General features: G+C 38.8%; 56 protein-coding genes, 2 tRNA genes and 1 pseudogene (2 of these 59 only partly in view). 34 read left to right on the plus strand and 25 right to left on the minus strand.

Annotation, left to right across the window (positions count from 1 at the left end):
* On the plus strand, window positions 1-105 hold the end of the coding sequence (locus AC6I5C_RS03095; RefSeq protein ID WP_497903895.1) for an energy transducer TonB. It extends 2,022 nt beyond the left edge of the window; only the last 105 of its 2,127 coding nucleotides appear in the window; its start codon lies off the left edge, out of view; the stop codon is at window positions 103-105.
* An 11-nt stretch (window positions 106-116) separates the two neighbouring features.
* Here AC6I5C_RS03095 and AC6I5C_RS03100 read toward each other — a convergent pair whose 3' ends face one another.
* The gene (locus tag AC6I5C_RS03100; protein ID WP_497903896.1) at window positions 117-2,369 is read right to left on the minus strand and encodes a TonB-dependent receptor; all 2,253 of its coding nucleotides are present in this window, start codon (window positions 2,367-2,369) and stop codon (window positions 117-119) included.
* Window positions 2,370-2,463: 94 nt separating this feature from the next.
* Between AC6I5C_RS03100 and AC6I5C_RS03105 the strand changes: the two genes are divergently transcribed.
* The 3 genes and pseudogenes from AC6I5C_RS03105 to feoB (AC6I5C_RS03115) all read left to right on the plus strand — a co-directional run bounded on the left by AC6I5C_RS03105 (window position 2,464) and on the right by feoB (AC6I5C_RS03115) (window position 6,338).
* Entirely contained in the window at window positions 2,464-3,117 is a 654-nt protein-coding gene (locus AC6I5C_RS03105) for a metal-dependent transcriptional regulator (RefSeq protein WP_053976423.1), read from the plus strand.
* 3 nt (window positions 3,118-3,120) lie between these two features.
* The gene (locus AC6I5C_RS03110; protein ID WP_497903897.1) at window positions 3,121-4,146 is read left to right on the plus strand and encodes a metal-dependent transcriptional regulator; all 1,026 of its coding nucleotides are present in this window, start codon (window positions 3,121-3,123) and stop codon (window positions 4,144-4,146) included.
* Between the two features lie 2 nt (window positions 4,147-4,148).
* A pseudogene (feoB, locus tag AC6I5C_RS03115) lies at window positions 4,149-6,338 on the plus strand (ferrous iron transport protein B).
* Here the strand turns inward: feoB (AC6I5C_RS03115) and AC6I5C_RS03120 are convergent.
* The 4 genes from AC6I5C_RS03120 to AC6I5C_RS03135 all read right to left on the minus strand — a co-directional run bounded on the left by AC6I5C_RS03120 (window position 6,339) and on the right by AC6I5C_RS03135 (window position 9,574).
* Window positions 6,339-6,473: a FeoB-associated Cys-rich membrane protein gene (locus AC6I5C_RS03120; RefSeq protein ID WP_497903898.1), complete on the minus strand. Its 135-nt coding sequence runs from the start codon at window positions 6,471-6,473 to the stop codon at window positions 6,339-6,341.
* A 30-nt stretch (window positions 6,474-6,503) separates the two neighbouring features.
* Window positions 6,504-8,603, minus strand: coding sequence for a ferrous iron transport protein B (feoB, locus tag AC6I5C_RS03125; RefSeq protein ID WP_076662550.1), 2,100 nt, complete (start codon window positions 8,601-8,603; stop codon window positions 6,504-6,506).
* Window positions 8,596-8,829, minus strand: a complete 234-nt coding sequence (locus tag AC6I5C_RS03130) for a FeoA family protein (RefSeq protein WP_497903899.1) — start codon at window positions 8,827-8,829, stop codon at window positions 8,596-8,598. The genes feoB (AC6I5C_RS03125) and AC6I5C_RS03130 overlap by 8 nt, the downstream gene beginning before the upstream one ends.
* 73 nt (window positions 8,830-8,902) lie before the next feature.
* Window positions 8,903-9,574: an SCO family protein gene (locus tag AC6I5C_RS03135; RefSeq protein WP_497903900.1), complete on the minus strand. Its 672-nt coding sequence runs from the start codon at window positions 9,572-9,574 to the stop codon at window positions 8,903-8,905.
* A gap of 154 nt (window positions 9,575-9,728) precedes the next feature.
* On the opposite strand from AC6I5C_RS03135, the gene AC6I5C_RS03140 reads away from it, so the two are divergent.
* The 9 genes from AC6I5C_RS03140 (at window position 9,729) to AC6I5C_RS03180 (ending at window position 17,880) form a co-directional block, all read left to right on the plus strand.
* Window positions 9,729-11,666 carry a M1 family metallopeptidase gene (locus AC6I5C_RS03140; protein WP_497903901.1) on the plus strand — a complete coding sequence of 646 codons (1,938 nt, stop codon included), beginning with the start codon at window positions 9,729-9,731 and terminating at the stop codon, window positions 11,664-11,666.
* Window positions 11,667-11,737: 71 nt separating this feature from the next.
* Entirely contained in the window at window positions 11,738-13,078 is a 1,341-nt protein-coding gene (gene rseP, locus AC6I5C_RS03145; protein ID WP_497903902.1) for an RIP metalloprotease RseP, read from the plus strand.
* A gap of 72 nt (window positions 13,079-13,150) precedes the next feature.
* A tRNA-Asn gene (locus AC6I5C_RS03150) sits at window positions 13,151-13,224 on the plus strand.
* Between the two features lie 246 nt (window positions 13,225-13,470).
* Entirely contained in the window at window positions 13,471-14,331 is an 861-nt protein-coding gene (locus tag AC6I5C_RS03155) for a hypothetical protein (protein ID WP_497903903.1), read from the plus strand.
* A 26-nt stretch (window positions 14,332-14,357) separates the two neighbouring features.
* Window positions 14,358-14,882: a hypothetical protein gene (locus tag AC6I5C_RS03160; protein WP_497903904.1), complete on the plus strand. Its 525-nt coding sequence runs from the start codon at window positions 14,358-14,360 to the stop codon at window positions 14,880-14,882.
* Window positions 14,883-15,355: 473 nt separating this feature from the next.
* Window positions 15,356-15,586, plus strand: a complete 231-nt coding sequence (locus AC6I5C_RS03165; protein WP_497903905.1) for a DUF2188 domain-containing protein — start codon at window positions 15,356-15,358, stop codon at window positions 15,584-15,586.
* A gap of 3 nt (window positions 15,587-15,589) precedes the next feature.
* A complete protein-coding gene (locus AC6I5C_RS03170) occupies window positions 15,590-16,243 on the plus strand; it encodes a hypothetical protein (RefSeq protein ID WP_497903906.1) in 654 nt (217 codons plus the stop codon).
* 10 nt (window positions 16,244-16,253) lie between these two features.
* Entirely contained in the window at window positions 16,254-17,261 is a 1,008-nt protein-coding gene (locus tag AC6I5C_RS03175; protein ID WP_497903907.1) for a cyclic GMP-AMP synthase DncV-like nucleotidyltransferase, read from the plus strand.
* Entirely contained in the window at window positions 17,251-17,880 is a 630-nt protein-coding gene (locus AC6I5C_RS03180; protein WP_497903908.1) for a hypothetical protein, read from the plus strand. The genes AC6I5C_RS03175 and AC6I5C_RS03180 overlap by 11 nt, the downstream gene beginning before the upstream one ends.
* A 187-nt stretch (window positions 17,881-18,067) precedes the next feature.
* Here AC6I5C_RS03180 and AC6I5C_RS03185 read toward each other — a convergent pair whose 3' ends face one another.
* Window positions 18,068-18,916, minus strand: a complete 849-nt coding sequence (locus AC6I5C_RS03185; RefSeq protein WP_497903909.1) for a hypothetical protein — start codon at window positions 18,914-18,916, stop codon at window positions 18,068-18,070.
* 31 nt (window positions 18,917-18,947) lie between these two features.
* Window positions 18,948-19,601: a hypothetical protein gene (locus AC6I5C_RS03190; RefSeq protein WP_497903910.1), complete on the minus strand. Its 654-nt coding sequence runs from the start codon at window positions 19,599-19,601 to the stop codon at window positions 18,948-18,950.
* Window positions 19,602-20,143: 542 nt separating this feature from the next.
* Here AC6I5C_RS03190 and AC6I5C_RS03195 point away from each other — a divergent pair.
* Window positions 20,144-20,305, plus strand: a complete 162-nt coding sequence (locus tag AC6I5C_RS03195; protein WP_497903911.1) for a hypothetical protein — start codon at window positions 20,144-20,146, stop codon at window positions 20,303-20,305.
* Between the two features lie 834 nt (window positions 20,306-21,139).
* Here AC6I5C_RS03195 and AC6I5C_RS03200 read toward each other — a convergent pair.
* On the minus strand, window positions 21,140-21,343 hold the full coding sequence (locus AC6I5C_RS03200; RefSeq protein WP_497903912.1) for a hypothetical protein: 204 nt from the start codon (window positions 21,341-21,343) through the stop codon (window positions 21,140-21,142).
* Between the two features lie 228 nt (window positions 21,344-21,571).
* Between AC6I5C_RS03200 and AC6I5C_RS03205 the strand changes: the two genes are divergently transcribed.
* From AC6I5C_RS03205 to AC6I5C_RS03215, 3 genes are all read left to right on the plus strand, one after another.
* Entirely contained in the window at window positions 21,572-22,126 is a 555-nt protein-coding gene (locus AC6I5C_RS03205; RefSeq protein WP_497903913.1) for a hypothetical protein, read from the plus strand.
* 66 nt (window positions 22,127-22,192) lie between these two features.
* Window positions 22,193-23,158 (plus strand): phospholipase D family protein, encoded by a 966-nt coding sequence (locus AC6I5C_RS03210; protein WP_497903914.1) that lies wholly within the window; start codon window positions 22,193-22,195, stop codon window positions 23,156-23,158.
* 16 nt (window positions 23,159-23,174) lie between these two features.
* The gene (locus AC6I5C_RS03215) at window positions 23,175-23,741 is read left to right on the plus strand and encodes a GIY-YIG nuclease family protein (RefSeq protein ID WP_497903915.1); all 567 of its coding nucleotides are present in this window, start codon (window positions 23,175-23,177) and stop codon (window positions 23,739-23,741) included.
* 594 nt (window positions 23,742-24,335) lie between these two features.
* Here AC6I5C_RS03215 and AC6I5C_RS03220 read toward each other — a convergent pair.
* The 4 genes from AC6I5C_RS03220 to AC6I5C_RS03235 form a co-directional block, all read right to left on the minus strand.
* Window positions 24,336-24,965 carry a hypothetical protein gene (locus AC6I5C_RS03220; RefSeq protein ID WP_497903916.1) on the minus strand — a complete coding sequence of 210 codons (630 nt, stop codon included), beginning with the start codon at window positions 24,963-24,965 and terminating at the stop codon, window positions 24,336-24,338.
* The gene (locus AC6I5C_RS03225) at window positions 24,959-25,255 is read right to left on the minus strand and encodes a helix-turn-helix domain-containing protein (protein WP_497903917.1); all 297 of its coding nucleotides are present in this window, start codon (window positions 25,253-25,255) and stop codon (window positions 24,959-24,961) included. Before AC6I5C_RS03225 ends, AC6I5C_RS03220 begins: the two co-directional genes overlap by 7 nt.
* A gap of 271 nt (window positions 25,256-25,526) precedes the next feature.
* Complete coding sequence (locus AC6I5C_RS03230) at window positions 25,527-25,997, minus strand: hypothetical protein (protein WP_497903918.1); 471 nt, start codon at window positions 25,995-25,997, stop codon at window positions 25,527-25,529.
* 5 nt (window positions 25,998-26,002) lie between these two features.
* A complete protein-coding gene (locus tag AC6I5C_RS03235; RefSeq protein WP_497903919.1) occupies window positions 26,003-27,379 on the minus strand; it encodes a phage integrase SAM-like domain-containing protein in 1,377 nt (458 codons plus the stop codon).
* 569 nt (window positions 27,380-27,948) lie between these two features.
* Between AC6I5C_RS03235 and AC6I5C_RS03240 the strand changes: the two genes are divergently transcribed.
* From AC6I5C_RS03240 to AC6I5C_RS03255, 4 genes are all read left to right on the plus strand, one after another.
* Window positions 27,949-28,356: a hypothetical protein gene (locus AC6I5C_RS03240; RefSeq protein ID WP_497903920.1), complete on the plus strand. Its 408-nt coding sequence runs from the start codon at window positions 27,949-27,951 to the stop codon at window positions 28,354-28,356.
* Window positions 28,357-28,757: 401 nt separating this feature from the next.
* Window positions 28,758-29,153 carry a DUF1398 domain-containing protein gene (locus tag AC6I5C_RS03245; protein ID WP_497903921.1) on the plus strand — a complete coding sequence of 132 codons (396 nt, stop codon included), beginning with the start codon at window positions 28,758-28,760 and terminating at the stop codon, window positions 29,151-29,153.
* A gap of 244 nt (window positions 29,154-29,397) precedes the next feature.
* Window positions 29,398-30,147, plus strand: a complete 750-nt coding sequence (locus AC6I5C_RS03250) for a hypothetical protein (protein ID WP_497903922.1) — start codon at window positions 29,398-29,400, stop codon at window positions 30,145-30,147.
* An 81-nt stretch (window positions 30,148-30,228) separates the two neighbouring features.
* Window positions 30,229-30,999, plus strand: coding sequence for an oxygenase MpaB family protein (locus AC6I5C_RS03255; RefSeq protein ID WP_497903923.1), 771 nt, complete (start codon window positions 30,229-30,231; stop codon window positions 30,997-30,999).
* A gap of 15 nt (window positions 31,000-31,014) precedes the next feature.
* Here the strand turns inward: AC6I5C_RS03255 and AC6I5C_RS03260 are convergent, their stop codons facing one another.
* Window positions 31,015-32,745, minus strand: a complete 1,731-nt coding sequence (locus tag AC6I5C_RS03260) for a M14 family metallopeptidase (protein ID WP_497903924.1) — start codon at window positions 32,743-32,745, stop codon at window positions 31,015-31,017.
* A gap of 3 nt (window positions 32,746-32,748) precedes the next feature.
* Window positions 32,749-34,386: a M14 family metallopeptidase gene (locus AC6I5C_RS03265; protein ID WP_497903925.1), complete on the minus strand. Its 1,638-nt coding sequence runs from the start codon at window positions 34,384-34,386 to the stop codon at window positions 32,749-32,751.
* Between the two features lie 126 nt (window positions 34,387-34,512).
* Between AC6I5C_RS03265 and AC6I5C_RS03270 the strand changes: the two genes are divergently transcribed.
* Window positions 34,513-34,589: transfer RNA gene (locus AC6I5C_RS03270), tRNA-Pro, on the plus strand.
* A gap of 70 nt (window positions 34,590-34,659) precedes the next feature.
* Here the strand turns inward: AC6I5C_RS03270 and AC6I5C_RS03275 are convergent.
* Complete coding sequence (locus tag AC6I5C_RS03275; RefSeq protein ID WP_497903926.1) at window positions 34,660-35,544, minus strand: hypothetical protein; 885 nt, start codon at window positions 35,542-35,544, stop codon at window positions 34,660-34,662.
* A 738-nt stretch (window positions 35,545-36,282) separates the two neighbouring features.
* Here AC6I5C_RS03275 and AC6I5C_RS03280 point away from each other — a divergent pair.
* From AC6I5C_RS03280 to AC6I5C_RS03290, 3 genes are all read left to right on the plus strand, one after another.
* The gene (locus AC6I5C_RS03280) at window positions 36,283-36,816 is read left to right on the plus strand and encodes a hypothetical protein (protein ID WP_497903927.1); all 534 of its coding nucleotides are present in this window, start codon (window positions 36,283-36,285) and stop codon (window positions 36,814-36,816) included.
* 140 nt (window positions 36,817-36,956) lie between these two features.
* Window positions 36,957-37,421, plus strand: a complete 465-nt coding sequence (locus AC6I5C_RS03285) for a (2Fe-2S)-binding protein (protein ID WP_497903928.1) — start codon at window positions 36,957-36,959, stop codon at window positions 37,419-37,421.
* A 6-nt stretch (window positions 37,422-37,427) separates the two neighbouring features.
* The gene (locus tag AC6I5C_RS03290) at window positions 37,428-39,626 is read left to right on the plus strand and encodes a xanthine dehydrogenase family protein molybdopterin-binding subunit (RefSeq protein ID WP_497903929.1); all 2,199 of its coding nucleotides are present in this window, start codon (window positions 37,428-37,430) and stop codon (window positions 39,624-39,626) included.
* A 1-nt stretch (window position 39,627) separates the two neighbouring features.
* On the opposite strand, the gene AC6I5C_RS03295 is transcribed toward AC6I5C_RS03290, so the two are convergent.
* The 8 genes from AC6I5C_RS03295 to AC6I5C_RS03330 all read right to left on the minus strand — a co-directional run bounded on the left by AC6I5C_RS03295 (window position 39,628) and on the right by AC6I5C_RS03330 (window position 48,431).
* A complete protein-coding gene (locus tag AC6I5C_RS03295; RefSeq protein ID WP_497903930.1) occupies window positions 39,628-40,218 on the minus strand; it encodes a nucleotidyltransferase family protein in 591 nt (196 codons plus the stop codon).
* Between the two features lie 13 nt (window positions 40,219-40,231).
* Window positions 40,232-41,254 (minus strand): XdhC family protein, encoded by a 1,023-nt coding sequence (locus AC6I5C_RS03300; RefSeq protein WP_497903931.1) that lies wholly within the window; start codon window positions 41,252-41,254, stop codon window positions 40,232-40,234.
* Window positions 41,255-41,591: 337 nt separating this feature from the next.
* Window positions 41,592-41,909: a hypothetical protein gene (locus AC6I5C_RS03305; RefSeq protein ID WP_497903932.1), complete on the minus strand. Its 318-nt coding sequence runs from the start codon at window positions 41,907-41,909 to the stop codon at window positions 41,592-41,594.
* Between the two features lie 225 nt (window positions 41,910-42,134).
* Window positions 42,135-43,904 (minus strand): MutS-related protein, encoded by a 1,770-nt coding sequence (locus AC6I5C_RS03310; protein ID WP_497903933.1) that lies wholly within the window; start codon window positions 43,902-43,904, stop codon window positions 42,135-42,137.
* A gap of 83 nt (window positions 43,905-43,987) precedes the next feature.
* The gene (locus AC6I5C_RS03315) at window positions 43,988-44,734 is read right to left on the minus strand and encodes a succinate dehydrogenase/fumarate reductase iron-sulfur subunit (protein WP_076662536.1); all 747 of its coding nucleotides are present in this window, start codon (window positions 44,732-44,734) and stop codon (window positions 43,988-43,990) included.
* A 10-nt stretch (window positions 44,735-44,744) separates the two neighbouring features.
* Window positions 44,745-46,757, minus strand: coding sequence for a fumarate reductase/succinate dehydrogenase flavoprotein subunit (locus AC6I5C_RS03320; RefSeq protein ID WP_497903934.1), 2,013 nt, complete (start codon window positions 46,755-46,757; stop codon window positions 44,745-44,747).
* A gap of 14 nt (window positions 46,758-46,771) precedes the next feature.
* On the minus strand, window positions 46,772-47,449 hold the full coding sequence (locus AC6I5C_RS03325) for a succinate dehydrogenase cytochrome b subunit (protein WP_053976399.1): 678 nt from the start codon (window positions 47,447-47,449) through the stop codon (window positions 46,772-46,774).
* Between the two features lie 112 nt (window positions 47,450-47,561).
* Window positions 47,562-48,431, minus strand: a complete 870-nt coding sequence (locus tag AC6I5C_RS03330; protein WP_497903935.1) for a hypothetical protein — start codon at window positions 48,429-48,431, stop codon at window positions 47,562-47,564.
* Between the two features lie 149 nt (window positions 48,432-48,580).
* Between AC6I5C_RS03330 and AC6I5C_RS03335 the strand changes: the two genes are divergently transcribed.
* Window positions 48,581-49,873 (plus strand): aminopeptidase P family protein, encoded by a 1,293-nt coding sequence (locus tag AC6I5C_RS03335; protein ID WP_497903936.1) that lies wholly within the window; start codon window positions 48,581-48,583, stop codon window positions 49,871-49,873.
* A 63-nt stretch (window positions 49,874-49,936) separates the two neighbouring features.
* On the opposite strand, the gene AC6I5C_RS03340 is transcribed toward AC6I5C_RS03335, so the two are convergent.
* Complete coding sequence (locus tag AC6I5C_RS03340) at window positions 49,937-51,262, minus strand: aspartate kinase (RefSeq protein WP_497903937.1); 1,326 nt, start codon at window positions 51,260-51,262, stop codon at window positions 49,937-49,939.
* A gap of 107 nt (window positions 51,263-51,369) precedes the next feature.
* Here AC6I5C_RS03340 and AC6I5C_RS03345 point away from each other — a divergent pair, with 107 nt between their 5' ends.
* From AC6I5C_RS03345 to AC6I5C_RS03360, 4 genes are all read left to right on the plus strand, one after another.
* A complete protein-coding gene (locus AC6I5C_RS03345) occupies window positions 51,370-52,026 on the plus strand; it encodes a hypothetical protein (protein WP_497903938.1) in 657 nt (218 codons plus the stop codon).
* 57 nt (window positions 52,027-52,083) lie between these two features.
* On the plus strand, window positions 52,084-52,860 hold the full coding sequence (locus AC6I5C_RS03350; RefSeq protein WP_497903939.1) for an alpha/beta fold hydrolase: 777 nt from the start codon (window positions 52,084-52,086) through the stop codon (window positions 52,858-52,860).
* 62 nt (window positions 52,861-52,922) lie between these two features.
* On the plus strand, window positions 52,923-53,186 hold the full coding sequence (locus AC6I5C_RS03355) for a DUF1660 family phage protein (protein WP_053976393.1): 264 nt from the start codon (window positions 52,923-52,925) through the stop codon (window positions 53,184-53,186).
* 220 nt (window positions 53,187-53,406) lie between these two features.
* Window positions 53,407-53,631 (plus strand): DUF1660 family phage protein, encoded by a 225-nt coding sequence (locus AC6I5C_RS03360; protein WP_082331980.1) that lies wholly within the window; start codon window positions 53,407-53,409, stop codon window positions 53,629-53,631.
* Here AC6I5C_RS03360 and thiL read toward each other — a convergent pair.
* On the minus strand, window positions 53,628-54,674 hold the full coding sequence (thiL, locus tag AC6I5C_RS03365; protein WP_076662530.1) for a thiamine-phosphate kinase: 1,047 nt from the start codon (window positions 54,672-54,674) through the stop codon (window positions 53,628-53,630). The two genes, AC6I5C_RS03360 and thiL, sit on opposite strands and share 4 nt — an antisense overlap.
* A gap of 175 nt (window positions 54,675-54,849) precedes the next feature.
* On the opposite strand from thiL, the gene AC6I5C_RS03370 reads away from it, so the two are divergent.
* The 4 genes in view from AC6I5C_RS03370 to sufC are tightly spaced (at most 54 nt apart) and all read left to right on the plus strand, a layout consistent with a single transcriptional unit that may run on beyond the window.
* A complete protein-coding gene (locus AC6I5C_RS03370; RefSeq protein WP_053976390.1) occupies window positions 54,850-55,179 on the plus strand; it encodes a HesB/IscA family protein in 330 nt (109 codons plus the stop codon).
* Window positions 55,180-55,196: 17 nt separating this feature from the next.
* Window positions 55,197-56,645 (plus strand): Fe-S cluster assembly protein SufB, encoded by a 1,449-nt coding sequence (sufB, locus tag AC6I5C_RS03375; protein ID WP_497903940.1) that lies wholly within the window; start codon window positions 55,197-55,199, stop codon window positions 56,643-56,645.
* Between the two features lie 54 nt (window positions 56,646-56,699).
* Complete coding sequence (locus AC6I5C_RS03380) at window positions 56,700-57,107, plus strand: hypothetical protein (protein ID WP_497903941.1); 408 nt, start codon at window positions 56,700-56,702, stop codon at window positions 57,105-57,107.
* A 2-nt stretch (window positions 57,108-57,109) separates the two neighbouring features.
* Window positions 57,110-57,176, plus strand: the 5' portion of a protein-coding gene (gene sufC / locus AC6I5C_RS03385) for a Fe-S cluster assembly ATPase SufC (RefSeq protein WP_053976387.1). Its footprint extends 686 nt past the window's final position; the window shows 67 of its 753 coding nt (coding positions 1-67); it begins with the start codon at window positions 57,110-57,112; the stop codon falls past the right edge of the window.

Below are 57,176 nucleotides of genomic sequence, written 5' to 3' on the forward strand. Positions count from 1 at the left end.
ATAGAAACCAATACCTCTGAAATGAACAATATTATATTGGACTTTAAAGAGGTGAGTATTACAGAACTTAAAGCCTATTTTGAGGATATTTCTATGGCATTTTAATCGTATTGGTTTTATTTCACATGAAATCTAATGCCAATAAAGAAGCGTCTTCCCTGATTAGGTGCGAAAACATAGGAGGGGTCAAATGTTAGGGCGTATGGGTTGTCTGCAGTTGGGACAACATTTCCGTCATTATCAAATGCTACGTTTTCATCAAACGGATCATGGGCTCTAGCGATAATAAACGGATTGCCTTTGTTTGGGGTCCAATTGAGAAGGTTTTTAATACCGGTATAAAATTCAAAATTAGTTAACCCGTCATAGGTAAGTTGAATGTTTTGAATGCTCCATACGGGAGAGTATGCGCTTCTCGGGTCCAGGTCTCCCAATAATGGAAGCCGCATGGGGCCATAGAGGTTTCCAGTATAATCCAAACTGAGATTGGTTGGGTAATTTTTGTAGGTAAGCGCCCAGGTGCCTGAGAATTTTTCGGTTAGGATTTGTTCGATTTTTTGACCATCTCGCTGCTGGGAAACATCTTGAAAGGTGGCTCCTAAAAGGGCTTTTACGCCACTGGCAAAAGTGGCGTCTATATTTATGCTAATTCCTTTTGAAGTCGCATAGACGTCTAGGTTTTTATAAATAATCTGATTGGGATTACTGTCGTAATCTGGTATAATGGCATTGGTAAAATAAGTGTACCAAATGGAGGTGTCGAAAGTGAACATCATACCGTTATTGGTGTAGAGTTTTTTGAGATAATTCAAATTGATATTGAAGGAGCGTTCGGGTTTGAGGGTTTCTTCAATAATGACCTCTCGAGACCCTGTAAGGGCTGCGTGTTCCTCAGTAAATAAATTGACTACCCTAAAGCCTGTGCCTGCATTTAAGCGAAGGATGTCGGTGTCTGTAGGATTGAATTTGTAAGCAATTCTAGGTGTAATAATGGAGCCGTGTCGATGGTCATAATCGTAGCGTAGGCCCAACAATAGTTTTTGTTTTGTTGTTATTTGAATTTCATCTTGGGCAAATACAGAAGGAATCAGCACTTCGTCTGCTTTAGTGGTGGCGGGCGTGTTGTCGTTGTAAAAATTATAACGGGCCGCTATACCAAATAATAAGTTGTGTTTTTTGAGTGGTTTGTCCCAAACCAATTGAGTAAATCCTATGCGTTGCTGTGCTAGGTAGGGCGAGTTCCCATACACTGAATTTTGATCGTGATCGGCATAGGAAAACTGTAGGTTGAGCAATTGGGTGGTCGGCAATTGGTAATTGCCTAAAAGTTCAAAACGCGTGGTATAGATGCTTTCTCCGTAGACTTCATCGCCTCCTCGGTAACTTTTATTCCATTGCATTTCACCACCCCAACGGTCTTCATAAAAAAAACGTCCTGCAATAGACAATTGTTTATTGCTATTGCTTTTAAAATGCCATTTTTGAAACACAGAAATCCGATCTTGTAGAGTAACATCGGTAAAATTATCGTGGTTGTTATCAATGGGGTTACTGTAATTGTAATAGTTCACTCCAGTGAGTAGCGATATCTTTTTGCCGAGATTTAATTTCAATCCCAAATCCAAATTAGACTCTCCCCAACTGGTTACAAAACCATCGGTGGCAATGCTTGAGGCTGAACTGGGATGCTTGGTGATAATATTGATAAGTCCGCCAACCGCTTCACTTCCGTAAAGGGATGAAGCGGGGCCTTTAATGATTTCAACCTGTTCAATCAAGGAATTTGGAATTCCGGATAGGCCATACACGGTAGATAAACCACTTACAATAGGCATCCCGTCGATAAGCACCAAAGTGTAAGGGCCTTCCAGGCCATTAATGTGAATATCTCCGGTATTGCAAACATTGCAATTGAGTTGAGGTCGTACACCATTTACATTTTGTAAGGCTTCAAAGATGTTTGGAGTTGGGTTTTTCTTGAGAAAAGTGGAGGAATAGACTTCAACAGGTACGGGACTCTCCAATCGGTTGACAGGTTTTAGGGTGCCGGTAATTACTATTTCGTCCAATGATTCGGATTCTTCCAATTCAAATGAAAGATGAAGGTCCTTGTCTTTTATTTCAATTTGTCTTTGTTGGGTTTTATATCCGGTAAAGGAAATAACCATTGTATAGGTCCCGGAAGGGATATTGTTCAATTGGTAAGTCCCGTTGTCATTGCTGGTGGTTCCTTTTGAAGTATTTTTTAGATAAATGTTGGCAAAGGGTAATTGGACTCCGTTGGAAGTAATCACGCCGTTGATGTTATAGGTCTGCTGGGCGGTTGCCGTTATAGTGATAAGATATAAAAGGATGATTGAGAGTCTCATGTTGTTAATTTATGCAAAGGTAAACATAAATTTAGATAAGTCTAAAAATTAATTTATATGGACAAAATCCTTATCTTTGTCAAAAATTAATAACATGTTAAGCCTTGCAGAGGAGAATTATTTAAAAGCTATTTATCATTTAGGGAAGTTTGGAACTATTTCTGTCAGTACCAATGCCATTGCCGAACAGATGCAAACCAAAGCTTCGTCGGTGACGGATATGATTAAGAAACTGGCGGAAAAGGATTTGGTTATATACAAGCGTTACCAAGGCGCTAAACTGACTTCTGCTGGTAATAAAATAGCCGCTTCTGTAGTGAGAAAGCATAGGCTTTGGGAAGTGTTCTTGGTGGAGCATCTCAGCTTTTCTTGGGACGAGGTGCATGAGGTGGCGGAGCAATTGGAGCATATTAAATCCGAAAAATTGATCAATCAATTGGATGCCTTTTTGGAGTTTCCAACCCATGATCCTCATGGTGATCCTATTCCCGATAAAAATGGACAAATACAAAAAACAGACAAGGTGTTGTTGTCGCAAATTGACGAGGCCGAGTCTTGTATGTGTGTGGGAGTAAAAGATTCTTCCAGTGAATTTTTGAAATACTTGGATAAACATAAAATTGCCTTGGGCACCGAATTGAAGGTGCTGTCTAAAGAGTCTTTTGATGAGTCCATGATTTTGGAAGTGCATCAAAAACCATTAAGTATTTCCAAAGTGGTTTCCAATAATCTGTTTGTAAAAAAATAGAGTATGAATATAAGCGGGCCATTATTTAATCTGTTAGTGTTTTTAGGAGTGTTGGTCTTGGCATATGTGCTTTTTAGGCCAACTAAGGGATGGTTTTGGTTGGTTGCCAACAGTGTGAAAACGAACCAAAAGGTCATTACTGAAGATGTTTTAAAACAGCTTTATACCTTGGAAAACCAAGGAGAGCATATTTTAAGGAAGGAGGTTGTTAATAGTTTGCAATATAACGATAGTACTTTGGAAAGTGTCATTGCCACAATGGCTGAAAATGGATTGGTGGATGAGCCAAGTCTAGGAGAAATTAGGCTGACGGCTTTAGGTCGGGACTATGCCCTTAAGATTGTGAGAGTGCACCGTCTTTGGGAAAAATATTTGGCCGAGAAGACGGGGTTTGATAAAACTGAATGGCATGCCAGAGCCGAAAAGATGGAGCACCAATTGAGTCATGAGGAAACCAATGTTTTGGCTACGGAATTGGGAAATCCAATTTACGATCCACATGGGGATCCTATCCCTTCACATTCTGGGGAATATGCAGATATTGATGGAGCACATTTAAATGATTTGCCTGTGGATACCGTTGGTAAAATTGTTCATATTGAGGATGAGCCAGAGGTGTATTACCGACAAATATTAGCCGAGAATATTCATATTGGTTCTGTCATCCGTGTGGTAGAAAATACTAATAGGCGTGTGTTGTTTTATGCAGAAGGGGAAGAGTTTATTTTGGCGCCGGAAGTGGCACGTAATTTAACCATAGAAGTGTTTGAAACCCAGGAAGAGCTTGAGGAATTGGCTGTAAGGCTATCTGCTTTAGGAACTGGGGAAAAAGCTGAGATCTTGGGAATTTCAAAAGAATGTAGAGGGGATAGTAGAAGGCGTTTGTTGGATTTGGGGTTTGTAAAGGGTACTACAATACAGATAGATTTGGTGAGTCCGCTGCAGAACCCAAAGGCCTATTTAGTGAAGGGCACAACCATTGCTTTAAGGGATGATCAGGCGGCCAAAATTCTAATTAAAAAGATGTAAGGATGGAAAAGAATGTAGTATCGAGTGCTTGTGAAGTATGTCCACAATACAATCCAGATGGTTTGAAAAAGTTGGGAGTTAATGTCGAAAATACCGATTATGTGGTGGCTTTGGCAGGGAATCCCAATACGGGAAAGAGTACCGTGTTTAATGCCTTAACAGGTTTGCGTCAGCATACGGGGAATTGGCCGGGTAAAACGGTCACGAGGGCAGAAGGCGCTTTTGGATATAATGACAAAACCTATAAGTTGGTGGATCTGCCTGGAACCTATTCTTTGTTGTCTACTTCAGAGGATGAGGAAGTCGCTAGGAATTTTATCCTTTTTGGAAAGCCTGACGTAACGGTGATTGTGGTAGATGCAGGACGTTTGGAGCGCAACCTTAATTTGGTGTTGCAGATTCTTGAAATTACGGATAAGGCGGTTTTGTGCCTGAACCTCATGGATGAGGCCAAACGCAACCATGTAGAAGTGAATGAAAGGGCTTTGGCCAAACGTTTGGGAGTTCCCGTGGTGGCAGCTAGTGCCAGATTCAACAAAGGAATTCCAGAATTGATTGATGTGATTTCACAAGTGGCCACAGGGAAGATTGCCTGTAAGCCACATCGTATTACCAATGTCCCTAAGCATATCAATGATGCTGTTAAAAAATTGAGTGATCAAATCAAACAACGGTTTCCGAATGTTCCCAACAGTCGTTGGATTGCTTTTAGGTTGTTGGACGGTGACCAAAGAATCATTGAGGCCTTACGTGAAGGCGAATTTGAATTTCAATAATTGATGAAAGATAGCGTAGAAGATATTATAGAACTGTCCAACGATTTGCGTTGGAAAATGGGTGGTGATTTTCACGACCATATTACCGAAAGTATTTATGCCGATGCCTCGGAAATTGTGGAGGCTACGGTGACCACCGATAGCAGAAAGGGGCGTAACGCCGTAGATGTGACTATAGACAGGATTGTGACCAGTAGAAAATGGGGGTTTCCAATCATGTTTTTGGTGTTGGGGGTGGTGCTTTGGCTGACCATCATTGGGGCTAATTATCCATCAGGATTATTGGCAGAATTGTTGTTGGATACCATTCGTCCTGCCTTGAAAAGTGGGGCTGCCAATTTGCATTTTCCATGGTGGCTAAGCGGTTTTTTAATTGATGGGGTGTATTTGGCCTTGGCTTGGGTTATTGCGGTTATGTTGCCGCCTATGGCGATTTTCTTTCCCTTGTTTACGTTGTTGGAAGATTTTGGGTATTTGCCAAGGGTGGCCTTTAATTTGGATAATCTCTTTAAAAAAGCAGGAGCGCATGGCAAGCAGGCCTTGACGATGAGTATGGGATTTGGCTGTAATGCGGCCGGAGTTGTAGCTACAAGAATTATAGATAGTCCACGTGAACGATTGATTGCGATTATCACCAACAACTTTTCCCTGTGTAATGGGCGCTGGCCTACACAGATTTTAATTGCTACTATTTTTGTGGGGGCGGTGGTGCCTAAAGCCTTGTCGGGTACTGCAGCGGTTCTTTCTGTAATTGGGATTGCGGTATTGGGAATGGCTTTTATGTTTACCAGTTCTTGGTTATTGTCCAAAACAGTCTTAAAAGGGCAGGTGTCTACCTTTAATTTGGAATTGCCTCCCTACAGACCACCTCGATTTTGGAAAACCCTATATACGTCTTTAATTGATAGAACCTTGATCGTATTGTGGCGTGCTATAGTGTTTGCTGCTCCGGCAGGTGCGGTAATTTGGTTGATTTCCAATATTATGATTGGGGATCATAGTATTGCCTATTGGATGATACATTCCTTGGACGGTTTTGGATGGTTGATTGGTTTGAACGGGGTGATTTTGGTAGCTTATATTGTGGCGATTCCAGCCAATGAAATTGTCATCCCTACGGTTTTAATGTTGACGGTTTTGGTAACTGGAATGTCCGGAGGTGAAGGTGCTGGTGTCATGTTTGAACTGGACTCGGCCAATGCTACTGGGGAAATTTTAAAGGCAGGAGGTTGGACCTTATTGACGGCCGTAAATTTGATGTTATTCAGTTTGTTACACAATCCCTGTAGCACGACTATTTATACTATTTATAGGGAAACTAAAAGTGTGAAGTGGACGGCAGTGGCCACCTTGATGCCTTTAATTATGGGGTTTGTAGTGACCTTTTTGGTAGCACAGGTTTGGCGACTATTTTAGTTAATGACATCCACAATCATCTTTACCACAACTTTTAGTAGGTGCTTTTTTAGGTAAAAGGAACTTCTTGGCTAAGAAGGCAACCGCCAAAACCAAAGCGGTAATTACTAATATGTTTTGAATGATGGTATTCATGGTTGTTTAGTCTTTATTTTAGTGGCTCCCTTACTTGAGTACTTGGAAAGCTATTAGGGCTACTATATAGGCGAAACTACTCATTGCTGCCAATTGTAAGGTGGGCCATTTCCAACTATTCGTTTCGCGTTTTACCACGGCCAAGGTACTCATGCATTGCATGGCAAAGGCATAAAACAATAACAAGGAAATTCCAGAAGCAAAATTGAACAATGGTGTACCTAAAATAGGGTTGACCTCACCAGCCATTCTGTTTTTTATGGTGTCTTCTTCGTCGCTTCCTACACTGTAAATGGTGGCCAAGGTGCCTACAAATACTTCACGGGCAGCAAAGGAACTTACAATGGCAATACCAATTTTCCAATCATACCCCAAAGGTTGTATTAAAGGTTCGATGGCGCGCCCAGTAAGACCGATAAAACTGTGTTCTAATTTATAAGAAGCAATATGTTGTTGCAGGGTTTCGGTATCTAAATTTTCTTTTGAATATTGTGAGGTCACGATGGCTTCAGCATTGTTAAAGTCGTCACCTGGACCATAGGAGGCCAAGAACCATAAAATGATGGAGATGGCCAGAATGATTTTACCGGCACCAAATACAAAGCTCTTGGTTTTTTCAATCACCGTTAGGGCGACGTTTTTAAACAGCGGCAATTTGTAATTGGGCATTTCCACTACAAAAAAGGAGCGGTTTTTAATTTTTAGGACCTTATTCAAAATGTAGGCGGCGCCTATGGCGGCTCCAAAACCAATCAGGTATAACAGCATTAAGGTCATGGCTTGATATCCCAATCCTAAAAAGCGGCCTTTTGGAATGACCAAAGAGATGATGATGAGGTATACCGGTAGCCTAGCTGAACAAGTGGTAAAGGGTGTTACCAAGATGGTAATCAGGCGTTCTTTCCAACTTTCAATATTACGTGTCGCCATAACGGCAGGTATGGCGCAGGCAGTTCCTGAAATAAGAGGGACCACACTTTTTCCGCTTAGCCCAAAACGGCGCATGATGCGATCCATAAGGAATACCACGCGGCTCATATAACCCGTTTCTTCCAAAATGGAAATAAAAAGGAACAAAAAGGCAATTTGTGGAATAAAGATGACAATTCCACCCAGTCCCGGAATAATGCCTTCCGCAATCAAATTGGTGAACTGTCCCTGTGGTAAATGGTCTTTGGTCCATTCGCTCATAGAGGCAAAAAGGCCATCGATAAAGTCCATTGGGATGCTGGACCAGTCGTAGATGGCTTGGAACATCAATAGTAAAATCATAAAGAAAACCACATAGCCCCAAACTTTGTGAGTTAGGATGCGGTCTAGCTTGATGCGTAAATCTTTGGCGGTGGCCAAGTCGATGGTTTGCCCTTTTTTAAGGGTATTGTTTATGAATTGATAGCGTTTAATGGTTTCCTTCTGTTGAAGTCTTTTAAGGTCGCTTTTACTTTTGGTTTTAAAATCGTCAAGCGCGTCAACTTCCTTTCTGCTAACGTTTCCAAAATTGACATCTTGGGTAATCACTAACCAAAGTTTGTACAACAGTTGGTTAGGAAATGCCGATTGAAGTCTTGTAAAATAATCGGGGTCAATTTCGCTGGCGTTCAGGCAAGGTTGTGTGGGTAAATCCCTAAAATTGGTGATGAGGTTTTTAAGCTCATCGATGCCTGTTTTTTTGCGGGTGCTTACCAAGGCAATCTTGGTGTTCAGTTCTTTCTCTAAAACATCGATATCCAATGAAATGCCCTTGTAAGCCATTCTATCGGCCATATTGATGACCAAAATGGTCGGGATTTCTAGGTCTTTGATTTGGGTGAATAAAAGCAGGTTACGCTTTAGATTTTCCACATCGCTTACCACCACGGCGACATCCGGAAAATCCTTGTCGTTTTTGTTCAACAAGAGTTCAATTACCACATTCTCATCCAAAGAAGAGGCGTTCAAACTGTAGGTTCCTGGTAAATCGATGATATGGGCTTTGACACCGCGTGGTAATTTACAGACGCCTTCTTTCTTTTCAACGGTAATTCCTGGGTAGTTTCCAACCTTTTGGTTAAGCCCGGTAAGGGCATTGAATACGGAGGTTTTACCGGTGTTGGGGTTTCCTATTAAAGCGACATTGATCTGCTTACCCATTGGTGATCTCAATTAATATGTGTGCTGCGGTTTCTTTTCTAATGGCCAAATGCGATCCGTTGATGTTTAGATATAAGGGATCGGAAAAAGGGGCAACCTGTACCAATTCTACCATATTCCCTGGTAAACATCCCATTTCAAGGAGTTTTAGGGGAATGTGAATGGAAGAGACATCGGTGATGATGGCGCTTTGTCCTCGTTTTAATTGTGCTAAAGTAACCTGCAAGCTTATTTAGATTTATTTTAAAGAAGCAAAAATAGGGCAAATATTCAGGGTAGAAAAATTGTGCCCTATAAAACTAATGGTATTCTTGTTTAAGGGTTTGGATGTCTTCCAGCAAGCGCTGGATGTCTTCCTGTTTGGTGCCGTCGTAAAAACCACGAATCTGACGCTTTTTGTCGATGAGCATAAAATTCTCGGTATGGATCATGTCGTAGGCATCGCCATTGCCATCGGTTTTCACGGCAAGGTAGCTTTTGCGTGCCAGTTCGTAGATTTGTTTTTTGTCTCCTGTGACCAAATTCCATTTGGCGTCGTTCACACTTTTTTTAAGGGCATAGCGTTTCAACTGTTCCACACTGTCTATTTGCGGGGTTACCGAATGGGATAACAACATTACGTCCTTATCATCTTTTGTGGCTTCTTGGATTTGCGCCATATGGTCTGTCATGATGGGACAAATGGTTTGGCAGGTGGTAAAAAAGAAATCCGCCACATAGATTTTGTCCTTATAGTCCTCCTGGGTAATTGTTTGCCCGTTTTGGTTGATCAGGCTAAAATCGGCAATGGTATGGTATTTCCTTTGGTGCTGAATGGAACTGTCGACCATTTCATAATTGACCATGGCGGGTTGAAATACAGGCAGTACTTTTTTAGGTTTCAGAATGGAATAAAAAATGGAAATAATGATAATGGAAAGTACCAAGAGGGCGATTCCAAAGTTTTTATAGGCTTTTAAGAAGGATAACATCAATAAGTTGTATTTGGGCGTTACCGTAAGATTTGAGAGCAAAAGTACGACACAATCATAAGAAAATACTATTTTTAACAGCAATATTAACCCGTTAAGACGTTGAGTTGGACTTCGTGTCCAATCAGTTACAGTGCTATAAATTCTATTGCCAATGAAACGATTTTTACCCTTGTACTTTTTTTTAGGTTCCATCATGTGTTTTGCCCAAGATTTTGATACCACCTTGGAAGAGATCAGTACCATGGAGGCTAAGGCAGCCCTTACCCAACTCATGTCTGTTTCCAGTGTTAATACGGGCAATTACGATTTGAAATACCATCGGTTGGAATTCACGGTAGATCCCGAAGAGGCGTTTATAGAAGGAGAAGTGACGACTTATTTTGAGGCCAAGGAAACCTTGACGCAAATTTATTTCGATTTAGTGGATGATATGGTTGTGACTGAGGTATTGAAGAATGGGGTGTCGCAGACCTTTACCCAAGATGCCAATGATGAGTTGGTGATTACCTTATCGGAAACCATCAATGCAGGGGTGTTGGATTCATTAACCATTTCGTATTCGGGGAATCCAGTAAGTACAGGTTTTGGATCGTTTGAACAATCCAGTCATAATGGAGATCCTATTATATGGACGCTTTCTGAACCCTATGGGGCCAAAGGTTGGTGGCCCTGTAAGCAGGATCTTAATGATAAGGCCGATTCTTTGGATGTGTTTATTACCACGCCAAAATTCAATCCAGACAATGAGGCTTATGTTGCTGTGGCCAATGGGGTGGAACAAAGCCAGGTATTGGATACGGATACCAAAACCACTCATTTTAAACATCGATACCCAATTCCAGCTTATTTGGTGGCTATGGCCGTGACCAATTATGAAGTGTATAGCCATACAGTGGAAAATAACGGTGCTCCTTTTGATATTGTGAACTATGTGTATCCTGAAAATTTGGCTTCGGCGCAAGTGAATACAGAGGTGACGGTAGATATCATGGAACTGTTTACCGAGTTGTTTGAAGAATATCCGTTCGCTCTTGAAAAATATGGGCATGCCCAATTTGGTTGGGGAGGCGGTATGGAACATACTACCGTGTCTTTTATGGGAAGCTTTGGAAGGAATTTGATTGCCCATGAGTTGGCCCACCAATGGTTTGGAGACAAGATTACCTGTGGTAGTTGGAAAGATATTTGGCTGAATGAAGGCTTTGCTACCTATTTATCGGGTCTGGTAATCGAAGATATGGATGAGCCTGCCGATTTTGTGACCTGGAAGGCGCAACGCGTCAATTCCATTACCTCGTTGCCGGACGGTGCAGTATACCTTTCTGATGCTGACACTTTGAGTGTAAATAGAATTTTTAGCAGCCGTCTCTCCTATAATAAAGGAGCGATGGTGTTGCATATGCTTCGAAAAAAGGTGGGAGATACCGATTTTTATCAAGGTTTGACCAATTATTTGGCCGATGAAGACCATGCCTATGCTTATGCCAAAACTGTAGACTTTATTGAGATTATGGAAACCGCCACAGGAGAAGACCTTACGGAGTTCTTTGACGACTGGGTGTATAATGAAGGGTATCCTAGCTATACTTTAAATTGTTCGCAACCTACTGAGACAACATTCGAAATAGAAGTCAATCAAATTCAAAGCGACCCTAGTGTGTCCTTTTTTGAAGCGCCAGTGCCCGTCCGATTGATCGGTACACAAGGCGAAGTCTTGGATTTGGTGCTCGATAATACCAGTAATGGGCAAGTATTTACGGAAGTGGTTGACTTTACCGTAAGCGAAGTGCTGTTTGATCCAGAGTCGGACCTGATCAGTAAAAACGATAATGTCACCCTGGGTGTTGCCGATTTGGCATTGGCCTCGCAATTGCGTTTATATCCTAATCCAACCACTGCGGTTTTGTATATTGAAAAGCCTGATAATGTTGTTGTTGAGCAGGTTGATGTATACAATCCGTTAGGGCAATTGGTTTTAAAGAGTGCCGAAACATCCAGCATTAATCTGACACCTTATAGTGTTGGTATGTTTTTTGTGAAACTCACGACTAATAAAGGCATCATTAATAAATCGGTGTTAAAAAACTAGTGAAACCCCTACTGAATTTTCTAAATAGCACTAAAAGACTATTTTTGTTCCTTAAATTTTTATAGACATACATGGAATTTGTTATCAAGATCTCTCAATTTTTATTGAGTTTATCCCTACTTATTGTACTTCATGAGTTAGGGCATTTTATCCCAGCTAAATTATTTAAGACTCGCGTAGAGAAATTCTACCTCTTCTTCGATATAAAATTTTCACTGTTTAAAAAGAAAATAGGCGAAACCGTCTATGGTATTGGCTGGCTGCCTTTGGGTGGCTATGTAAAGATTGCCGGTATGATAGACGAAAGTATGGATACCGAACAAATGGCACAGGAGCCGCAGCCATGGGAGTTCCGAAGCAAACCAGCTTGGCAGCGATTGATCATCATGTTGGGTGGTGTGACCGTGAACTTTATTTTGGCCTATGTCATCTATGTGTTCCTGTCTTTTGCCTTTGGTGATATAGATATCGATGCCAAGAGTGTACAGGAAGGCTATGTGGTGACCAATCCAATCTTGACCGATTTGGGAATAGAGACGGGAGATAAGGTAGTCGCTATAAATGGGGAGCCTATACAATATGTGTCTGAAATACGCCGTAAAGTGATTTCTGCAGAAACTTTGACCATTGAAAGAGATGGGCAGACGAAAGAAGTGGCCTTACCGGAAGATTTTTTGGGAAAACTTAGTGATGGGGAAAGCAAGAGCTTTTTTGGTTTGCGTTTTCCGTTTGTGGTGGGGAAACTACCGGATACTTCCATTAATAAGGGAGCCGGATTATTGCCAAAGGATATCATTACCGAATTGAATGGGGTGCCATTAAAGTATTATGACCAGATTGAAAGTGTGGCAGGTCAGTTTAAGGGACAAACCGTTACCGCCGATGTGCTGCGTGATGGGAAAAGCATCCAGAAGCAATTACAAATTAGTCCTGAAGGTAAGATGGAAATCTTGGCAGGAGGGGATTTAAGTGATATTGAAGCGGCAGGTTATTACCATATCATTAAAAAAGAATATGGTTTTGGAGAGAGCTTTGGTGTAGGGTTTACAAAGTTCAAGGACCAAATCTCTGGCTATGGCGAGCAATTGAAAAAGATTTTCAATCCTAAAACAGGGGCTTATAAAGGGGTGGGAGGCTTTAAGGCTATTTATGATGTATTCCCGGATACTTGGAGCTGGCAGGACTTTTGGGCCTTGACCGCATTCTTGTCCATTATGCTTGGTGTTTTGAATTTATTACCAATTCCAGCCTTGGATGGAGGGCATGTGATGTTTTTGTTGTACGAAATGGTTTCAGGGAGAGCGCCAAGCGAAAAATTCTTGGAGCGCGCGCAAATGGTTGGTTTCTTTATACTTATAGCGTTGGTTTTATTCGCAAATGGGAACGATCTTTTTAAAGCGATATTTAAATAAAAATTTTTTTAAAAAAAGTTTGCGCGAATCAAAAAAAACCTCTTATATTTGCACTCGCAAAGCGAATAATACTCCTCCTTAGCTCAGTTGGTTAGAGCATTTGACTGTTAATCAAAGGGTCCTTGGTTCGAGCCCAAGAGGGGGAGCAAGCTTTAAAGGCAAGTAGTTCAAAAAGAATTGCTTGCCTTTTTTTTTTCCTTTTTTTCTACAACCATTTCTACAACCTTCTCAAATTTGGGCAAGATCTGCATCAGTAGCTATTTTATAAAAGGTTTTCATGTTGAACTTAATTTGTATAAGTTTTTTATTGTGAGTTTTTACTGATTGGATTAATATTGAGATATAAATACTCAATGTCGGTTGAATATAAAAGGTAGTAACATTTAAAATCTATGAAGAAGGTAATTCTAGGATTGTTAATTTCAATTTTTACAAGTTTAATATCATATGGTCAATGTGGGTCGGATATGTCTGATTCCGATTTTTTATTTGGTGATTTTATAAAGCATGGATCTATTAAAGGAGAAGTTAAAAAGATTATACAGAGATCATATTCGATAGTAGATAAATTTGGGGAGCTTTCTAAGGGGGATTTGAACTGCAAGAGAGAATTTGTTTTTAACGAAGTTGGAATGTTATTCAAGATTGTGAATTATGAAGATGAACGTGTCGTTAAGGACGTTCAAATTTTTGAATATGAAAATGGAAATTTGAGGCTTATAAGTTCATATAATAGTGAAGGTTCTCTTGTTTTTAGAACTGTATATGTATATGAGGGTAATACTATCAAAAGGCAGGATTATAGCTCTGATGGTATCCCGAAATCAAGTTATGATATTTATGTTTTAAATGATAACGGGTTTTTTACAATCGAGCAGTATGGAGAAAGTTCTGGTGACAGTGGTCAAGTTTATATGGAAGTTGAGCGAATTCTTAGCTATGATAATAAAGGGAGGCAATTAAAATTGGAGAATTCAGTGGCATCTTATGTAAACTACTATGGTGATAATGAGTTTAGATTTCCTGTGAAAAGGGAAAAATTTGCGAAAAACACAGGGGAAAAAATTTGGACATTGACGTTTCAGTGTGATCTAGGAGGGAATCTTATCAAGGTATGGGAGGATAATTCGCTTAGATATAGTGCAGAGTATATTTATGATGAAAAAGGTAATTGGATTCAAAAAATTCCATTTGAAACAGAAGCCATGATTGCTAAAAGACTTATTGAAAGAGAGATTGTTTATGCTGATTAATGTGGCTATAAAGCTTGTATATTATTATGAATGATATTTATTTGACAGATTTTTATAATTTATGTTTAGAAGAGGGAGAGCCATTCTATGGAAATTTACATAACTGTAATCAAGAGGAATTTAATGAGTGGGTTAGAGAGAATTTAGTCCCATTAGGTGAAATTCATAATTATGAAGAGGCTCGTCCTTCTGAGGAAGTTTTTGGTGAATTATTGGAAATGGGCTACAATCATGCTTATTATCAATGTCATTATTCTGCAAAAGCCCTAACGATTTTGAATGGTCAATTTAGATATTTTACGGGTTTTGTGCATAGGCAAGAATTTTGGTATAACCTAATTACCCATAGTTTTAATATTCTAGATGAAAGGATTGTTGATTTAGCGAGAATGTCTGATCCTTCTGACCCTTTGAATGGGGAAGATACCTTACCTCATGTCTATTATGGTATTGAAATTCCAAGGGAATTTGTTTTGAACTATGAGGAGCAAACACTTAAATATCGATCTATGAATCCTCTATTGGTAGAATGGTTTCTTGAAAACAATTAGTTTCCACTTTTTTGGAACTGAAATAAATTCCTGTTCTTCTTTTAGGAATTCCTTGAGAACTAATCTAGTCGATTATTTGGGGCTGAAGGTAATACATGACATATTGTTGTTGTCTTGTTGTCATGTTTTTGAATTTTTCGGCAATAAAGTTAACTTCTTATGTTTTAGATAATTAATGAGGTTGCTTATTCTTTTGTTTGCTCAGTACAACTGACACAATGACAATTTAACAAATTTTTAAGAAAGTGGCATGAAGGTTGGAATTATGCCCAAAAGACAAAAGTCCTAACCTCTGACCGAAAGGACTTTGTTTTAAATAGCTGAGAGCGGTTTGCTTAGAAAGGAAAAGCCGCTCTTATTCTTGTGGGTGCAAATATAAAAATTATTTCCTCTCCACAAAATACCTCTATTCTCCTTTCTCGGTTAACGTTAGTCCCGAAAAATACTAACCTTAAAAATTTTTTAGTAGCAAAATGGAAAAATTTCATTTGAGCCATAAAAATGGCATTTACAAATTACAGAGAGAGGGTGCGCAAAGGGCATCTAAAATTATTGATTCCAATAAGCCAGAGGCTATTAGGCAATCAAAGGAGTTTATTGTTAAAAATGGAGGAGGATCACTCATAATTCATAAAGGTGATGGCCGTTTTCAGGAAGAACGTACTTATCCTAGATCCATTGATCCAAGAAAATCAAAAGGATAAGATATGGAGCAGAATTACTTTAAGTATTATAGGCCGTCTATAATGATTCCCTTTGTTCTATTGTTGGGAGCTTTTTTAGGTTATATCCTTGATTTCGTTTTACCTATGATTAATGAGAGATTGAGTGAGGTTTATTTTCAATTTCCCTCTACTACAGTTGTTTTAGGTTTCTCAGTTTTTGGCATAGATAAGTTTTTGTGGAAGTATAAGCCTTTTAAGTATCTCTTTTGGGTTAAAGATTACTCTGGTAGATATGAAGGAAAGTTGGAGTATAAATTCCTCAACGATCAAGGTCAAATTGAGACAGGTTTATTGGATCATGTTAAAATAATTGAGCAAACAGGGAGTAAGATAATTGTTACATCTTTTACTATAAAAGTAGATGGGACTAGGTCTACACTTTCAGTTAGTGAAGGAGTAGTAATTACCGATACAGAAGATAAGAAGCATCAACAGTTAGTATATTCTTATTTTAATCATGGTTGTGTTCAACAAAATTTTGCGCCTCACTTTGGTACAGATGTGCTCAAAATTGTGGACAAGAATAAGGAAAGGTCATTAAATGGATATTATTATACTAATAGACTTCCTTACCAAACTCGAGGGTACTATAAAGATATGAAATGGATTAGTGGGGATACAACTCATGAATTTTAAATAGTAAAATATGGCAGTATTAAATAAAGAATATATAGGATTTGACGGTAATATTAAATTAACCAAGGCAAAGAAAGAAAGTCTTAAGAAGAGTAGAAGTGGGTTGAGGACGCAAATAAAGAACTGGTTTAAGGATAAGAAAGATAAGGAATTGCAACCTAAGTTTCATACTCAAGGATCAATTATGATGAATACAGCAGTTAATCCCCTAACAGAGTATGATGATAACGGGAAGGCTGTTCTTAAATATGATTTAGATGATGGCATATATTTCGTAGAAAAGGATAATGAAGATAATAGGAGGGCTATTGATACATGGCATAGTTGGATTTGTGAAGCTGTAAAAGATTATACTTCGCAAAATCCGAAGGATAAAACTACTTGTGTTAGAGTTCTTTTTGTTGATGGAAAGCACATCGACTTACCTATATATTATAAGCTCAATGATTCAATAGAATTAGCACATAAATCTAAGGATTGGTTAGAAAGTGATCCAAAAGCATTTTATGAATGGTTTAATGTTCAAAAAAAGAAGAAATCGAGATTAGAGGCAATTGTGAGATGTTTGAAGGCTTGGAAAAACTTTAGGGAACAAAAAAACGCATCTCTCCGATTACCAAGGGGGTTTGAGCTAACCATTTTGGCTAATAATTTTTATGTGGATGAAGATAATTTAGATGATGCTTTTAGGAAGACAGTAAATGCAATTTTTGATGAATTGTCAAATAGGTTTGAATGTTATAGACCTACTGTTCCTAGTGATGAGGATTTGTTTTCTGGATATTCTAAGACTCGTGAGGAGGATTTTATGAAGACCTTGGAAAGTTTAGTTAATGATTGTGAGAAGGCTAAGGCTGAGAAAAATTATAAAAAGGCATCTGAAATACTTAGGAATGGTCAATTTGGAGATAGATTCCCTTTAGGTGAAAACGAAGACGAGGAATGCAAAAGTAATAAACTTTCTAGTGCTTTGGGTTCAGCAATAATTAAACCGAAGCCGTATTCCAATGGAGGATGAAATAAAAATCGCTCTAAAAAAGCATAATGACTTAGTTTATGATAGTTTAAAAGGGATATTAATTGGTAAAATATGGGTCTCAAGGGGTGATTTCTATGAAGTAAAGATATGCTTAAATGATTACCCAAATAATTTTCCTAAAGTGTATGAGATAGGAGATAGGATTCCAAAAAAGGCTGATAGGCATGTTTATAGTGATGGGGCATGTTGTTTTACTACTGACGCAATGGCTCAGATAATTTTGAAAACAAAGATCAATTCCTTTAATGAATTCATAAATGAAATTGTCGTTCCTTATTTTCGAAATAACTCATACTATGAGATTAATGGGAGGTATTTTTTAGGTGAGTATTCTCATGGTGTTTTAGGTGAACTGCAGGCTTATCAGGATATTTTAGATATAAAAGACCCTTATATAATTACTAATATTCTTCAGGATTTTTGTGATGGGAGTTTGTTAAGTTATGATGATCCTTGTTATTGTGGTTCAAAAGCGTCTCTAAAATGTTGTAGTATGGGCAAGCATAAAAATGCTTACCAAAAATTGAAACTAATCGATAAGGAAATTTTACTCAGGGATTCGAAAGCTTTCAAGGAAGGTTTAGGTGAGAACAAATGAAATATAGTCCGATCTTTTGTGATCGGACTATATTATTTTATGAAGTTAAGGATGGGACTAATAGCTCTTATAGAGATTCGTTTATTACTGTTATTTAATCTTGATATTCGCCTGTAGGGAAGTATTAACTAATCATCAATTTCATTGAAATATGGTTCTATGTATTTTATTTGTTGGAACAATTGACTTACCACACTGTGGGTTTTGACTCTGGAATTAGAATTTTAAAATTGATTTCACGGCGTTCTAGGCTAGTGAATATTTTTAAGTTGGTCATTATCTCTAAGGATTCTTTAAGTCCTGCAAAAGGAATTTTTAAATAAAATGAGACTGTTTTATATGAATTTGGATAGATTTTATTGATTGATTTTGAACGAAGCATTATTTTGTTTGCAGAAGTTTTTATAGGGTCATTATGAAAGCCTCCAAACAGATCTTTGTTTTTTTGGTCAATTTCTAATCCAAGAGAAAATTTTGAATCAAAAATTTTATCGGATGAATTAAAAATGTCAATATTTAATGTGGCAGTTTGATTCAACGTATTGTATCCCTGAATGCAGATTTCAGAACCTTCTATGATTTTATTACCGTCGTAGAGGAATTCTAAGCCAAAATCAAAAGCTGTATTTTCTAGTTCAGGGTTGTCCTTAAGATACCAACTTATTCTAGTTTTTAAGTTTTTCTTTAAAAGGGTTATCTTACCATCGTAAATTATATGAGGAAAGTGTTTGAGGTCAAATGGAATATCGTCGGAGTTTTTAGTTAGGAATATTACTTTTTTGCCAATACCATGGGCATAGCCGACTTCATAGAATACATTTGCATTGCGCCCTGTCATGTCTGCAATTATTAGGTCTGCTTTGGCTATCTGGTTGTAAATTCTATCCAAAATCCTTTCTGAAAATATTTGTTCGTCTACTCTTTCGCAATAAACATTCAATTCAGTGCAGGTTTGTTTTATGCCTAAATTATATACGTCGTCGAAAGCGGCATCGAAGGGCATTAGTGTAAATGCAAACTTTTTAGGTGTAGTCATTTTTGTAAAAAGATAAGAATTATACAGACTTTTAGTCTAGTGGGTTTATTGATACAATGGAGAAAGGAGCGTTTGGATCTAGCCTACTAGGTGCAGGGGGGTCAAAATAGATGGCTAAACAGGCAGAATTTGGCACTTGATTGATCGTTCGGGCAATTAATTCAATCTTTGATATGAATACTTGTTGATTGGGTATTGAAGTAGCCAAATCTAATAGTCCGCATGTGTAATTTCCAGCTGTTTTTTGATTAAATACAGTTCTATTCTTTATTACATGGGCGATTGTTTGTATAAGACTGTTGTGTAAAGTTGTTTTTTCGTCTGAAAGTTCTTGTTCTGTAAAGATACTTCTTAAAAAGGGTTGAAATTCATTTTTTAGGGATTGTAATCCGATTGCTTCAGATATATCATTTATAATTTGCTGATCGTTACCGTAATTTTGATTGTATGAGCGGGCTATTAAATCAAATAGCCATGTTGTATGCCCGTAATTTTTTTGTGTTAAACTCTTGTGTAAGGTCCAATTGCAATAGAAGTTGATTAGTTTCCAATTCGCTTTGCTATCGTCATATTCTAAGATTATTCTTATTAATGACATAAAAGCAATAGTGTCAAGAACAGTAAACGCTTTATCGTAACGATTTAAAAAATTAATGATTTCTGTTTTGGCTTCTGAGCGGTTCATTTATGATGATATTTAATTTTGAATAGCGAATTTGAAAAAATCTAACTTTAAATGAAAAATTTTCCCATTAAAGGGTGAAAAATAGGGTAAGTGTAATTTGAGAAATTCATTTTTTTTGGTATTGAATTTTAATTCAGTGTGTTAGTGTTTTTTTTGTGGGTGAACTAATTTTTAGCATGTTTCTGTGATTATTTAGACCTCAGTATTATTCTGTTTTAAGCTCTTGTATGTTACAGTTATCAAGTGTGAGTTTGTTTAATGAATTGTAAAACAGTGTTTTGTAATTTGATCCTATGGTTTTTTACTTTATGGATTATTGAAAATAAATGAGGTTATCAATAATTTTAGAAAGCTCTTTGAGTTTGAATTGTTTACGATTTTAGCTGTTTCTTGATAGTTGGATATATGGTGGTAATATCTTTTTTTTGAAGTTGTAACATGTTGATTGTTAATAATATTGTTTAAAACATTTGCTTTGAAAATGAATACAAAAGATATCAGTTCTTAAATTAGTAGAGCTGTTAATCCAAAAATAAGTTTAAATGTCAAAGCAAAAGCAAACAAGAACAAAGACCATTAGGTTAGAAGATTCTCTAATTCAAAAGTTAGAGCGGCTTGCTGTTGAAGACAACAGGAATTTCAATAATTATGTTGAAACTATCCTAATGCGTGAAGCTCACAAAAACCTCTTCAATGGGGTGTAGAATTAGCAAAGGACACTTTACCAGAGTGTCCTTTGTTATAACACGACAGAGAGACGTGTTTAGTATTAGCTCTCTATCAAATACAATTTTAGCATGCCTGTGACAAGAACGGTAACTAAAACTGTGTATGTAAGAGTTAAAACTCCATTTGGATACCGAAGTATTCCAATGAAAGTTACAACTCGAATTACTACCTCAAGGTAGTTTAACAGTAACGCTAAAGATTGAATAATAGTATTTCTTTAGCGGTTTAATCTAAAGCCAATGTTCGCGCATTGGCTTTTTTAATTTACGTAAAATTAAGCTATTAGTCGTAATTTGAACGACTTTTTTATTGTTTTTTGCTTTTTATTTATTAACATTAAAGCACTTATATTAACAATAAATATTTATATAAGCATTTTAATATTTTTATGAACAAGCGAATTAAGGAAGTTATTGTCGCAATACAGAATAGTAAAATTGTATATGCTGATACAAATTTGAATACCTTTTGTAAGGTGATGAAAACTCTTGAGCCAATGATGCCTTCTAAACAGACTTTAAAGAGGCATTTAGAACTTAGGGGGTTCTATTATTTTACTACTGAATTCGGGACTCCCTATCATATCTGTAAATATGAAAATAGTAGTTACGTGGGGTTAAAGGAGTAGGTTATATTCCTTGAATGAATACTTTTTTCTTTTTTATGCAATTGAGTAGGCCTTAGTGTTTTTCTAATATTTGCTCTTACATATAAACAAAGAATAATGGAGATAATTCTGTAAAATGCAGTTATTGAGTGTTGTATGGATTGTTTTTTTATGAATAGTTTACATGTTTAATCCTTACTTTTTATTCTTGCTTTTGTATTGTATTGAAAGATTGGTGTTTAAAGGGTTTTTTAACCCCGATACCGAATGTTTTGATTTGAATATTCGAATTCTGCATTGCAAGAAAAGGAGCGTTAATGTATCTTGCCGTTCCTAAACTCCAACCAACCACGATGAGAAAACTTTTGATTTCATTAGGGGCTACCTTTATTTTCTTACTATCCATTCAAACTAGTGATGTATTTCTCTGCACAGGTAGCTATAGTACAAAGTATCATTTAATGAAAAATTGTAGAGGACTTTCAAATTGCAAGTCAGACATTGTATCAGTGAGTTTGTCTGAAGCCAAGAAGAAGAACAGGACTCTATGCGGTTGGGAGGATTGATTCTCTGATTATCGGTTCAATAGATACCTAATGGTTTTATTCTTTTAAATTTTCTAAATCTACTATACATGAAAAAAATATGTCTTATTGTGTTATTGTTCATTTCTGTGATTTCTTTTGGTCAAAATGAAAAGGTGGATCAACGTAATGGTTTCAAACATTTGAAGTTGGGAATGCATTATTCAATTTTTAATGATCTAGAAGTCGCTCCAAGCAATGATCCTAACAAGCAGTTTTGTATCTGGAAACCAAATGATAGCAATTTGAGAGATATGTTTGGGTACAAGGTAGATTTGTTTGAGCTAACTTTTGACAAGAGAGAAGAAGAGTTAGTAGCTTTATCTGCCGTTCATTTTATTAAAAAGCCAATAAATGATCCAATAGTCTTTAAGCAGTATGAAGATATCTTAAATCACCTTGTAATAGCTTTAGGTAACCCAGATACCATGGATGATAAAACTTTAACTTGTCGTTGGGCAGGAAGGTCTGTGGTAATGTCTTTTTCTATTGAAATGGAGCAAGTAGATAGCGATAATAATGGGGGCTTAGTGGGGCTAACATCATTGAAATTGACTGTGTTTAATTACGATAAAATGATGAAAATAATTAATGGTGGCTTTTAAAAAATGCGGATAGAACTATCTGTTGTTTCAAATAAGATTTTTGTAAATATTTATAAACCAATTTAAATGAGTAAGTTTTTAACAGGTAATTTGTTGGAAGAAAAATTAACGGATATTATCTGGAATGCGAAGAAATATCTAATTATTGTTTCTCCTTTTATTAAGCTAGATGAGCATACAAAAAGTGTCTTGGATAAAATTAAAAGTAATCATGAAATTTTCGTTTTTATAGTATTCGGTAAAAATGAAGATTATAAGCATAAGAGTTTTAATGAAGATGATTTCACCTATTTTTCAGAATTCAAGAATATAGCCATTTTATATAACAAGGATTTACATGCTAAATTTTATTGTAATGAACGTGAAGGGCTAATTACGTCATTGAATTTATATGGTTTATCAATGGTAAATAATATCGAATACGGAGTGTTTTTTGAAAGGAATATTCTAAATCCGCTTGAAAAGCTTTTTGAGGAAACTGATGAGTTTACTTTAAATCTTGTCTTTTCAAACAGTGATGTAGTATTTTTAAAAAGACCTCAAACTTCGAGTAAGCTGTTTGGTCTTAAAAAAGTTTATCAGCAATCAAAGGTGCTTTATGATGTTTCTAAGGAATTCTTTTCTGTACGCTGTGAGTATGAGAAAAGGTCTTTAGATTCCTTTGATCTGACTCTTCAGCAAAACTTAAATAAGGTATTTGATCAAAAGCCTCAAAGGGAAATTCCATCAAAAGAGGAAAATGATTTTGGTTCAAAAGTTCAAGATGTAAATATAGAGCAAGATAAAGGGAGAAATGAGGGTGAGTCTAATGCTAATGGATATTGTATTAGGACGGGAGAGACCATTCCTTTTAACCCTGAAAGACCCTTCAGTTACAAAGCATTTCGCTCATGGGTAGTTTTTCAAAATTATGATTATCCTGAAAATTATTGCCATAAAACGGGAAGGAAATCTGATGGTAAAACGTCTATGAGGAAGCCTATGCTCAGGAGTTCTTATACAAATGAAGAATATATGGACATTGAGATGTGAGGAATAGAATAAATTAATGGATAATAATTTGAATTTAGCATCAGTAGATAGAGTAATTTCTGAACAATTAGGTTTTATTGATAACCAGATTAAGTCCTTAGTTTGGGAGAAAAGCTGTGAATTTAATTTAAGAAATTCAGAAGAAGAAATACCTTGGGAAGATATATCTAAAAGTGGCGTTTATCTATTCGAAATAAAAAACAATGGAAAACACTCTAGCTTTAAATCTTGGGCAGAGGAGTTTTGTGATCATTGGAATCTGCCCAAATTTAGGCATAGATTTACTCCTACAACTTATAAAGCTAGGATAGAAGCTCATATTAATCAAGAGGGAATTGCTGAGTGGATTCCTTTATATATGGGGAAATCCAAAAATATAGGAGGTAGAATTCGTGGGCATATTAATAATGGATTAGACAAATCTACATTTTCCATGAAGCTAAAGGCAAGAGAGGAGTTTTTGGGAGGGGAAACATTTAGATTAAGTATTATTGAATTGGAGGTTGAAAACTATAATGTTATAGTCCCTTTTTTGGAATCTAAGCTAAGAAAAAGGGATAACCCTATAGTCGGAAAGCAATAAGGCTTTTCTTTTGATTAATGACCCCTTAAAATACTACTTGTATACTATTTGAGTACCCTTTTTATAATCTTGTGATTTTAGTGATTATGCACGGTAAAAATGGAAAAATTGTCTCTGAGAGAAAGGTTGCCTCTCTAGGCGTCTATAAATAGAACCCCGCCCTAAAGAAAAACGATTTTAATTTAGGTACGGGGTATTTTTTGAGTAATAGATTCAAGAACTTTTAGGTTTTTTTACTTTGAAGCATAGTCTTGCCCAGACTTCTAAGTTTTATAGTGCTATAGTTATTATCTATTGTTAATTGGTTTTCTATCCAAAAGGCCTATATATATACAAGTGGGCAATTTGGGTAGGGCATTAAGTCTTCTATTTTCTGATTTAGAAGCTCACAAAGCTCTTTATATATGCTTTTTGACGATTCGTCTATTATACCCCTTAAATTTGCTCTATGATACTTGAAATTGCTTCTTTCAAGTTCCAACCAATAATTTATATTGTTATAGCGATAGTAGTTTTTGTCGGTAGTTGAAATTGCGTTACTGTCAAAAAATAATATATGATACCATTCCTCAAGGATAAGCTTTTTAAATGTTTTTATGTCAAAGCGCAAAATATCATGTAAAGTGTATATTTCTTTTTTCCGAGAGCTCTTTTGTTGAGAAATTTTACTTCAAATCTCAGAATTTCCTCTGTTAGCTCTGGATACCTACTTCGAAACTGAATCATCTTATCGTAAACTTTTATAACTTTATCTCTATATTTAGCTTGTTTGTATGAGCCTCTTCCTTTAACGAAAGTTGATTTCAGTTCCTTTGTTTTGTGCATTAAACAGTTTTGAATAATTTCATAAGAACTGATAGAAGGCTTTATATTAACACCAAGTTCTAAACATTGTAATTCTATTTGAAAGGGTTCTATTCCAAATTCCTCGGAGAGTTCATCGCTAACATCATGTAAGTCTTTTATCGAGAAATCATTGAAATTCTGATGTCCGTCATTCCAGAATTTATGTAAACTGCCTTCAATTGTTAAGATAGGGAAGCGGTCTTCGTCGTGCCTTTGATGATGCTTAAATGTTAAGCCTCTATACTTAGCTCTTGAAGTACGATATATTTCTCCTGTTTTTTTGCTTACTATAGTTTTGAATTCAAGCATTTCGTGGTTTAAAATGGTTTCTAAATCTTCAAATGTTCCGTTGATTCTCGCTTTTATATAATCTACCATGTTTTTTCGTTTAATTTTACCATTGCATTTTCAATATCCTCTCCCTTGAAGTAAATTCTCTTTCCGAGTGCTAAAGGGGATAGTTTGCCCTGTTTAGCCCAAGAATTGAGCGTACTAAGGTTAATGTCTAACATTTTGGCAACTTCCTTTCTGGTAAGAAATTTTTTAGGTCTATCATGTTGTAATTTGTCCTCAATGGTGTTAGCCAATTTTTCAAATTTGGAATCAATAAGTTCTTCTATTTGGCTTGGATTTAAGCCATATAATTGGGTAATATCTTTTTGTATCATCAATCTGATTTTATAATTAAAAGTTTAAAACAATAATGGTTGAAGGATTGCATGCCATCATATTCAACCATGTTTAATTTGATTTCAAATAGCTGTTTGATGGGACAAAATTAGGAGGGTTGCTTAGAGCAGTTTACAACTGAAAAATTGGAGTTGTAACTTGTTTTAGGGAGATTTTAAGCGCTGAATAAAAGAAAATGATCACTATTGAATAATTATTTTATTCATTAGCGATCATCCAATTTTTTAGAACTTTGATTTTCTAGTGAAATTATTTTCTGTTTTCAAAGTAGAATCGCCTCCAAGACTCGTAAGACATATCAAGTTCTAAAGAGTCATGTACTTTTTTTAAAGTAACTTCAAGTGTTTCATCAATAAAGGATTGGTGCAGATGTTGGATTACTTTTGGCAGCTCATATAGGTCTCCCTTTGTGTGAAGCTTCTCTGGGATTGGAATTAGGTTATTCCAATTTTTTTTTAAAAGGGCAAGGAATTTATAGGCACTCGTTTTTCCTTTTGGGTAAACTGTGTAAAACTCATTAAACTGTTTTTCGATTAAGTTTGGATTTAAGAAGTCGTTATTGTTATATTTTTGGATGTGATCCTTAACCTTGCTCATTTTCCATGAATATTTTTCTTCGTCATAAAATTGCTGTTTAATAAAAAGCATTAAAGGGTATTCTTTATATTTCTCGCTTTTATTTTTCTGTCGGCTCATGGTGATATCATGTATTATACTCATTCAATTTATGCTTTCCTTAATGTGGCATTATTGTTTTTTGCTCGTTCTGCTTTATAATACGCCTCCATTAATTGAAAGCTCTTAGCATTCTGTTGGCTAAATTTATTTTCTGATTCTCCAATGTACAATAAGAAATTTTTTTCCGTTACATGGCCTGTTATTTCCATTATTTGAGGGGTGGTGAAAAATGGAGTTCCGTATCTGTTGGAAGCAAATGATCGTCTACAGGAATGATTTGATATTAGCTTGTATTTTGGGTATACCCCATCTTTGCCATTCAGTCTTCCTTTTACCGATTCCGTTAGTTTGGCCTCTTTGCAAACCAACTTCATATATTTGCTAGATAGTGTTCTATTACTGCTGGGATTAGAACTAAATACAGGGGGGAAGTTTCCGTTGTATTTTCTCAGAATCTCTTCAACTTGTTCGGAAATTGGTATTTGTACTAATCTTTTAGTTTTGAACTGCCTTAGTTTAATAAAACGAAATCCGTTTTCTTCAATGATTTTGGATTTATTCAGCCTATGAAGATCTGAAATACGTTGGCCTATATCACAGCCTATTAAAAGCCAATCTTTTGCCATATCTAAATTTTTTTCTTTAAGAGTGATTTGGCTAATTGTATAAAGTTCGTCGATTGATAAGACTGTGATAATTCTTTCATCGGAGAACCCTTTAATGTTTTCAAAATCTGGATTCATTTGAATCCCTTGTCTTTTAGCTGCAAGCAAAATGGTCTTAAATTTTTTGAAATTATGGCCTCTTGTATTTTTAGAATGGTCTTTTTCTTCAACGAAGTAGTCGTTTAAGTCATTTGCAAATGCAGTATCTATGTCTTTAAATTTTATCTTTTTGTTATTAAAGGATTCGTAGTCTTTAATGTGATTGATTAAATAACGCATCTTATCTTTCGTGCCTTGGCTGTACTTATATTTAATTCCATCCATAATATAGGTGTCCATTTCCCTATGATACTTGTCTGCAAATGTTGTGAAAAAGTCCAGGTCAGCAGTAGGAGTTCTGTTAAAGCATTCTTCAATTTTTGTTTTTAACCAATTAGAATTTATGGAATCCTTATCAATATTTTCGTTGCTATAGTCTGCGTTATATTCTTCTAAAATGAAATCATGTAGTTTTTTTAACTTCTTATGAATGCCTTTGTTTATTTCGCTGTTCTGTTTCGGCATACATTTTCCTCTACTACGTTTTTGATTTTGTTTTGATGGTTTTTTATTGTCTATCACACCGCTCCAATCTGACTTTGGGTTTGGAATTTTAATCTTTGTTGAGCGCTCGAATTGATTTTTTCGGTCAATAGCAAAACGGATATAAACCGATGAGTTTGGGTTGTCTGATTTTAAAGAATATCTAACTGAAGCCATTGTTTATTTTTTGAAAGGCTAATATATTATTTTCTACAACGCTTTCTACAACCGTTACCATATTTTCTACAACCATAGACTATTTTAGTGGACTTGGGGTAAACATATAATCTTACTATTTACAAGGGTTTTAAGATGTTTTGAATTTGCTGAAAATATATATTACTCCCCAAGAGGGGGAGCAAGCTTAGAGAAAGCCATCAGAAATGATGGCTTTTTTTGTGCCTAATTCTTGCGAAGCCTTGTTAACTCTAGTCAAAAGGATAATTACAGTTTTCCTCTCTTTGGTTTCATATTCATTTTTCAGGAAAGAATGTGCCAATTAAACCAGATTTGTCATAGGTCCAGTAATTGTTAAAAAGGTTAAAAGAGGCCTTACCGTGTTTGAAGTAGCTGAAATAATAGGGGAATCAACAACAACAACTGTGATGAAGGTGAAAAATGTTTTGGTGTCTGGACTTAGTTTAAGTTGATATAAATAATTTTATTAACTTTATTTGGTCTGGTATTTCAGGATATCTCGGTGTTTAGCCTTTTAATTTTTTTTACAAACTGTAAAGAATTGAAAAATGTATTTTAAAGTAGCAAATAGGTGGATTTATTTATTTTTTTTCTCACTGCTAGTTTCTTGCAGTAATGACTCTGATGCTGATTATCAACCTAAAACCTTTAATGTTTATGTTTTAGACGAAGATACCGGATTACCAATACCCGATTCAAGAGCCGCCATGTTTGGTTATTATAATGATTGTACTTGGGATAATTGCGCATTTGTTGTTGACTACGCTAAAACAGACAGCGAAGGGAAAAGGATGTTTCAGCTGCCTCAGTCAGTTGTAATTGAAATTATTAATGTCACTGCACTTGGATGGAATGATGGTTATCGTGTCTTCTCCAATTATGAAGACTACATGGAATTTTACAGAAATCCACATGATATAATATTTTATCTATCTAAAACAGATTGGAATAATTAAAAATTCAGAAAACTAGGATAGTTAGTTTATTATTATTTTTAAAATTCAATCATACTTATGAAATCTTGGATGAATTGGTTTGATAACTCTAAGTTTCCTGCCAAGAAACAAAACTAATTTCCTTGTTTTCGTAAAATGTGGAAATTTCAATAGTCCTTCATTGAAATAGTTTAATAAAATAATATTAATGGGAGAAAGCCATCAGAAATAATGGCTTTTTTGTTTTTAGATTCTTTTAGAAGGACTTCTCCCTTCTTAATTTTCTTCAATTCAAATTTCTTAAATTAGTGTAAGGTTCACAGACTGTTTCGTTTCCCAAATATTTTATAGGAGTATTTGAACCGCGAATGATTGTATGGGATAGAATGAGTTTCCTTGATAATATTTAATGAGATACTGAAATGTTTACAATAGAACAAATTCACGAAGCCTTTGGAAAGGTTAAAAGTGGGGCAGACTTTCCGCAATTTGTGCAGGACCTCAAGGCCATTGGGGTGACGCACTACGATAATTTTGTGGCAGATGGGCGTACCATATATTATGGTTTGCAAGGTTTTAAGCTTGAAGGGGACTTCAAATATTCTGAGTTGCCGGTGAGTGAGGCAAGTTCTTCAGAAGCTTTGAAACAAGCATTGAAGATCCATCAGCAGGGGCAAACAGATTATTCTACCTTTTGTGCACAGGCGGCCGCTGCAGGTGTTTATAAGTGGACTACCCATATGATAGATATGAACGTTCGCTATTTTGATACCAAAGGTTCCCTATTGGTGGTTGAAGAGATTCCAAAACTTAGATAAGGATATGAAATAATAAGGTCGCCATCTGTTTTATGTTAGGCTGACTTTTGGGAATAGCGATATTAAAGAAATATGAACGTAACCGAAAAGCTTATTTTTCTTAATTATGTTCAGTGTTTTTAAAGAAACGGTACGTTGTTTAAATTACCTGTTCCCTAGATTTACTTGCGAATGAGTAATGAATTAAAAGTATTATTTTTAAAGTTTAAATAAGAAATTTCCTCCAATCAATTAGAATGTCTGTATGAAAGCCTTAAATTATGTGAGTTTAATTGTCCTATTGGTTACATCATGTAAACAAAATATAGAGGGAATTGAATTAACAATTTTAAACAATGAAATATTTGCTTATTGTCCAAAAGGTGATTGTGAGGCTTACCATGAAATTTATTATGCCGAAAATTATCAAGAGAAGTCGTTGAATAAAATGACTTTCAAAATTAAAAATAATGATGGTGTGGCTTATATTTTGTATCCATTATCATTTGATTATGGATATCATGAAAGATTTGGATGTTTAAATTTAGAAAATTTAATGATAACTGATTCGAATGGCATTAATGCGAAGTATGCGTTTATACTTACCGATGAAACAATTCAGTTATCCCATGAATATTATCTTTTCTGTAATAATTTAATTGATGATTATTACGAGGGAATTGGATATGGTGTTAAGTCTGATAAGTGGAAGTCTAATAACTCAGAGTATATTAAAAAGTGCATTAAAATTCATCCAGGAGAAACACTATATTTTGAAACCTATTTTAATCTTCCTTTCAATATGAATATTATAAATTCTCATAAATCAGGATTTTTTATTAAAGGAGATTTGGAGTATAATGTTCGTTTACAGTTTAGAAACAATAAGTTCTATGATAACTCTGAAGAAGACTTAACTGAAATTCAGAAGGAGGAATTACATGAAAATAATTATGTCTTTTATGAAAGGGATTTGATTTCGGTTAATTCAGTACCGTTGAAGATTAAGGAGTGAATGATAATAACTCCTTGTTGCTAATTTAATATCTTCTAGAAATTCCAATATTCCGTACCTTAGAGTCTCAACACAAAGGCTATGGATTATTTCGTTTCAAAAGCATCGGTGGTGCGACGTATTTGGGGCAAGAGTGATACCATCCTATTTATTTTTGCGGGAGCCTCTGCTGAGTTTGCCCTAAACAAGGCGGTGGATTGGCTGTACTTTACGGGGAAGTTACCACAAGATCCATTGGGGCGGTTGTTTTCTACGGTGGCCTATGCCCGTAACATTGTCTTTTCTTTAGCGTCTGAGGCGCACCGTGCTATCGATACCATGCGAATGATTCATACAGCGGTGGAGCAAAGCCGTGGCGATACTATTCCGGATTGGGCGTATCGAGATGTGTTGTTTATGCTCATCTATTATTCTATTGCGGCCTATGAACTGTTGGAAAAGCCCTTAACACTCGAGGAGCAGGAAGAGGTATACAATGTGTTTTATAGGGTAGGGTTACGTATGGGACTTAAGGAACTGCCTCCCAATTATAAGGCTTGGTTGCCCGTTCGCGAGGCCCATTTAAAGAACGATCTGCAACAAAGCAGTTATACCGAAGATTTGTTTGTACAATACCGCAAACACTTGGGCAATTTCAGATACCAAGTTTTGTTGGAAGCCCAAAAGTTGGTAGTGCCTACTCAGGTGAAACAGTTGCTTGGTTTTACAGGTGTTGCTTGGTTAAAACCTGTAGTGCCTGTATATCAATTCAGCAGACATCTACATCTAGATGGGCTTATCAAGAGCGTATTGCTCCCTAAAGCTTATAAGGCACAAATTAGTGCTATGGATTCTTGGGCAGGGGTGGCTTAATAATGCATTTTTGGTTTATTTCACCCACTCCGCAAGGCCTCCCTTGGCAGAATTAACATTAATACGGTAGTTGCCGTTGCCGGAAACAATCCAACGTACTTTTACGGTTTCCATTCCCGGGATGTTGCTTACCTTGATTTTTTCCGGATGCTCCACTTGCTCGGTGACCTTGTTGAAATCTTCGTCGTCCACAACCATGCCGGCCACCACGTTTACCTTATCAATACTTACCCAATCTGGGCGTTCAATGTTATATTTTAAGTCTTGGCTGGAGTGTGTAGGGATGAGGCGCTCGTTATATATAGTGGCGGTAATTTCCCTTAAACCATTGCCCAAGCTTTTTTCAGCCACGTCCGTCACACTTAATTTAGGGGTGTGATAAGCATGGTAAATGGTGAAGGCCATATTCCTATGGGCGTCCTGTTCCATTAGGAAACCTGGGTGTGCCCTGCCAAAGTTCTTTTTAAAACCGCCAATTTCTATGGTGCCATATTGGGGGTGTTGGTATTCTTTCCAATCTACAAAGGCATCGCCGAAAGTTAAGTATTGGTCCACTTTTAATTCTTCCTCTCGGTTGCCGCGGCCTTCGTTTTTATGGAAATAAAGGTAAGAGTTCATGAGCTCGTTGGAATAGCAGAAGATTCCCCTGCCGCCGTAAAACCAATCCAACTCGCCACCAAATACCGAGTAGAGGTCTTTGTATACTACCAGATATTTATAACCGGTAATGATTTCCTCGCCTTTATGGGCTATGGCATCGTATATTTTCACGTCCGATTTGTTATAAGTATCCAAATCTTCCTCGGCTCCTGGGCCCCTTAAAATCATACCACCATAGTTGTGGTAGGTCTGTGCCCCTGCAATATTGGGATGGGCCATGACAAATTCCATAATGCTGCGGCTTTCAGGAAGGCTGAAAGGATACTTGTAGGCACCCCGTTGTATATAGTCTGGTTGCCAGTTCCAGCCCCAATCCCTGTTCGGGTCGTAATAGCCAATGCCATCTTCGTTAACATCGCCATCGCCGTCGTTATCTAGGCCTTCATAGCCTAGAAATTCGTATTCGCCGCGTTGCTCGGGTGCTACCTTTATCAGGTGCTTCGGATTGAGAGGGTCTTTAATATAATTGCCATCGGGCGATTTGCGAATCATATAGGTAATGTGGTTGTCGCCATTAATATCGTCATAGCCATCCTCTCCTGCTTGTCCGTCCAGATCATTATCCAAGACTATCATACCAGAACGGGGCGAATGAGGTGTGTTGGGTTCATTCATGAAGTTATTCCGCGCATCGGGGTTGATGGTTGGGATGATGTAAAAGGTTTTGTCCTTAAGCAGTTGGTTGATAAAGTCCAATTCGCCAAACATTTCGGTGAGGTACCAAGCGGTATAGAGTGAAAATTCGGCGCCCTGTATTTCGTTGGAATGGATGTTCCCGTCAATATACATGGCCGGTTTTGTATCGGGGTCCCCTGTTTTAAAATCCGAAATGGTCAACATCAACATGTCCCTGCCTTGGTAGGACTTGCCAATACTGTGCAGTTTGGCCAAATCTGGATATGCCTGTGCTATCTGCTGCATAATGTCCCTAAGGCCCTCATAGGTATAGTAGCGGTTCCAGCTTACCCGTACTTTGGGCTTATGGGGCGTGCCAATGGCCCTAAAAAACTTTTCCTGTGCTTGCCCATACTGCAGGGCTGCCAGACATAAAACAATGCAAAGGGTGTTACGAACTATAGTCTTCATCTTTTAAAGTTTTAAGGCATTGGTTGCATATGCTGTATGTGGGGCCCCTGCTGTGAGGGTGACATTTCCTGAGCCCTTGACAATCCAGGTTAGGGTCTTTTTTTCGTAGGCCTTAAGATGGTCTATAAGTTGCGTAGGATTGCCCGCTACCAGTTGCTCTTGGGGTTTGTTGATGCTAACCTTTAGCTTTTGCAGCCATCTGGATTTTGAACCCAATTGTGAGTGGGTGGGCAGTGGCGCATTGTTGTAGAGGTCGGCAGTGATGCGCACCAAGCCGCCATCCAATTTTTGGGTGCGCACATTGTGCCACTCCAGTTTGGGTTGAAGTTTGGTAAATTCCACAATAAAATTGGTATGGCTTATGGCAATGCTATCTACCATTCTAAAGGGAGGTGTGGTGGTAGCAAATGGTTGTAGTCCGCCTACTTCCACAGTTTGGTTGGGGAAGTCGGGGTGGGTAATGGGTTGCCAAGGCACAAATAGTTCCTGTAGCCCTTCCTGTTCAACCCACCTCATAACGTTCACTTCATAGGGCAGTGCGTCGTCTTTGTCTTTTTTCTCTTTGGAACCCTCGCCTTCTTTGGTCTCGATTTTTATTTCTGGAATCCACCATGCCGGAGTGCTGAAACTAAACCTTCCGAAGTGAAAATAGGCCCATTGAAACAGGTCGCCACCGGTGCCTTGATTGGTCTGTTTATAAGGCTTCGCCTTCACATTGGCATTGTATAGGTCGGACACCATTTTATTCACGGTAGCATCTTCTTCCAAAATGGAGCTTATAATTTTTTTATCAGTGCCCTGTTTGTTATAAGCTAGTGGGGTAGACAGGTTGTTTTCGGGCCCAAAACAGATAAAGGCATAAATGTTGGGCTGGGTAAAGAGGTAGTCTATAAAGTAGCGGGTTTCCTTTTGCGAAGCGGCGTAATCACCTGCAAAGGGTTTAAATATGGGGAATTTATAGGTGAAGGTTTTGTTGAAGGCGATGCCCTCGGCAGGGTCTTCGTTCCATTGGTGGTCCTTGTCGTTGTCAATCCCTTCGGTGTAGACCAAATAGGTTCCCGCTTCACCCTTGGCACGGTTGGCCTTTACCAACATGCGGTTGTCTTCCGCAGCGGGAATGTAAGTACCCAAGGCGCTCTTTACACGCATTTGGGTGATGAGGCCATCCCCATTCAAATCCTCATAAGGGTCTTCGCCCTTACTGCCATCGCGGTCGTGGTCTGATGTTACGGCATTGCCCAAGCGCTCATATTTTAGGGCAGCGTGGTACTGTGCATAGGCATCTGGTGACATGTTGGGAAACACATAAAAGGTGGTGTGCTCTAAAACGGTTGGATGGTCTGCCAATAGACGTTCGGCAAACTGAAGGGCCAATTCTACCCCAAGCACATGAGGGCCTTCGGTGGCGCCCACTATGACAATGCCCGGTTTTTGGTCTTGGTTATCGCTTCCCAAGGTCAACAGCCAGATATCTTGGTTGCCTTCGGTTGTTCCCAAGGAACTTAGGTTGGCATTCTTGCTGGATTTGGCAATGGCCTGAAGGCGTTTATGGATGTCGGTGTTGGTGGGATAGTCCTGCGCCATTAAGGCATGGCAAGTAAGGAAAAGGCAATAAAAGAGGCTTGCATAGAGGGTTTTCATAGGCCGCAAAGGATTGGTTACAAGGGTTTCGCTATTAAATGTAATAAATTTTGATGATTTTATGTTTTGAAGAGAAGGGGCGGTTGCTTATTTTTGGTCGCTGATTTCAAAATCAACAGGTCACAACGGGATGTAGCGCAGCCTGGTAGCGTACTAGCATGGGGTGCTAGGGGTCGCTGGTTCGAATCCAGTCATCCCGACCAAGTGAAAGCCGAACTTATGTTCGGCTTTTTTGTTTTTGCTGGGGTTGTATAAACTGCGTTTTAATGCAGTTTACTTTGTTGGGTATAGTTTTATTTCATTAATAAAGTCAAGTTTTCCTGTGAAAGTTTCAACATTCCTTCCTTCTGAAAAGCAGTTGGCAATGTTCATTTCTTCAAATTCTGGCCACCAAATGTTGTTGTCTGGTGTGTTAATTTTCGATAGAAATTCGTAACCATAATGAAAATGAATCATTGAATAAAGACCGTACGAAAAAAAAGGAAGGTATTTTCCTATTGGGTTGTCGAAATCGTGAAGCCATTTAGAACTTTTATGCAGTTTGGTTACTTCTCCTAGATGAATCGATATTTTAGAGTCGTTTTTTTTCAAAATAGCTAATAGCGTACTAACAATTTCGGTTTCAAATCTTGTGTTCTTTTTAGATAAGAAAAATTCCGTTTCATTTTCTATTTCATTTTGGTCTAATTCTCCTCTAATGGCCAGAATAAGATTGATTGCAGCAATTAAAAACCGATGACCGCTGGAACTTTTTCCGATATCCTTTGGTAGATGTTTGTCTACTAAGTCGTAATTATTTCCTGCATAACAATACATAATTGGTTTCAATCTTAAACAGTGGTCGTAACCGCCAGCCAATTCGTAAGTAGAATTAATATGATTGAAAGTGAAAAAAGAGTTTAATAGTATTTCGGGGGAGTTATTCTTAAGTGCAAAATCATAGAAAAAATAGAGTAATTCTCCACTTCTTAACATTCGTAAGAATACCTTTTCCAGGGACCAATCTTTCATGGTCGGGTTTCTAGGTGGATAAGACGATGAAATCTTATCAAACCTATTATCCAAAAATTCTAGAAATTCGTCTACGCTATTGTAACTTAAATCCTCTAGCCCTGATTCGTAATTTTGGTTTTCCGATTTTGAGAGTTTAAGACTCATAGTACCTCTTGTAATTATACCCAACATACGGTTAAACACCATGGTGGTTAAATATATAGTGCTGTTGTTTTTTGCTAAAGTTAATGGTTTTTATATTGTGTGATCAGCAAAACTGAGTTTTGTTTCATGGCATACATCTTTGGTTGGAGTGATTACCTAAAAATAACAAAAAAGCCGAACTTATGTTCGGCTTTTTTGTTATTTGGAGACTGTAGAAGCTTTCATATTGCTTCTGTTCATTTTCTTTGCTCGTCCAAAGAAAACGAACCAAAAGAAAAGACGCCCTGTCAGTAGGCATTTTTGTGCTTCTTCCAGAATCCCAAAACCGTTCACAAATTCCTAAACTTGGTCCAAGGCTTCCCAAGTTCTTAACGGAATTTGTTCTCTATGCTTATGACAGGTTTTTCCGCCCATGGCGGAAGTGGGTTTTTAAACCATATTTCCAACCAAACCATTCCATAGAAACACCCACTTAAAACAGACAATCAACCACTCCTTAACATACCTTTCTAGGGGTTTTCTTCGAGGATTCTTCGAGTTTTCCTCGTAAAATAAGGCTTTTTACGAAGAATCCTCGAAGGAAACAAGAACCAAAGACGAACCAAGCTATAACAAGTCTTTGGTTTGTATGGATTGATGGAGGGCATTGTTGGGGGGCAGAGATGCGCTTAAATTTTGGAATTTTAAGTGTTGAAAAAAGGGTTATATTGCCCTATAATTACAAACCAACCGCGCCTTATGGGCGCTTGCTTAACCCCTTTTATGGCCAGATGCCCCAATTGTAACCACAGTATTGGTGTGATGCCTACATGGTTTCTTCACGATCCCAAAAGTAGGTTGCAATGTCCTTCCTGCTACACTTTTTTGAAATTGCAAAAAGCTTCTTTGGGCGTGTTTTTTATGAGTTGTGTGGTAGTGGTTGTTGCGGCACTTAAAGGAAGTGAGGACTGGTTGGATTCCGCTAATTCCGATCGTTTAATTCCTTTGGAGATTGGTGTGTTTGTGCTGTTGTCCTTTTTGTTTTATCTGCAAGTACGTTTGGAGTTGCATCCCAACCAAAATGCTAATGAAGGGTATAAAGAGAGGAACGGTAACGTGAATCTGTACCTGTTTTTGGATGATGAACGCGTAAGCTATTTAATGGGAAAGTTTGCCAATAGAACCGTTGGAGAATTACGCCGCATCATGAATGATTCCTGTAGACTTCCCGAAGCCCATGAAGCCGCTAGACAGGTATTGGCTGGACGAAAGGGCAGCAGGAAGACATATTAACTTTCGTAAAACCTACATTCCTCAATGTAAATCCGCTGTGAGCAACAATGTTGCCATTCGTTAAAATTCTGCTAAGGCTTTTAAAAATCCGTTAAAGTTTTCATAACTTTAAATCTTTGCAAATCACTAAACTGCACACTATGCCACAATACAGCTTGCACATAAATGGGGCCATACATCAGGTGGATGTGGAGGCCGACACCCCTGTACTTTGGGTCCTGAGGGACCATTTACAATTGGTGGGTACCAAGTACGGCTGCGGCATTGGGCAGTGCGGGGCCTGCACCATTCATTTAAACGGCAACGCGGTACGTTCGTGCTCCTTGCCGGTAAGTGCCGTGGCCAATGAAGGGATGAAACTTACCACCATCGAAGGACTTTCCAAAGATGGTACGCACCCTGTACAAAAGGCTTGGTTGGAAGTAGATGTGGCCCAATGTGGCTACTGCCAAGCAGGACAGATCATGAGTGCGGCCGCCCTATTGGAGCGCAATCCCAGCCCTTCCGAAGACGATATTCGCAATGCCATGACGGGCAATCTGTGCCGTTGTGGTACCTATACCAGAATCAATAAGGCCGTTGCCATGGCCGCCAAAGACCTATAAGCAGCCATGACACACATTAAAACCCATTTCAATAGACGTTCGTTTTTAAAGGTTTCCGCTGTGGGCGGGGCCGGTTTGATGCTACAGTTCAGTTGGCTTTCGGGCTTGGCGCACAGTAGCAGCAATGCCGAAGCGGTTGAGGGCCTCTTCAACATCAATGCCTTTATCAGGATGAATGAAGACGGGACCGTGACCATCATGTCGCCCAACCCCGAAATAGGACAGAACGTTAAAACCTCGATGCCGCTTATTGTGGCTGAGGAATTGGATGTGGACTGGGACCAAGTTCAGGTAGAACAGGCGCCCTTGGACACCGAAAAATATACACGCCAATTGGCGGGAGGGAGTCAATCCATCCGTCAAGGTTGGGACAGCTTGCGAATGGCGGGGGCTACGGCACGCTATTTAATGCTGGCTTCGGCAGCCAAATTATGGAGCATGTCTCCTGATGAATTGGTGACCGATAAGGGTATGGTGAAACATTTGCCTAGCGGAAAAAGTATTGCCTATAAAGACCTCTTGCAGGAAGCAGCTACCATTGAGATACCCGAAGAGGTGCCGCTAAAAGACCCGAAAGATTTTAAGTTGATTGGGACTTTTGTGAAGAACGTGGACGGCAAGGGCATTGTTACTGGGAAGCCGCTGTTTGGTTTGGATTATATGGAAAAGGGCATGGCCATTGCCATGATTGTGCATCCGCCCGCTTTTGGAATGCAGTTGGATGGCTATAAAGCCGACAAGGCCAAGAGCATGCCGGGCATTAAAAAGATATTTACTGTGAATACGGCTTTGGAGAAGCCACAGTGGTCTGATGTGAATGCCTTTAATGAGCTCTTGGTAGTGGTAGGCAATAGCACCTGGCAGGTGATGAAAGCCAAAGAAGCCCTAGAGGTACGTTGGAAAACCGTAAGTACTTTGGAAGCCACTACGGCACATTTGGATAGTTTTAGCAGTGTATTTGATAAGAGTGAAGGAGAGGTAGGCCGAAAGGATGGCGGCCCCGATGGGGTATTTGCCTCGGCAGAGAAGGTTGTAGAAAGCGGGTATACCGGGGCCTTTTTGGCCCACAATACTATGGAACCCATGAACTTTTTTGCGGACGTTACCGCAGATAAGGCAAGATTGATTGGCCCCATACAAACCCCAGAACAGTTGCGGCAATCGGCTGCAAGTCTGTTGAACATGCCCGAATCCAAGATTTTTGTAGATATGACCCGCATGGGTGGTGGCTTTGGAAGACGCCTCTATGGGAACTTTGGTTTGGAGGCGGCCGCTATTTCTAAAGCTTATGGTGGCCCAATAAAATTAATCTATACCCGAGAAGATGATATGACACAGGGGACGTACCGTCCGTCGTACCACATACAATACCGAGCTGCTTTGGACAAGAAAGGGAACCTTACCGCTTTTGAAGTGAAGGGGGCTGGGATTCCGTCGAGTCCGTTGTTTCCGGATAGGTTTCCGGCTGGTACGGTAGCGCATTACAAGGCTACGCATTATGGTATTGATACCAATATTTCTACTGGGGCTTGGCGTGCACCAAGGTCCAATTTTGTGGCCGGTGCCGAACAGTCCTTTTTGGATGAAGTAGCGGAAGCTGCGGGTAAAGATCCTATCGATTTTAGGTTGCAGCTATTTGATAGAGCCATTAAAAATCCGGTGGGTGAACGTAACGATTACGATCCCGAGCGCTATGCAGGCGTCCTGAAATTGGTACGCGACAAAAGTAATTGGGGAAGTAAAATGCCCAATGTATATCGTGGTGTGGCAGCCTATTATTCGCATAATTCCTATGTGGCCCAAGTATTCGATCTGGAAAAGGTGGATGCTGCCAATATTCGCATTAAAAAAGTGTGGTGCGCGGTAGATTGTGGGATTGTGGTGAACAAGGAAGGGGCCATTAACCAGATTGAGGGCGGTATCATTGACGGCATAGGCCATTGTATGTATAGCCAGTTGACTTTTGAAAAGGGGGCCACACAACAGCAAAATTTTGATGGGTACCATCTTATTAGAAACAATGAGGCGCCTTTGGAAATTGCCGTATTTTTTGTGGACAATGGTATTGCGCCTACAGGCCTTGGCGAGCCTTCGTTGCCTCCTGTGGCAGGAGCTTTGGCCAATGCGCTTTACAAAGCGACGGGCACACGTTACTACAGGCAACCGTATATGGTAGTGCCACAACAACCTAAATTTGTGGGCTAGTTTACAGTTTTAATATCTTTTGATAGGCTTCGGGGGTGTCTACATCCAAATTCTCGAAGTTTGGTGTCAAGGCCATCACTTCCGATTGGTGTGCCTTCAGAATGCTTTTGGCACCGGATTCTCCCTGAAGTGACTTTAGCATTTCAAAATAGCGCTTCGGAAATAGGGCAGGGACGCCTAAGGAGGTCCCATACTTGGTGGCTATAGGTTTAGAGCTGTGTTCTTGCGAGGTCTTCAGCATTATATTTAAGTATTCGGTGGTAACCAAAGGTTGGTCTGCCAAAGTGAAGAGTACTGTGTTGACCGTTGGAAGCTCGTCATTTAGATACTGTAAAGCTGCTGCAATGCTGCTTCCCATACCTTCTTTCCAATGTATGTTTTCTATAGGTATGACGTTATCCGGAATCCCATATTCTAAGATTTCTTGGCTATGGGCGCCCAATACACAAAGGGTATGATTGGCTTGTGTGCCAAGCGCGGTTGTAAGGGCATGGCCTAAAAGCGTGGTGCTTTTATAAGGCAACAATTGCTTGATTTGCTGCATGCGGCTAGCTTCCCCTGCAGCTAAAACGATGATGGCACTGTGTGACATAGGTCTTGTAGTGTTAGGGATGGATATTCCGGAGGTAGGACCGAAGGGAGGGCACTTCCCGATGGCGCTTTACCGCAATGATTTCACTAAGGATGGAAAGGGCAATTTCCTGTGGTGTGATGGCGCCAATGGCTATACCTGCAGGGCTAAAAATGCCGTCCAAAAATTCCGAAGCAATATCGGGTTGGTGTTCTATGAGTTCATTGAGTAGCTTTTCCCTTCGGTGATAGGAGCCCAAAATGCCCATATAAAAAGGCTGGGTTTCGGACAACTGTAACACAAAGTGCAGGTCGCGGGCATAGTTGTGGGTCATGAGCACAATGGCCGTATGCGCATCGATAGGCAGGGGCCATTGCTGCTCTGGGTTGAGGTGGTATATGGAGGAAACGCCTGGAAAATCTATGTCGTTCTTGGGGTCTTTTGGGGAGGCTATCAATAGGACTTCCCAACCTAATTGGGCAGCCGATTTGCAAAGCTGTACAGCATCGTGTTCGGCCCCAATAATAATCAATCGTGAGAGTGGGGTGAATTCCTGTTGAAAACTGAGGTGCTCAGTTTGTAAACTCACTTCATCCACGTCTGACCTAAATGCTATGTGCGTACCATTTTCAAGCTTTAACACCGAACCAAACGAGGCATCTGTTTTATCTTCCTTTTGAAAATAGGAAGTCCATTGCATGGGCCTACGTGTCGAAAGTTCTTTTTGTATGGTGTTAAAGGCTGTTTCTGTGATGCTAAAGGGTTCCAATAGAATGAAAAGAGTGCCCTCACAGCCCAGTCGATAGCGCCCTTCGTAGGTCATCACTTTGGGTATATCCTTCTTAAACACCGATAGTGATTGCAGCACGACTTCTTTTTCCACACAGCCACCGCTTACGGCACCTGTGATATGGCCGTTTTCATCAATGAGCATCTGTACCCCGGGTTTCCTGTAGGAGGAGCCGTCTAGAGCCACGACGGTTGCCAAGACGTGTTTTAGGTGCCTTTTTTGGCTGCTATGGGTCTGTTCTAGGATGTTTTTGAATTCATGGGTCATCCTTTAAAAGTACAAAATCTTGGGGTAGGTTGAAAGGGATTTTACCTTGTTAGTTTTTGTGGTGTGGCTGCTCATTTTAGCTGCGCTGAATCTTCGATTTCTTTGCTCGTACAAAAATGAAGGAAACCCAATTGTGGACGACAAGCTGACATTCCCCTTAGGCCCCATTCAAAGGGGGAATTACTAGAGGTTCTGGTGGCACCGGAATGAGGTATTGAAATCTTGAAAATCATATTCTGACAAAGAGGGAGTAATTTACTTATGAAGAATACAGGAAAATTTAGGGTTGTAAAGTTTTTTATTTTTTGTGTTCGATCATTTTGTAATTCTAGATATTCTACTGATTTGTTTTGATAAAACTATCTAGAGTTCTTCCGTCAATCGTTGGATTTAAGTATCCATTTTCAGGAACATAAATTTGATTGTTATATTCTTCAACTTTTCCTTGTTCAAAATTGAACCAAGGAACTAATTCTATATTACAATAACCATCGTTTATCCATTCCCAATTGCCTTTATACCATGTGTCAAATTCCCCTCCAATGTAGTGTACGTAAGTGCCATTACTGTTAAGTTTTAAATATTCCTTAACGTCTTCTTGTTTTTCACATGTATACTCACCTTCAACATCTGAATTACATGAGCTTAAATTCAAGCAGCTATTTAAATAAATTAGAGGTAAGAGTGTGCAAACAACCTTTATCCTAGAATGTAATTTATTTTTCATTTTATTAAGTTGAAATGTGATTTTTGGGATAAACTGGATTATGATCTTTATATATTAATTAGGATTGTTGTAATCTTTTTATTTAATGTCTTTTAGTTGTTACTAGACTTTTATTTGAGTACAGTGTATGAGTGCTTTGTTTGTGTTATACGATTACACAATCCCCATTTTTTGAAGTAGGAAGCTGGCATTCATGTTTTGGCAGATGCCTTTTTTGAGCTTGTAGTCAAAAAATAGTTCGTCATTCACTATTTGGGCATCAAAGTAATAGTTGGCAACAGGCGGTAATTCCTTTTCTATTTCACATAAACTCAAGTCGTGGGTGGCAATGATGCCCGTAGCATGTGTGGCCACTAGTTTTTCCACAAACTTACGGGAGCCAATGGCTTTATCGGTGCTATTGGTGCCTTTTAGGATTTCGTCCAAGATGATGAAATAAGGCTCGTCTTGGATAGCGTCCACGATATGTTTTAATCTGGTCAACTCTGAAAAAAAATAACTGCTGTCATCGGTCAAGGAATCGGTGGTGCGCATGCTTGTAATCAACTTGATAGGGTGGTAGCTGCTTTCTTGAGCGCATACCGGAAGCCCAACATTGGCCATCACGATGTGCAGAGACACCGTACGTAAAAAGGTGCTTTTTCCCGCCATGTTGGCGCCAGTAACAATAAAGAACTGTTGGTTGTCGATGATGAGGTCGCTTGTGATGCGTTTGTTGGTATCCAATAAGGGGTGGCCCAAACCTCTGGCATGGATCAAGGATTGGTCCTGCACAATTTTAGGGTACACAAACTCAGGTTGATTAAAGGCGTAATTGGCCAAAGAGTTATAAGCTTCAAAAAAGGAAACAACGTCAAACCATTCTTTGGTCACTTCCTTATAAGTTGCTATCCATTGTTCGATATGATAACTATGTTTTAGGTCGGTTAGGAACAGGCCATTTCCAAAAACGGCGGAGATCAGGTTGTTTCTATTATCCAAAGCATCTAGGTAGCCTGACAATTGTCCAAATATGTCCGAGGCCTTTTTATGATGGGATTGAATCTGTTCTTGTTTCTCGGTTAGGAGTTTCGATTGGAACGTTTGCGCTTCAATTTGTTGCAATAATTGTGCATACTGACGAAACGTATCTTTTACTTTATCGGTATGAGCGGCAAGTATGTTTATTTTCTTTAAATGACGCCCCGTGATCATGAGTCCTAATAACAACCAATAGCCGATGATGGACATTGGGATGAGTTGGAATACCGTTAATGCCAATAGTCCTAAAGACGCTATGCTAAACCCTAAGGGAAGGTATTTAAATAATTGTTTTGCAAAGGGTTTGTATTGTTGTAGCCAATTAATGATGTCCTTGTTTGGTGTTTCCACATGAATTAAGGAGGCTAAAGCCGCAAAGTTTTGACGCCATTCGGGGAGCTTGGTGAGTTCCTTAATGGCTTCTTGGCGTTTGGCGATGTTGACAATGTTATTGGCGGTTAAGGTATTTGCTAAATACCGTTTGCCTTCTTTGGTTTTAGTGCGATTTATGGTTTGGAAAAAGGAGCCTTTTCCGAAGAGATCAATGTCTAAACTATAGGCGTGGTGCGGATCTAAGAATTTTTCTCCAGTAGGCTGTTTGTCATAGTTGCCTGAGAGCATGTCCAACTCGGCTTCATTGATGTTGATCAAGGCTTTGGTTAAGGCACGCTGGCGTTTTAAATCGGTGTATTTTGAGAGCAGGAATACAAAGAAAAAGGTTCCTATAACTCCTATTGCCAAAGCAAAGTGCCATGTGCTGAAGGTAAAGTAAATGCCGATGGCGGCAACCAAAAAGACCGTTAGGCGCAGAGAGCTTAAAGCCACCAATTTTTTATTGAATTGCTTTAAATGATTTTGATGGTTTTCTAATTGGGTTTTATAGAAGGTTGTAGGTTGTTCCATGGCATGTAAATGAAGGTTAAAGAAACAAAAAAAATCCTAAGCAGTAATGCTTAGGATTTTTAATATCAATCGCTATGAAAGGCTTATCCTTTTATAGTAGCTTTTAAGAATTCTCTGTTCATACGAGCAATGTTCTCTAATGAAATGCCTTTAGGACATTCAATTTCACAAGCTCCTGTGTTGGTACAGTTTCCGAATCCTTCTAAATCCATTTGTCTTACCATGTTCAATACACGGTCTGTTGCTTCTACCTGTCCTTGTGGCAATAAGGCATATTGCGATACCTTGGCCCCTACGAATAACATGGCAGAAGAGTTTTTGCAAGTGGCTACACAGGCACCACACCCGATACAGGTGGCGGCGTCCATGGCTTCATCGGCAGCATGCTTGGAAATAGGAATAGCGTTGGCATCTTGCGTGTTCCCAGACGTGTTTACCGAGATATACCCTCCAGCTTGCTGAATGCGCTCAAAAGAGGTTCTGTCTACAACTAAATCCTTAATTACAGGGAATGCTGCAGCTCTCCAAGGTTCGATGGTAATGGTGTCACCGTCTTTGAACATACGCATGTGCAATTGACAGGTAGTAACTCCACGGTCTGGACCGTGCGCTTCACCATTAATGTAGAGCGAACACATTCCGCAAATACCCTCACGACAATCGTGATCGAAGGCTACTGGCTCTTCTCCGGTGTTTACCAATTGTTCGTTCAAAACATCCATCATTTCAAGAAAAGACATATGCTCTGAAATATCAGTAACTTTATAATCGACCATTTGACCCTTTGCATTTGAGTCTTTCTGTCTCCAAATTTTAAGTGTTAAATTCATAATGTCAATCTTATTTGTATGAACGTTGTTTTAGTTCAATATCTTTAAATTCTAGTTCTTCTTTATGTAGTACTGCATCGGCAGGTTCTCCCTTGTATTCCCATGCAGCAACAAAGGCAAAGTCTTTATCGTTACGTTTTGCTTCTCCTTTTTGCTCACCGCTTTCCTCAACAGATTCTTCTCTAAAGTGACCACCACAAGACTCTTCTCTCATTAAGGCATCTTTAGCGAACAACTCACCCAATTCCAAGAAATCGGCCACACGACCTGCTTTTTCCAATTCAGGGTTCATTTCGTTGGCGTTTCCTGGTACTTTTACGTCTTTCCAGAATTCCTCACGAATCTGTTTAATTTCGGCCATGGCTTCTTTTAAACCTTGTTCGTTACGCGCCATCCCTACTTTGTCCCACATTACTTTACCAAGACGTTTGTGGAAGTGGTCTACAGATTTCGTTCCGTTATTATTGATAAAGAAGTTGATTCTGTCAGTAACAGCTTTTTCAGCTTCGTCAAACTCTTTAGAGTTTGTTGGGATTTTTCCTGTACGAATATCGTCAGCCAAATAATCTCCAATCGTGTATGGTAAAACGAAGTAACCATCGGCCAAACCTTGCATTAAGGCTGAAGCTCCAAGTCTGTTGGCACCATGATCTGAGAAGTTGGCTTCCCCAATACAGTAACATCCAGGAATGGTCGTCATCAAGTTGTAGTCTACCCAAACACCACCCATTGTATAGTGGGTTGCAGGGTAAATCATCATTGGAGTTTTGTACGGATCTTCATCAACGATCTTTTCGTACATCTGGAATAAGTTACCGTACTTAGCTTCTACGATTCCTTTTCCTAACTCGTATATTTTAGCCTCTGTTGGGTTGTCAATATTGTGAATTTTAGCCTGCTCCTTACCGTAGCGTTCTATCGCCGAAGCGAAATCCAAGTACACGGCTTCTCCAGTGGCATTTACACCGTAACCAGCATCACAACGCTCTTTTGCGGCACGAGATGCTACGTCACGTGGCACCAAGTTTCCGAAGGCAGGGTAACGACGCTCTAAGTAGTAATCTCTTTCGTCTTCCGATAAATCGGTAGGCTTTTTGCGGCCTTCTCGAATGGCCATGACATCCTCCATGTTTTTAGGTACCCAGATACGTCCGTCGTTACGTAAAGATTCCGACATCAAGGTCAACTTAGATTGGTAATCACCTGAACGAGGAATACATGTTGGGTGGATTTGCGTAAAACAAGGGTTTGCGAAATACGCTCCTTTTTTGTGGATTTTCCAAGCAGCCGTAGCGTTGGATCCCATAGCGTTTGTTGATAGGAAATATACGTTTCCGTATCCACCAGATGCAATCACAACCGCGTGTGCAGAGTGGCGCTCTATTTCACCGGTAATAAGGTTTCTGGCAATAATACCTCTGGCCTTACCGTCTACAATTACCACGTCTAACATTTCGTGTCTGTTAAACATTTCAATCTTACCACGAGCAATCTGTCTGTTCATAGCAGAGTAAGCTCCTAGCAATAACTGTTGTCCTGTTTGTCCTTTGGCGTAAAACGTTCTGGATACCAAAACCCCACCAAACGAACGGTTGTCCAATAATCCACCATAATCTCTAGCGAAAGGAACCCCCTGCGCCACACACTGGTCGATGATGTTGGCAGATACTTCAGCCAAGCGGTATACGTTCGCTTCACGAGAACGGTAATCGCCACCTTTTACGGTGTCATAAAATAATCTATAAGTAGAGTCACCATCGCCTTGATAGTTTTTGGCGGCATTAATACCCCCTTGTGCAGCAATGGAGTGCGCACGACGTGGTGAATCTTGGTAGGCAAAAGCCTTTACGTTATATCCTAATTCGGCTAAGGTTGCTGCAGCAGAACCTCCTGCTAAACCTGTTCCTACCACGATAACATCAATGTGACGTTTGTTGGCAGGATTAACCAAGTTGATTTTATTTTTATAGTCTGTCCATTTATCTTTAATTGGACCCTTTGGTACTTTTGAATCTAAAGCCATTTGTGTATTTAAGATTAATGGTTAAAGTGGTGGAATAAAGCGATAATGATAAATCCTAGTGGGATAATTACAGAGTACGCTTTCCCTATTTGTTGCATCGTTTTTTTACGTCCTGCAGTCGCTCCCATAGATTGGAAGGCCGATGTAAATCCATGTGCCAAGTGTAAGCCTAAAAGCACAAACGCAATTACATAGGCTCCTACACGGATAGGAGATACAAATTTGTGTTGCAGTTCTTCAAAATAACGGTAGCTTTCGCCATCTGGCAATAATCCAGACATGTCGCCATGGATGTATTTTACGTTAAGTTCAGGAATCCAGAAGTCGATGAAGTGAAGCAAAATAAATGCTAATACAACAACACCACTGATGATCATGTTTCGGCTCATCCAAGTAGAATTGGCCGCACCATTGTTTTGTGCATATTTTACCCCAATGGCTTTTCTGTTTTTTAATTCCAATACAAACCCCATTACAAAGTGGAATACAACACCGAATATCAATACCGGTTGTAAGGCCAATTGCACCAAAGGATTTGTTCCCATGAAATGTGATAATTCATTGAATAAATCAGGACTAAAAAGTGATGTGATGTTTACTGCTAAATGAATTATTAAGAAAAACATTAGGAAGAAGGCCGAAAGTGCCATGGCCACTTTTCTTCCTATCGAAGATTTAAGAAATCCGCTCATTTTTTTGAAGTTAATTTTTATCGAACAAAGATACACTTCAAAAGAGATTTAGGCAAAGGGCTGTAGTTTAAATTAAGTATTTAGAATGATTTTAAACAGATTCAAAAGTCGCTTAGTTTGATACCGTTGGAATTAAGCCTCTTAGTCCCATATCGACTACTTGTTCTCCCGCTGCGGGTTCATATTTTCCGTCAAAATTTACTTCGGTCCACTCAAAACTGTTGTTGATGGAAAATGATAGGGTAACTTCAATATCTTGTGTTTCGTTTCCGGTTATGGCGAAGCCTTCTTCAAACTCACCGGTTACCACACAAGATCCCTGCGGAATAGGAGATGAATCAAACAATGGATTTGGTACTGTAGTGGCGCCTTCTGGAGCTTGCCCTTCAGAGGTGTAGCCTTCTGCTTCAAAAGCCCAAAATCCTTGGAGACGGTTATCGTTTACCTCAAAAGTGCTGCCGTTCAAATTGAAGGAAGTGATGTAGGTGTTGTAGCCTACAAAACTTGCCAAAGTTCCTGTGTATTCTGCTCCATTTACAAGTAAATCAATCTCCCCTTCTTGGTAGGCTAGTGATACGCGCACCCATTCATAAGTTCCGGAAGTGACTTGGCTTAGGGGAATGCTCAAAAATACATCGCCATCTGCGCCAAAGGTGGCATTTTGAAAGTCGATGGCGTTGGCGCCTCCTGCTGGGGTTTCCGGGCCCATAAAAATGACTTCTCCTTCTCCTAATGGCGTATAGGGGTCTGGGGCAAATTCAATGTAATTCGCGCTCATGCGGGTGATGGTGGGAGATTGTGCGGCATTGCCCTCTGGAATGCTTGATGGTTGTCCTAAATTGTTGAGACGTTCCTGGGTAGGATCGAATTTCAACTTAATAATTAGGTTGGGATCTGTACTTTGGATGTTGTCGTCTTGGTCTTCGCTGCAGGATATCATCATTGTGATTAAAGCTAGTATACTAAGTTTTAAAAATTTCATAAGATTGGGGTTTTTGTATATAACTCGAAAGCTTTAAAAATAGTATAATTTTTGAGAGTTGACTTAAGAGACTGCTATTTGTAACAAATGTTTATTAAGTTGATATCCTGATAGAATCTATTTACTTTTGTTATCTAAATTTTTATTTTATGAAATACTTACCTATAGATCGCGAATTGTTTATTAAAAACCGTAAAAACTTTGCCGCCCGAATGGAGCCTAAAAGTTTGGCGATTTTTAATTCCAATGATATTTACCCAATTAGTGCCGATAGCACCATGCCTTTTGAGCAGCACCGAGATATTTTTTATTTAAGTGGGGTTGATCAAGAGGAGAGTGTTTTGGTAATCTTTCCAGATTGTCCAAACCCTAAGAACAGAGAAGTGTTGTTTTTGAAAGAAACCAATGAGCATATTGCTGTTTGGGAAGGGGAGAAGTTGACTAAAGAAAAGGCGTTTGAAACTTCTGGTATTAAGACGGTGTATTGGTTGAAGGACATGGAAAAAGTGTTGTTCGAATTGATGACGCAATGCGATACGGTGTATATCAACACCAATGAACATTATAGGGCCAATGTTGAAACTGAAACACGCGAAGCTAGATTTGCCAAATGGCTCAAAGATAAATATCCTGCGCACCGCGTTGCCAAGAGCAATCCTATTTTGCAGCGCTTACGTTCTGTAAAAGATCCTATTGAAATTGCTTTGATGCAAAAGGCTTGCGATATTACTGAAAAGGGATTCCGTCGCGTTTTGGATTTTGTGAAACCGGGTGTTTGGGAATTTGAAATTGAGGCTGAGTTTATGCATGAGTTTTTACGTAACCGTTCCAAAGGTTTTGCGTATACGCCTATTATTGCTTCGGGTAACAATGCAAACGTGCTACATTATGTGGAGAACAACCAAGAGTGTAGGGCAGGTGATTTGATTTTGTTTGACGTAGCTGCTGAATATGCTAATTATTCCAGCGACTTGAGTAGAACGATTCCTGTTTCTGGGAAATTTACCAAAAGACAAAAGGAAGTCTACAATGCTGTTTTAAGGTTGAAGGATGAGGCGACCAAATTATTGGTGCCAGGTGCTCTTTGGGCGGAATACCATGTGGAGGTTGGAAAATTGATGACTTCAGAACTTTTAGGGCTTGGGCTTTTGGATAAAGCCGATGTGCAAAATGAAAACCCAGATTGGCCAGCTTATAAGAAATACTTTATGCACGGTACCAGCCATCATATTGGTTTGGATACGCATGATTATGGTATTTTAACTGAGCCTATGCAGCCTAACATGGTGTTTACTGTGGAGCCGGGAATTTATATTCCGGATGAAGGATTTGGAATACGTTTGGAAGATGATGTGGTAGTGCAGCCAAGTGGAGAACCATTTAACTTAATGGCTAATATTCCGATAAAAGCTGAGGAAATCGAAGACTTGATGAACCAATAATTGCTCATAATTTGAAATAAAAAAAGGACGTTGAAAAACGTCCTTTTTTGTTTTGAGATTTGGTTAGTCGACCATTTCAGTCTCAAAAATATAGCGGTTTAGTTTTCTTAGGGTTTCTATTTTGTCGCTGGTATTGATCAGCAACGAAATGTTATTGTTGCTACCGCCGTAGGCAATCATTCTGATGTTGACATCCTGAAGGATTTGGAACAATTTAGGCGTGTCCGGATGGTACACGATATTGTTTCCAACGGCACATACAATCGTTCTGTATTCGTCTACTTCTACAGAAGAGAATTTTTCCAATTCCTCTACAATATGAGATAGGTTTGTGGTATCGTCAATGGTTAGGGATACAGCAATCTCTGAAGTGGTGATCATGTCGATGGACGTTTCGTATTTCTCGAAAATCTCGAATACTTTTTTCAAGAAGCCGTGTGCCAACAACATTCTGCCTGATTTGATTTTGATGGCGGTAATGCCGTCTTTGGCAGCGATGGCTTTGATGCCTTCGCCGTGGATTTTATTGGTAATTAAAGTTCCGTAAGCAGCAGGTGCCATGGTGTTTTTTAATCTTACCGGAATATCCAAATCGCGCACTGGCATTACGGTTTGTGGGTGCAGGATTTTTGCGCCAAAATAGGCTAATTCCGCAGCTTCGTCAAAAGATAGGTTTGAGATGGCGTGGGTGTCCTGTACAAATCGAGGGTCGTTGTTGTGGAAGCCATCGATATCAGTCCAAATTTGAACTTCCTCAGCTCTTACGGCAGCACCAATAATGGTCGCGGTATAATCGCTTCCGCCTCGTTGTAGGTTGGCAACTTCTCCTTCGGCATCGAGACAAATAAACCCTTGGGTGATATAAATGTCGGCTTCTGGAAGTTCTCCTATAATTCTATTTAGGTTTTGTTTGATATAGAAGTTATCTGGCTCATGTGCTTTGTCAATTCGCATGAATTCCAAAGCTGGAATCAATTGTGCGTTGATACCTTCTTGTTTTAGGAATTGTGTGAACAGGAAAGTGGATAACAACTCACCTTGCGATACAATAATATTGTATAGAAGTTCGCTATGTTTCTTTTCGGTGCAAGACAAAAGTAGTTCTATGACGCTAAGTATGTAAGCTTGTGCTTCAGAGGCTAGGGTGTCGTTTTGAAGTAGTTCGGCAATAACATCTTGGTACTTGTCATTTAGCGCAGCAATTAATTGCTTTGCTTCACTGATGTTGTTGGCTTTTATAGTTTCTGAAATTTCCACCAAAGCATTGGTTGTTCCAGACATGGCCGATAGCACTACAACTTTTTTGTTGCCATCGTTAATGATATTTTTAACATTGGTCATGTTGGTTACAGAACCAACTGAAGTCCCTCCAAACTTTAATACTAACATAGTCTTATACTTTTTTTGATGGGGCAAAGGTATTTATAAAGTGCTGTTGTAGAATGAAAATAAAAATATTATGCTAAATTTGCACATCACGTTAAATAATTAACAAAATGAAAACTATTGCTTCCTGTGTCAGTGAATTGTTAGTGTCTCAACCTTTTTTGGAAGAGGCCTTAGCAAGGAATATTATTAATTATAGTGCCTTGGCTGAAGAATTGGTGCCATCTGTAAGTGATATGCTGAAAAAGCCGGTAAAGTCAGGCGCTATCATGATGGCGTTGAGACGCTATAGTCCGCCGCAAAATTTGAGTAATTCCGTTAAGTTGAAGAAGGTGCTGGAAGGTTTGGGAGATATTACCGTACGTTCTAATTTAACGGACTTTACCTTTCAGAATTCCAAAACGCTTATTCATAGTCACTCTAGGATTTTGGAGCATGTTGGATTGAATAGTAGTATTTTTTACGCCTTCACCAGAGGGATTCATGAAAGTAATATCATCATTTCTAGTTCCGAGGCATCTAACGTTGTGGAGTATTTTAGTGAAGAACAACAAATAGGAATGGTAGATCAATTGTCGGCAATTAGCATCAGTTTGCCTCAGGACAACTCTAGGGTCACCGGTTTGTACTATCAAATTTTTAAGAGGTTGGCTTGGGAAGGGATTTCCTTGTACGAGGTGGTTTCTACTACCAACGAGTTCACTGTGCTTATTGAGGATCATTTAATAGATAAGGCGTTTTCTGTAATTAAGAGGTTGAAGGGGTAGTTGTGTTGGTAGGTCAATATGAAATAAGGTTATCTTTGCATTTAAATTAAGTTAGATATGACGATTCAGTATAAAGAGATTTTGGTGCATTTTGAAGTTTCGGGTGAAGGGAAGCCTGTGGTGTTGCTGCATGGTTTTTTGGAAAATGCCAAAATGTGGCAGCATCTCACAAAAACATTAAATGCCACTTGTAAGGTGATTTCTATTGATTTGTTGGGGCATGGCCAAACGGAATGCTTGGGGTATATCCATACGATGGAAGATATGGCTGATATGGTGAATGCCGTTTTGGGTCACCTTGGTGTTTCAGAGGCTACGGTTATTGGGCATTCCATGGGAGGTTATGTAGCCTTGGCGTGGGCAGAATTGTTTCCTGATAAAGTATCTGCTGTTTGTTTGTTGAATTCTACAGCGGAAGCAGATAGTGAAGAACGCCAGTTGAATAGAGATAGGGCTGTAAAAGCGGTAAAGCAAAACTACAAAGCTTTTGTAAGTATGGCTATTGCCAATTTGTTTGCGGAAGATAATAGAGAACGTTTGTCTGAAGCAATCGCTCAAGTGCGTGCCGAAGCGCTAAAAACTCCCTTGCAGGGAATAGTTGCAGCTTTGGAAGGTATGAAAGTGAGGAAGGATAGGAGGGGGCAATTTGTAAATGGGTCGTATAAAAAGTTGTTGGTAATTGGTTTGAAGGATCCTGTTTTGGATTATGAAAGTGTTATGGCCTATGTGGCTAATTCAGATATTGAAGTGGTTGAATTTCCAGATGGACATATGAGCTATATTGAAAATAAAGAAGAATTGGATTACAAAATAATGCATTTCATCGAAAAATAGTTCGTTTTGACGAATTTAATTTGTTTTTTTCATTAAGTTTAACTGTCTCAAAATAAGCGATTATGAAAAAAACAACTAACCCCAATTCCGCAGCTAAATTATATTGTGGTGTTTTTGGCCACAATTATGAAGTAACCAAAAAGGTGACGATGCATGTAAAGGAATATACATGTAAATGCTGCAAAAGACAACTCACTACCGATAGCGATGGTCATTTAAGAGAACTCACTCCTAAGTATCAAGAAATAAATAGCTTATTGGAGCAAGTTTATACTAGACGCATGATGCGTATGCAGTCCAAAACTTTGGGATCTGCTGCTTACTAAGGAAAACTCTTTCTTTGCTTTTTAACTTTTAGTTGTTTTTCAATCTTCTTCCGAAAAACGATTTAAAATTTTATTTTGCTGATATTCAGTGCGTTTTTGCTGAATATTTCATCTTCTTCTTTTGAAAGAAAAAACCTGTTAATTTATTAACGTTAAAGTTCTTGCTCAATTCAATTTTTTTACTAAGTTAGGAGTCCCTAATAATTAATTGAATAGCGCTTTGAAAACTTTAATTTGTAAACTTTTCGATCATCATTTTGTGATGAAAAAGGAGGTTACGCTCTATGTGAAAGAGTATGAGTGTAAGTTCTGTAAAAAACAAGTGACAACAAGCGATACTGGTGCCCTGACTCCATTGACCGATACCCGAAAGGAAATCAATGAATTGCTTGGTCAACTTTATGAAAAAAGGACCAAACGAAAATTAGAGCATCACTGTTCTTAACTGTTTAGAGCATTCCACCCCTTTGCAATAATAGGAATTGCTTCTTCTCCACGCGTGATTAAATGCATGCCACGGCTTTCTTCGGTTATATAGCCAATAATCGACAGGTTAGGATTGGCCTTAATTTTAGGAAAGTCCTCTTGCGAAATCGTCATCAACAATTCGTAATCCTCACCGCCATTTAAGGCAATGGTTGTACTGTCAATTTCAAATTCCTCACAGGTAGAAATAACCTGCGGATCTAAAGGTATTTTGTTTTCGTAAAGTTCTACACCCACTTTACTGTTTTTGCATAAATGCATAATTTCTGAAGACAAACCATCGCTGATATCAATCATGGAAGTTGGTTTAACATCCAAGTCCTTCAATAATGTAACAATATCTTTTCTAGCTTCTGGTTTCAATTGTCGCTCGATAATATAAGTGTAAGCGTCCAAATCTGGTTGGTTGTTTGGGTTCACCTCAAACACTTTCTTTTCGCGTTCCAAAACTTGAAGTCCCATATAGGCACCTCCCAAATCTCCGGTTACTACCAATAGGTCGTTCGGTTTGGCGCCACTGCGGTACACAATATCTTCTTTGTTGGCAGTTCCAAAAGCAGTTACTGAAATAAGTAGGCCTTTGGTAGATGACGTCGTATCTCCGCCCACAACATCAATCCCGTAAATCTTGGCAGCCGTTTCAATACCGGCATATAATTCTTCCAAAGCTTCCAAAGGAAATCTGTTGGAAACAGCAATGGACACGGTAATTTGACTGGCCATGGCATTCATGGCGTATACATCGGAAAGATTTACCATAACGGATTTGTACCCCAAGTGCTTCAATGGCATATAGCTCAAGTCGAAATGCACATTTTCCACCAATAAATCTGTGGTGATCACTACTTGCTGGTTACCAAAATCGCAAACAGCGGCGTCGTCACCAATGCCTTTGATGGTAGATTCATGAGTGATTTTAAAGTTCTTGGTTAAATGGTCTATAAGTCCAAATTCTCCAAGTTCACTAAGTGGGGTACGGGCTTGATTCTTGTCTTCTATCATGCTGCAAATTTAAGGATAATTGGATGATTTGTGGAATCATTTTTAAGATAATGGACAGCGCCCTAGGGCATCAATAGTTTCTATAGACCTATTTGCTAATATAATGTTAGGTTCGCTTGATTAAGCCTACTTATATTGTATATTTGCAGTCTATTTAGATGTAATCTACATTATTATGATAAAAGTATCAGAAGCGGCTAAAAAGAAAGTTGTGGAATTAATGGCCGAAGATGGCTATAATTCTGCCACTGATTTTGTTCGGGTAGGTGTGAAAAGCGGAGGGTGTTCTGGTCTGTCTTACGACTTAAAGTTTGACAAGGAACAGCAAGGCGATGATAAGGTGTTTGAGGACAATGGTGTAAGAATCATCGTAGATAAAAAGAGTTTTTTATACCTGATAGGTACCACCTTGGAGTATTCCGGAGGTTTAAATGGAAGCGGTTTTGTATTCAACAACCCAAATGCAAACAGAACTTGTGGTTGTGGTGAGTCGTTTTCACTGTAAATTGAAGCGTAAAGAGAATGAGTAAGTATACTGAAGACGATTTAAGAGAAGAGTTAAAAACCAAAGAATACGAGTACGGTTTTTATACAGACATAGAGTCCGAAACCTTTCCCGTTGGATTGAACGAGGAGATTATTAGGGCTATTTCCAAAAAGAAAGAAGAGCCAGAATGGATGACCGATTGGCGGTTGGAAGCGTTTAGAGCTTGGGAAGACATGGTAGAGCCAGAGTGGGCCAATGTTCACTATGAAAAACCAGATTTTCAGGCGATTTCCTATTATTCTGCCCCTAACAAAAAGGCGAAATACAATAGCTTGGATGAAGTAGACCCTGAGTTGTTGGCTACCTTTAAGAAGTTGGGAATTTCTTTGGATGAACAAAAGAAACTGGCAGGTGTGGCCATGGATGTGGTTGTGGATTCCGTTTCGGTTGCGACTACTTTTAAGAAGACCTTGGCCGAAAAGGGAATCATCTTCTGTTCCATTTCCGAGGCTATTCAAGAGCATCCGGAATTGGTGAAAAAATACATTGGGACTGTAGTGCCACAAAAGGATAACTTTTATGCAGCATTGAATAGTGCTGTGTTTAGTGATGGTAGTTTCTGTTATATTCCAAAAGGGGTAAAATGTCCAATGGAATTGTCTACCTATTTTAGAATTAACCAAGCAGGAACAGGGCAGTTTGAGCGTACCTTGGTCATTGCCGATGAAGGTAGTTATGTAAGCTATTTAGAAGGGTGTACCGCTCCAAGTAGGGACGAGAACCAATTGCATGCTGCGGTGGTGGAATTGATTGCCATGGACGATGCTGAAATCAAATATTCCACTGTTCAAAACTGGTATCCAGGAAACTCCGAAGGAAAAGGAGGGGTTTTCAATTTTGTGACCAAACGTGGATTGTGTGAAACCAATGCTAAGATTTCTTGGACACAGGTAGAGACAGGTAGTGCCGTGACTTGGAAATATCCAAGCTGTGTATTGAAAGGGGATAATTCGGTAGGAGAATTTTATTCTATTGCTGTTACCAATAACTTTCAACAGGCAGATACTGGAACGAAAATGATTCACTTAGGTAAGAATACCAAGTCGACCATTATTTCCAAAGGTATTTCTGCAGGAAAATCGCAAAACTCTTATAGAGGTTTGGTTCAGGTACATTCAAGAGCAGAAAACGCGAGAAACTTTTCGCAATGTGATAGCTTGTTGATGGGTAATGAGTGTGGCGCCCATACCTTCCCATATATTGAAGCTAAAAATAAAACGGCTCAAATAGAGCACGAGGCCACAACCAGTAAAATTGGTGAAGACCAAATTTTTTACTGTAACCAACGTGGTATCGATACTGAAAAAGCGATTGCACTTATCGTAAACGGATTCAGTAAGGAGGTGTTGAACAAATTGCCAATGGAGTTTGCGGTAGAAGCCCAAAAGCTATTGGAGATTAGTTTGGAAGGTTCCGTAGGATAAGCATTAGAGTAGACTGGAAATTAAAAGTGTAACATCCAAAAAGTGAATTCATATATGAAAAACATCTTCACATTATTATGTATAGCCGGATTGGCTTTAAGCTGTAAAAACGAATCAAAGCCTGTTGAGGCAGCTGGAGACGTGGTAACCGAAACTGCCCAAAAAAATGATGGGTATGTGGAAATGACCGGCGAGTTTGTTTACTATGCCGATGCCGCTGTGTTGCACACGCCGTCTGAGGTTTATGCGGTTGTGATTAATGAGAAGATGCATGAATTGGATGAAATGGCAAAGGCCTATAAGGTAGAACCAACCGATTATGTAACCGTTCAGGTGAGAGGGCTGATTACTCCAAAACCGGAAGGGGAAGAAGGTTGGGACAACCGTTTTGATATAAAAGAAATTATTAAAGTTATGGCATCTAACAAGGAAAAGGATGTTATTAAATTAGGAGCAGAATAAGTATGTTAAAGATTACCAATTTACACGCAAGTGTTGAGGATAAAGGAATTCTTAGAGGAATTAACCTAG

The sequence above is a fragment of the Mangrovimonas sp. sgz306409 genome, assembly GCF_059735265.1.

Bases quoted from the DNA above. Each gene is read 5' to 3' on its own strand.
- AC6I5C_RS03105 (WP_053976423.1), top strand. From the start codon at position 2,464: ATGTTAAGCCTTGCAGAGGAGAATTATTTAAAAGCTATTTATCATTTA.
- AC6I5C_RS03170 (WP_497903906.1), top strand. From the start codon at position 15,590: ATGGAGCAGAATTACTTTAAGTATTATAGGCCGTCTATAATGATTCCC.
- AC6I5C_RS03245 (WP_497903921.1), top strand. From the start codon at position 28,758: ATGTTTACAATAGAACAAATTCACGAAGCCTTTGGAAAGGTTAAAAGT.
- AC6I5C_RS03210 (WP_497903914.1), top strand. From the start codon at position 22,193: ATGAGTAAGTTTTTAACAGGTAATTTGTTGGAAGAAAAATTAACGGAT.
- AC6I5C_RS03225 (WP_497903917.1), bottom strand. From the start codon at position 25,255: ATGATACAAAAAGATATTACCCAATTATATGGCTTAAATCCAAGCCAA.
- AC6I5C_RS03295 (WP_497903930.1), bottom strand. From the start codon at position 40,218: ATGTCACACAGTGCCATCATCGTTTTAGCTGCAGGGGAAGCTAGCCGC.
- AC6I5C_RS03230 (WP_497903918.1), bottom strand. From the start codon at position 25,997: ATGAGTATAATACATGATATCACCATGAGCCGACAGAAAAATAAAAGC.
- AC6I5C_RS03250 (WP_497903922.1), top strand. From the start codon at position 29,398: ATGAAAGCCTTAAATTATGTGAGTTTAATTGTCCTATTGGTTACATCA.
- AC6I5C_RS03260 (WP_497903924.1), bottom strand. From the start codon at position 32,745: ATGAAGACTATAGTTCGTAACACCCTTTGCATTGTTTTATGTCTGGCA.
- AC6I5C_RS03185 (WP_497903909.1), bottom strand. From the start codon at position 18,916: ATGACTACACCTAAAAAGTTTGCATTTACACTAATGCCCTTCGATGCC.
- AC6I5C_RS03200 (WP_497903912.1), bottom strand. From the start codon at position 21,343: ATGGATAGTAAGAAAATAAAGGTAGCCCCTAATGAAATCAAAAGTTTT.
- AC6I5C_RS03100 (WP_497903896.1), bottom strand. From the start codon at position 2,369: ATGAGACTCTCAATCATCCTTTTATATCTTATCACTATAACGGCAACC.
- rseP (WP_497903902.1), top strand. From the start codon at position 11,738: ATGGAATTTGTTATCAAGATCTCTCAATTTTTATTGAGTTTATCCCTA.
- AC6I5C_RS03355 (WP_053976393.1), top strand. From the start codon at position 52,923: ATGAAAAAAACAACTAACCCCAATTCCGCAGCTAAATTATATTGTGGT.
- AC6I5C_RS03280 (WP_497903927.1), top strand. From the start codon at position 36,283: ATGGGCGCTTGCTTAACCCCTTTTATGGCCAGATGCCCCAATTGTAAC.
- AC6I5C_RS03335 (WP_497903936.1), top strand. From the start codon at position 48,581: ATGAAATACTTACCTATAGATCGCGAATTGTTTATTAAAAACCGTAAA.
- AC6I5C_RS03180 (WP_497903908.1), top strand. From the start codon at position 17,251: ATGGAGGATGAAATAAAAATCGCTCTAAAAAAGCATAATGACTTAGTT.
- AC6I5C_RS03350 (WP_497903939.1), top strand. From the start codon at position 52,084: ATGACGATTCAGTATAAAGAGATTTTGGTGCATTTTGAAGTTTCGGGT.
- AC6I5C_RS03215 (WP_497903915.1), top strand. From the start codon at position 23,175: ATGGATAATAATTTGAATTTAGCATCAGTAGATAGAGTAATTTCTGAA.
- AC6I5C_RS03160 (WP_497903904.1), top strand. From the start codon at position 14,358: ATGAATGATATTTATTTGACAGATTTTTATAATTTATGTTTAGAAGAG.
- AC6I5C_RS03220 (WP_497903916.1), bottom strand. From the start codon at position 24,965: ATGGTAGATTATATAAAAGCGAGAATCAACGGAACATTTGAAGATTTA.
- AC6I5C_RS03325 (WP_053976399.1), bottom strand. From the start codon at position 47,449: ATGAGCGGATTTCTTAAATCTTCGATAGGAAGAAAAGTGGCCATGGCA.
- AC6I5C_RS03155 (WP_497903903.1), top strand. From the start codon at position 13,471: ATGAAGAAGGTAATTCTAGGATTGTTAATTTCAATTTTTACAAGTTTA.
- AC6I5C_RS03175 (WP_497903907.1), top strand. From the start codon at position 16,254: ATGGCAGTATTAAATAAAGAATATATAGGATTTGACGGTAATATTAAA.
- AC6I5C_RS03370 (WP_053976390.1), top strand. From the start codon at position 54,850: ATGATAAAAGTATCAGAAGCGGCTAAAAAGAAAGTTGTGGAATTAATG.
- sufB (WP_497903940.1), top strand. From the start codon at position 55,197: ATGAGTAAGTATACTGAAGACGATTTAAGAGAAGAGTTAAAAACCAAA.
- AC6I5C_RS03110 (WP_497903897.1), top strand. From the start codon at position 3,121: ATGAATATAAGCGGGCCATTATTTAATCTGTTAGTGTTTTTAGGAGTG.
- AC6I5C_RS03275 (WP_497903926.1), bottom strand. From the start codon at position 35,544: ATGAGTCTTAAACTCTCAAAATCGGAAAACCAAAATTACGAATCAGGG.
- AC6I5C_RS03315 (WP_076662536.1), bottom strand. From the start codon at position 44,734: ATGAATTTAACACTTAAAATTTGGAGACAGAAAGACTCAAATGCAAAG.
- AC6I5C_RS03195 (WP_497903911.1), top strand. From the start codon at position 20,144: ATGTCAAAGCAAAAGCAAACAAGAACAAAGACCATTAGGTTAGAAGAT.
- AC6I5C_RS03340 (WP_497903937.1), bottom strand. From the start codon at position 51,262: ATGTTAGTATTAAAGTTTGGAGGGACTTCAGTTGGTTCTGTAACCAAC.
- AC6I5C_RS03235 (WP_497903919.1), bottom strand. From the start codon at position 27,379: ATGGCTTCAGTTAGATATTCTTTAAAATCAGACAACCCAAACTCATCG.
- AC6I5C_RS03345 (WP_497903938.1), top strand. From the start codon at position 51,370: ATGAAAACTATTGCTTCCTGTGTCAGTGAATTGTTAGTGTCTCAACCT.
- AC6I5C_RS03380 (WP_497903941.1), top strand. From the start codon at position 56,700: ATGAAAAACATCTTCACATTATTATGTATAGCCGGATTGGCTTTAAGC.
- AC6I5C_RS03140 (WP_497903901.1), top strand. From the start codon at position 9,729: ATGAAACGATTTTTACCCTTGTACTTTTTTTTAGGTTCCATCATGTGT.
- AC6I5C_RS03205 (WP_497903913.1), top strand. From the start codon at position 21,572: ATGAAAAAAATATGTCTTATTGTGTTATTGTTCATTTCTGTGATTTCT.
- AC6I5C_RS03265 (WP_497903925.1), bottom strand. From the start codon at position 34,386: ATGAAAACCCTCTATGCAAGCCTCTTTTATTGCCTTTTCCTTACTTGC.
- AC6I5C_RS03285 (WP_497903928.1), top strand. From the start codon at position 36,957: ATGCCACAATACAGCTTGCACATAAATGGGGCCATACATCAGGTGGAT.
- thiL (WP_076662530.1), bottom strand. From the start codon at position 54,674: ATGATAGAAGACAAGAATCAAGCCCGTACCCCACTTAGTGAACTTGGA.
- AC6I5C_RS03300 (WP_497903931.1), bottom strand. From the start codon at position 41,254: ATGACCCATGAATTCAAAAACATCCTAGAACAGACCCATAGCAGCCAA.
- AC6I5C_RS03330 (WP_497903935.1), bottom strand. From the start codon at position 48,431: ATGAAATTTTTAAAACTTAGTATACTAGCTTTAATCACAATGATGATA.
- AC6I5C_RS03310 (WP_497903933.1), bottom strand. From the start codon at position 43,904: ATGGAACAACCTACAACCTTCTATAAAACCCAATTAGAAAACCATCAA.
- AC6I5C_RS03120 (WP_497903898.1), bottom strand. From the start codon at position 6,473: ATGAATACCATCATTCAAAACATATTAGTAATTACCGCTTTGGTTTTG.
- feoB (WP_076662550.1), bottom strand. From the start codon at position 8,603: ATGGGTAAGCAGATCAATGTCGCTTTAATAGGAAACCCCAACACCGGT.
- AC6I5C_RS03320 (WP_497903934.1), bottom strand. From the start codon at position 46,757: ATGGCTTTAGATTCAAAAGTACCAAAGGGTCCAATTAAAGATAAATGG.
- AC6I5C_RS03255 (WP_497903923.1), top strand. From the start codon at position 30,229: ATGGATTATTTCGTTTCAAAAGCATCGGTGGTGCGACGTATTTGGGGC.
- AC6I5C_RS03290 (WP_497903929.1), top strand. From the start codon at position 37,428: ATGACACACATTAAAACCCATTTCAATAGACGTTCGTTTTTAAAGGTT.
- AC6I5C_RS03135 (WP_497903900.1), bottom strand. From the start codon at position 9,574: ATGTTATCCTTCTTAAAAGCCTATAAAAACTTTGGAATCGCCCTCTTG.
- AC6I5C_RS03165 (WP_497903905.1), top strand. From the start codon at position 15,356: ATGGAAAAATTTCATTTGAGCCATAAAAATGGCATTTACAAATTACAG.
- AC6I5C_RS03190 (WP_497903910.1), bottom strand. From the start codon at position 19,601: ATGAACCGCTCAGAAGCCAAAACAGAAATCATTAATTTTTTAAATCGT.
- AC6I5C_RS03240 (WP_497903920.1), top strand. From the start codon at position 27,949: ATGTATTTTAAAGTAGCAAATAGGTGGATTTATTTATTTTTTTTCTCA.